The sequence below is a fragment of the Dactylosporangium sp. NPDC051484 genome (genome assembly GCF_040689395.1).
Classification (GTDB): Bacteria; Actinomycetota; Actinomycetes; order Mycobacteriales; family Micromonosporaceae; genus Dactylosporangium.
The window spans coordinates 285327-342997 of sequence record NZ_JBFAZX010000005.1; the positions used below are offsets into that span (position 1 = coordinate 285327).

The following is a 57671-nucleotide window of genomic DNA, read 5'->3' on the forward strand; positions in this document are numbered from 1 at the left end:
GCCCGATGGAGGCCGGCAAGACGGTCGCCATCGAGGGCGTGGTGCACGAGAAGGACGCCAAGCTCGACCTCATCGACGCGATGATCGCCTCGGCGAACGAGGCCGTCACGGACGAGCAGCTCGGCCAGATCGAGCGCTCCGCCTGCCCGACGTGCGGGTCGTGCTCCGGGATGTTCACCGCCAACTCCATGAACTGCCTCACCGAGGCGATCGGCCTGGCGCTGCCGGGCAACGGCTCCACCCTCGCGACGCACGCCGCCCGCCGCGGCCTGTTCGAGCGCGCCGGGTCGCTGATCGTCGAGCTTTGCCGGCGGTACTACGAGCATGACGACGCCTCGGTCCTGCCGCGCGCGATCGCCTCTCGGCCGGCGTTCGAAAACGCCGTCGCCCTCGACGTCGCGATGGGCGGCTCGACCAACACCGTCCTGCACCTGCTGGCCGCGGCCCGGGAGGCGGAGCTGGACTTCTCCGTCGCGGACATCGACGCGATCTCGCGCCGGGTGCCCTGCCTGGCGAAGGTGGCCCCCAACACGCAGAAGTACCACATGGAGGACGTTCACCGGGCCGGCGGGATTCCGGCGATCATGGGTGAGCTTTCGCGGGGCGGGCTGCTGGACGAGTCCGTCTGGTCGGTGCATTCCCCGACGTTGCGGGAATGGGTCGACAAATGGGACATCCGCAGCGGAAAGGCGTCCGAGGAGGCCCTGGAGCTGTTCCACGCGGCGCCCGGGGGCGTCCGGACCACCGAACCGTTCTCGACGGCGAACCGGTGGCACTCCCTCGACACCGACGATTCGGGCGGATGCATCCGCAGCGTCGAGCACGCGTACAGCGCCGACGGCGGGCTCGCGATCCTCTTCGGCAACCTCGCGCCCGACGGGTGCGTCGTGAAGACCGCCGGTGTGCCCGAGGAGAACCTGCGCTTCTCCGGCCGCGCCCGCGTCTTCGAGTCGCAGGAGGACGCCGTCGAGGGCATCCTCGCCAAGCGGGTCGTCGCGGGCGACGTCGTGGTCATCCGCTACGAGGGCCCCAAGGGCGGGCCGGGCATGCAGGAGATGCTGTACCCGACGTCCTTCCTCAAGGGTCGTGGCCTCGGCCGGGCCTGCGCGCTGATCACGGACGGGCGCTTCTCCGGCGGGACGTCCGGCCTCTCGATCGGCCACATCAGCCCCGAGGCGGCCGGCGGCGGCCTGATCGCCCTCGTGGAGGAGGGCGACACGATCGACATCGACATCCCGGCCCGCTCCATCGAGCTGCGCGTCGGCGACGAGGAGCTCGCCGCCCGGCGCATCGCGCAGGAGAAGCGTGACCGTCCGTACACCCCGCTCGACCGGGAGCGCCCGGTCTCGGCCGCTTTGCGTGCTTATGCCTCGATGGCAACCGCGGCGAGTGACGGCGCTTACCGGCGCGTTCCGTAACCGGCAGGCTCCCCGGCGGCCGGGTCCACTACGATCGGCGAAGTCATCTGCGACTGGCGCACATCAAGGTGGAACCGACCACCGGGGAGCTCCCAAGAATCGCCGGCACCGCGCGCCTGGGTGCCCGATTGGCACCTGCCAGGAGGAAGCTCATGCACGTCCCGGCACTGACCGCCCTCACTGAGGCCGACCCGGAGCTGGCCGGTCTGATCCAGAACGAGGCCGAGCGACAGCACGACACCCTCCGGATGATCGCTTCGGAGAACTACGTCTCCCAGGCCGTCCTGGAGGCCACCGGCACCGTCCTGACCAACAAGTATTCCGAGGGCTACCCAGGCAAGCGGTACTACGAGGGCCAGCGGTTCATCGACCCGATCGAGCAGCTCGCGATCGCCCGGGCCAAGTCGGTCTTCGGCGTCGAGCACGCCAACGTCCAGCCGTACTCCGGCTCACCGGCCAACCTCGCCGTGTACATGGCCCTCGCGAAGCCGGGCGACACGATCATGGGCATGGCGCTGCCCATGGGTGGCCACCTGACCCACGGCTGGTCGGTGTCGGCCACCGGCGCCTGGTTCCGCGCCGTGCAGTACACCGTCCGCAAGTCAGACGGCCGCATCGACTTCGACGAGGTGCGCGACATCGCGCTGCGCGAACGGCCGAAGCTCATCTTCTCCGGTGGTACGGCGATCCCGCGCACGATCGACTTCCCGCGCTTCGCCGAGATCGCCCGCGAGGTCGGCGCCGTGCTCGTCGCCGACATCGCCCACATAGCCGGCCTGATCGCCGGCGGCGCGCACCCGTCCCCGGTCGGCCACGCCGAGGTCATCTCGACCACCACGCACAAGACCCTGCGCGGCCCGCGCGGCGCGATGCTCATGTGCGACGAGCAGCACGCGAAGGCCATCGACAAGGCGGTCTTCCCCGGCCTGCAGGGCGGCCCGCACAACCACACCACCGCGGGCATCGCGGTCGCGCTGGGCGAGGCGGCGACGCCGCAGTTCCGGGCGTACGCGCACCAGATCGTCGCCAACGCCACGGCGCTCGCCGAGGCTCTCGTCGAGCGCGGCTTCGACCTGGTCTCAGGGGGCACCGACAACCACCTGATCCTGCTCGACCTGACCGGCAAGGGCGTCGGCGGCAAGCCGGCGGCGAAGGCGCTGGACCGCGCCGGCATCGAGACGAACTACAACACCGTGCCGTATGACACCCGCAAGCCCTTCGACCCGTCGGGCGTGCGGCTCGGCACCCCCGCGCTGACCACGCGCGGCCTGACCGAGGCCCAGATGCCCCAGGTGGCCGACTGGATCTCCCGCGCCGTGGACGCCGCGGTCAAGGAGGACGAGCCGGTGCTGGACGTCATCGCGGGCGAGGTCCGGGAACTGCTGTCGGCGTACCCGATGGCCGGCTGGCGGTAGACCTGCCACGAAAGGGGCGCCCTGTTCGCGGGGCGCCCCTTTTGCTGTTGCTCGCGGCTTTGCTGCTGATCACGGCTTTGCTGTTACTCGCGGTTCGTGGTTACTCGCGGCTTTGTCGTTACTTGCGGCGGAGGAACCGCCGGGACCGCGCTTTGGGTTCCTCGTCGAGGTTGAGCTCGAGCGGCGCGAGATCATCGAACGCCGCCGCGTCCCATTTACCCTGATCAGGGTTCCGGTCCCCGCCCCGCTCCCCGTGGCGACCGTTTTCCTGGTACCCACCGTCCTGGTACCCATCAGCGACATGTCCCGCACCGACCCCTCGATCGCCGGCGGCCCGATCGGCAGCGGCTCGGTCGGCATCCTGATCGGCAGTGGCAGCCCAGTCAGTAGCGGCGGCTCGATCAGCGGCGGCAGCTCTATCGCCAGCGGCAGCCCAGTCGGCGGCCGCGGCTCGATCGGCAGTGGCAGCCCAGTCCGCAGCAGCAGCCCTGTCGCCAGCGGCAGCCCAGTCAGTAGCTGCGGCTCGATCAGCGGCGGCAGCCCAGTCGGTGGCGGCTCGATCTGCGTCGGCGGCTCGGTCGGCAGCGTCCTCGTTTCTGGCGGCCGTGCGGTCCCATCGGCTGGTCGGCTCCGTCACCCATCCGGCGCCACCGCCTCCGCCGCCGCCCCCACGCTCCGGCTCGGCCGCACCCGCGGGTGCGGCATCCTTGGCGGCACCCTTTTTCCGTCCCCAACGCGAGCGCTTGGGTTTCTCCGCGGTCTCGGCCGACTTAGCCGCGGCGTCCCACCAGGCCTCCTCCTGCCCGCCGTTCGCGCCGCCACCCCGCCCCTGCCACGCCTCCGCACGCGCGTCTTGCCCACGCTGATCCAGCGCACCCGTCCACGCCTCGGCGCGCCCACCCTCGTCACGCCGGTCCGGAGCACTCGGCCACTCCCCGGCGTGCCCGCCCTCTTCCCAAGCCTTCGGAGCGCTCGACCACGTCCCCGCGCCGCCACCCTCGACACGCAGGTCCGGAGCACTCGGCCATTCCCCGGCGCGCCCGACCTCTTCCCAAGCCTTCGGAGCGCTCGACCACGTCCCCACGCCGCCCTCGTCACGCGAGTTCGGAGCACTCGGGAACGCCTCGGTGTGCCCGCCCTCATCCCACGCCTTCGGAGCGCTCGACCACGTCCCCGCGCCGCCACCCTCGACACGCGGGTCCGGAGTGCTCGGGAACGCCTCGGTGTGCCCGGCCTCCTCACGCGGATGCGGCTGGCTCGGCCAGGCCCCGCCGCTCACCGGCTGGTCATCGGCCTCCGGAACGCTGGTCCAGGCCTGGGTGCTCCCGGACTGCTCACGCGCGCCGTCAACCGTTGCCCGCGCCCCGGCACCCGCACCGGTGCCGCGATCGTTCGGTCCTGAAACACCGGACTCCGCATCCGCGCGGGAACCGGAAACCTCGCGCTCGGACGCCTGCTGAGCCGCCCGGTCCCGACGCCGGATCGACCGCGACGCCGGGTCCGAATCCCAGGACCGCCGCAGCTCGAGCGGCTTGGCCACGAGCTCGGGCGCATCCCCATCGAACAGGCTCCCACCCCACGAGGGCGGCTCCCCACTCACGATGGGAGGCCGCGCAACGGACGGCCGATCCGCAGCTCCACGCTCGAAGGACGGCAGCTCCGCCGCACGCCACTCAACCGATGGCCGCTCCGCCGCGGACGCCCCCGCGGGAGAGCTCTCCGCTGCACGCCAATGCACCGGCGGCCACTCCGCCGACGACGCCTCCGCGGGCGGCGTGACTGTGGCACTCCAGTCAACCGACGGCCACTCCACCGACGACGGCACGGACTGGGGCTCCGCAGGCGGCGTCTGCGCTGCACGCCACTCCACCGACGGGCGCTGCACGGGGGACGGCTCCGCGAGGGGCGTCTGCACGGAACGCCATTCCACCGACAGCCCCTCGACCGGCGCCGGCTCTGCGGAGGGCTGCTCCGCCAGAGGTGCCTCGGCCGAGGACCGCTCGAACGGCGGCCGGTCGTCCACCCACCCACTCCCCTCGGGCGCGGACGGCTCGCCCTGCGGCTCCGCGGCACGCTCGGGCGCGCCCCATGCACTCCACGGCTGCGCCGTCGACGGCTCGGCCATGACACTCGCCGCCTCCGAGGGCGGTTCGGACGCGAACGAGTCGCGCCACGAGGGGGTCGCGGGCGGCTCGGGCACGGCAGTCCAGGGCTCCACCGCCGGCCGCGCGGACGCGGGCGCCGCGGTCCACGGCTCCGAGGCTGGACGCTCGGAAGCGGGCGCGGCAGTCCACGGCTCGGAACCCGGACGCTCGGAAGTGGGCGCGGCGGCAGTCCACGGCTCCGTCGCCGGACGCTCGGAAGCGGAACCGGTCTCCTCGGGCTCGGTCCATGCGCGCCGAGCACCGCTCGTGACCTCGTCGGCTGCCGAACTGGGCCACGTCCCCGCCTCGTACGTCACCGGGAAGTCGTCGGCCGAGCTGCTCCACCGGAGCCGATCCTCGGGCGCCGGTACGTCACCGCCGCCCGTGCTCGACCACGACGCCCCCGACGACCACGTGCCGGAACCGCCGTCGTCCTCCGTTCGCAGGCGTCCCGGCCGGGTCGGCTCGGCGGACGAGGGTTCCGGGGTTGCACCGTACGACAAAGAGGTTTCCTCCGCAGCCCACGCCGCCAGCTGGCTGGCGGAGTCGTTGTCCCAGTCGCCGACCAGCTCCCGGGTCGATCGCGCCTCCCAGGACGTGTCCGCATCGCTACCCACGTCCGCGCGGCCGTCATGGCCGGAGTCCGTGTGGCCGTCGCGGCCTGGAGTGCCATGGCCGGAAGTATCGCGGCCCGGAACACGTCCTAACGCATCCTCGCGGTCCCCGGTGCCGAACTCGTCATCGGGGCCGCGCGCCGGGGTGAAATCGTCGGCGCGGCCGCGCGCGGGGGAGGCGTCGTCGTTGCGGCTGCGCGTGGTGGGGGTTAACGCGTCGTCGTGTTCGTTAGGGGTGTCGGACATCGGTTCGGTGTCCGACGGGGTGTCGGCGTCCAGGGCGTCGCCGCGGGCGCCGGTGCCGCGCGCCAGGCGGCGACCCAGACGGGCTCGCATCGCGCCGTTGCCGGGGCGCCAGACGGTGGTGGGGGTGGACGCGGGCGACGCGGCCGAGCCGAGCAGCGTCGGCAGTGCCGGTGCCGCGTCCTCGCCGGCCGCCGCGGCGAATGCGGCGTCGGTGGGCAGGGCGTCGCGGCCCGTGGAGGGCGCGGACGCCTCGCGGGCGAAGGTGCGCGGCAGGGACAGCGGCTCGGGCAGCTTGTTGCCGGCGGCGATGAACAGCAGGCGCTCCATGACGTGCAGGTCCACGTGGTACGCGTCGGCGGACAGCCAGCGCCCCGCGGCCTCGGCCATCTCGTGGGCGTGGACCAGGTGCAGGTGCTCGCCGGGGGCGACGGTGATCACAAGGTCTTCGCTGACGTCGCCGCGCGCGGGGGCCACCACGAGGTAGCCGCGAACGGCGCCGCCGACCTCGGCCAGCTGCTCGCGCCACGTGTGCACCTCGGCGGCCAGACCGTCGACGTCCTCGGAGCCGGGCACGAACAGGCGGCCGCCACGCAGGACCTGGCCCGCGGCGTCCATCGTGAACTCGCCGTGCGGCCAGACCGTGGGCAGGAACAGCGCGACGCGGCGGCCGGCGACGACGAGGTGGGTGCAGCCGCCCTCGCCCAGGGCGAAGAAGCGGGCGCTGGGGATCGCCTCGAGCTGCTTGAGGCGCGGCAGGTGGTCGTCGGGCTTGCCCCACCAGCGGCGGCCGCTCACCGCCTCGTCGATGGACAGGCGGGAGACACGACGCGCGTCGAGCAGGAGGGCGGACAGGAAGGCGCCCACCAGCGGTACCACGAAGGCCAGATTGATCCCGATGAACGCCAGGACGCCGAGGAGGTCGAACCAGCTCTCGGGCAGGCGCCCGCGCGTGGCCGCACCCCAGGCGACCGCGCCCGCGACGCCGGTCAGGATCGCGAAGAGCGGGAAGCCGCGCAGCGTGAGCACCACCACACCGGCGAGCGCCGCGATCGCGGCCGCGCCCCACAGGATGCTGAGTTCCTTGATGCCCCAGCCGGCGACGGCGAGCGCGAGGACCGTCGCAGCGGCCAGTAGCGCGCCGGCCACGATGCCGCTCGGGCGCACCCCTACCCGCCTGCCGCTCTTGACACCGGCGGCCCACGAAGGGGGTGCGTCACGGCGGAAACTCGAGGTCAAGCCCAGCCTCCCGCCACGGCCAGCAGCCCGCAAAGCTGGACATATCGACGCGGACCGCCCGGCACACCACCCCGTCCGAGAGCGATCTCGTCAAGCACGGCACCGAGCGTAACTCCGGCCGCCGGTGCTAGCGAGCGCCCGGTCCGGGTCGGCCAGCTCACAACCCGGTCGAGCCGGACAGGGCGTAGGCGCCCGGGCCGCCTCGGACACCAGTTCTCATCCCCCACGGCGCTCAGTATGCCCGCCCCACCGCGCGGAAGCAGTTCCCCTGAAGGTGGGAGGATGGCTGGGTGAGCACCAAGGTCAAGGTCAAATTCCGGCGCAGTGCAGCGCTCGCCGTCGCCGCGGGCATCGCCGTGATCGGAGCCGTTCCGCTGCTCGCCGAGAGTGTCTGGTTTTTGGCGGTACTTCTGGTGCCGCTCGCCATCGCCGTCTGGGCCTGGCGGGCCGGCACCGACGTCGACGAGCGCGGTTTCACCGTGCGCGCGCTGCTGGGCAGCCGGACGGTGCCGTGGAACGCGGTCGACGGCCTGGTGTCCGACGGTCGGACGGTGCAGGCCCGCCTCGCCAACGGCCACCTGGTGCCGCTGGACGCGGTACGCCCCACGGACCTCCCCCGCCTCGTCAAGGCGAGCGGGCGCGACCTGGAGACCGACCGCCCCGCGACCGCCGATGACGAGCCCGCGGAGCCGGCCCAGCCGACCGCCTGACCGGGATCTCGCCGCCACCGGACCTCTGCGGCCCCGTCGCGGCCTGAGCCGCATCCGCGCGGTCAATGGGCGGGCTGCGCTCGCCGCGTCCGGGCCGCCTGTCCGCACCGGCGAACGCGTCCACGGCCCGGCGGGCGCCGCCCGAGCAGATCGAGCCCGATGTCGCGGCGATCCAGATCTTCACCACGCGTCCGCGCTGCGGGCCGGGAAGTACCGTGGGAAAAGATGCCGCGACGGCGGGCAACGCTACGCTTGGCCGGGTGAGCGCCCGGATGCACCGTTTCGCAGGCTGGCACATCGGCCGGAGCCTGACCGCCCTCTGCGCGGCCGCCACGGTCCTGACCCTCGGGGCCTGCTCGTTCGGGCCGCCGCCGCCGGACGAGTTGGGGTCGCCGCCAAAGCTGTCGCCGTATCCGTCGGCGTCGAGTTCGGGTAGGGCCGAGAACGGCGGCGAGGTGTCCGTGACGGTGCTAGCCAAGGGGCTGGCGGTGCCGTGGGGCATCGCATTCCTGCCCGATGGTTCCGGTCTGGTTACCGAGCGTGACAGCAGGCGGCTGCTCAAGGTCGGCAAGGAGAGCACGTCCGACGGGCTACTCGTCGCTGAGCTGCAGAAGATCGACGAGGCGGCGCCCGGTGGCGAGGGCGGGCTGCTCGGCATCGCGGTTTCGCCGCAGTACGACACGGACAAGACAGTGTTCGTGTACTACACCTCGAAGGACGACAACCGGGTCGCGAAGCTCACGCTCGGCCAGCCGCCGACCCCGATCCTGACCGGCATCCCGAAGGCGGGCAACCACAACGGCGGCCAGATCCGGTTCGGCCCCGACGGGTTCCTGTACGTGGCCACGGGCGATGCGAACAAGCCTGAGTCGGCGCAGGACCTCAACAGCCTCGGCGGCAAGATCCTGCGGATCCAGACCGACGGGAAGCCGGCGCCCGGTAACCCGTTCGGAACCGCGGTGTACAGCTACGGACATCGCAACGTGCAAGGGTTGGCGTGGGACGGGAGCAATCGGCTCTACGCCGTCGAGTTCGGCGCCAGCGAATGGGATGAGCTCAACGTGATCGAGGCCGGCAAGGACTACGGCTGGCCCGCCGTGGAGGGCAAGGGCAGCGACCCGAAGTACACCAACCCGATCCAGACCTGGAAGACGTCCGAGGCGTCGTGCTCGGGCCTGGCATTCCTGGGCGGTTATCTGGTGACCGCCTGCCTCAAGGGCGCCCGGCTGTACTTGATGCAGGTGACCGCGAGCGGCGGGCTGCTCGGTGCGCCCACACCGCTGCTGAAGGACAAATACGGTCGCCTCCGCGCGGCCGCGGTCGCGCCCGATGGCAGCCTCTGGGTCTCGACGTCCAACAAGGACGGCCGCGGCGACCCGAAGCCCGACGACGACAAGCTCCTGCGCCTGGTCATCTCTGACGTCGGCGAAGCCGGCAAGAGTTGATCTCGCCGTTCCGTCGCCGCGAGGCGGTGGCTGACCGCCGGGCCCGGCGCCGCGCGATCATCATGGCCGCCGGGCGGCGGCACCACCCCACGGGCGCCCGCGCGATGCCGCGGTATCCGCGCCTGCGCCGGGTCGGGCGCGGCCTGCTGGTGTTCGTCGTGGCGGTCATCGGCATGCTCATCGGCGTACAGCTCGGCGGTACCACGACACAGGACATCGGCCCCTTCCGCGCGCAACTGTCGCTCACCCCGTCCTGGACCGGCGACACGTCGGTGGAGATCCCGCCGCTGGGCTCGCTCGAACTGGACAGCCACGACGGCCCCGCGCACCTGCGGATCGGGCTGGAGTCGCTCGACGAGGCGCGCACCCGCGCGTTCGCCGCGAAGTCCGGCAACCTCGAGCAGATCAGCCACGACGCCGTCGACCAGCTCAACCTGGGGGTGCGCCGGCTGGCCATGCAGACCGCGGGCTGCGGCATCCTCGGCGCGATCATTCTCGTCGCGCTGGTCTTCCGGAGCCGGCGCGAGACCGCGGCCGCGGGCCTCGTCGTCGTCGGCGTGCTCGCCTCCACCGGCGTGGCGACGCTGGTCACGTTCAAGCCCGCGGCGATCCAGGAACCGACGTACCGCGGCCTGCTCGTCAACGCCCCCGCCATCATCGGCGACGCGAGGCGGATCACCGACCGCTACGAGGAGTACCGGGCGCAGCTGCAGAAGCTCGTGCTCAACGTCAGCAAGCTCTACGGCACGATCTCATCGCTGCCGGTATACGAGCCGGACACGAGCGCCACGAAGGTCCTGCACATCTCCGACATGCACCTCAACCCGGCGGCGTGGGGCGTGGTGCGCTCGGTCGCGGACCAGTTCGACATCGACATCATCGTCGACACCGGCGACATCAACGACTGGGGCACGGAGCCGGAGGCTTCGTACGTCAACGTCATCGGCGGACTCAAGATCCCCTACCTCTACGTCCGTGGCAACCACGACTCGGCGGTCACCGCGGCCGCGGTCGCCCGGCAGCCCAACGCGATGGTCCTCGACAACACGATCGTCACGGTGAAGGGCCTCACGTTCGCGGGCATCGGCGATCCGCGCTTCACGCCGGACAAGTCGACGGACCCGACCAACGAGGAGCAGCACAAGCAGGTCGTGGCCGCCGGCGACCAGTTGGCTGCGAAGATCCGCGCGAGCGACAAGCCGGTCGACGTCGCGATGGTCCACGACCCGGTCGCCGCGCAGGAGCTCGCCGGGCTGTGCCCGCTGGTCCTGTCCGGGCACAGGCACCAGCGCGCGGTGTCGCGCCTGGACGCCAGCCAGCCCGTGGCCGCGCCCGTGCAGGTCCCGGCGGCGTCGCCGTCCGCCTCAGCGTCGGCCTCGGAATCGGCCTCGGAATCGCCGTCGGCCTCGGCCGCGCCGAAAACCCCGAAGGAGCGCACGCTGCTGATGGTGGAGGGCTCCACGGGCGGTGCGGGCCTGCGCGGACTCGAGAGCACCAAGCCGCTGCCGCTCGCGCTTTCCATCCTGTACTTCGACCAGGAGCGCCACCTCGCCGCCTACGACGACATCCAGGTGGGCGGCACGGGACTGACGGAGGTCTCACTCCAACGGCACATCGTTGCCCCGGACACGAAGGCGCCCGCGACCCCGGAGCCGTCGCCGGCATCCTCGACGTCGTCCTCCGCGCCCGCGCCGTCACCGTCCTCCTAGGCCGCGCTTTGTCCTTGGCACCGCGGACCGGGCATTAGGGAGCGCCTGGTCTGGATCGAGCGCCGCGCGCCTCCGCGCGGACGCGGATGCACGCGCGGCGCACACAGAGGCGGCACAGACCCGCACGACGCGGCCGGGCCGCCCCCGACGCGGAGGCGGCCCGGTGCGGTGAGCGGTGGGTCAGGACAGGCGGGCGATGATCAGTTCGCGGACCGTCTTCGCGTCGGCCTTGCCGCCGGTGGCCTTCATGACCGCGCCCACCAGGGCGCCGGCGGCGGCCACCTTGCCCTCGCGGACCTTCGTGGCGATGTCCGGGTTGGCGGCGATCGCCTCGTCGACGGCGGCGGTCAGGGCGCCCTCGTCCGAGACGACCTCCAGGCCACGCGCGGTCACGACCTCGGCCGGAGTGCCCTCGCCGGCGATGACGCCCTCCAGGACGACGCGGGCCAGCTTGTCGTTGATCTTTCCGGCGTCGACCAGGGCCTGCAGTTCGGCCACCGCGGCGGGGGTGACGCCCAGGGCGTCGAGCTCCGTCTCGGTCTCGTTGGCACGGCGGGCCAGCTCGCCCAGCCACCACTTGCGCGCGGTCGCGGCGCTGGCGCCGGCCTCGACCGTCGCGGAGATGAGCTCCACGGCGCCGGCGTTGACCACGGACTGCATGTCCAGGTCGGAGAAGCCCCAGTCGGACTGCAGGCGGACGCGGCGGACGCGCGGGAGCTCCGGCAGCGCGGCCTTGAGCTCGGCGACCCACTCCGCGGACGGGGCGAGCGGCACGAGGTCCGGCTCCGGGAAGTACCGATAGTCGGTCGCGGTCTCCTTGCTGCGGCCCGACCTGGTGTCGCCGGTCTCCTCGTGGAAGTGGCGGGTCTCCTGGATGATCGTGCCGCCGGACTCCAGGACGCCGCTCTGGCGGATGATCTCGGAGCGGACGGCCCGCTCGACGCTGCGCAGGGAGTTGACGTTCTTGGTCTCGGTGCGGGTGCCCCACGCCTCGCCGGAGCGGTTGAGGGAGGTGTTGACGTCGCAGCGCAGCGAGCCCTGCTCCATGCGCACGTCGGATACGCCGAGGGTGCGGATGACGTCGCGCAGCTCGGTGACGTAGGCGCGGGCCACCTCCGGCGCGCGAGAGCCCGTTCCGGGGACCGGCTTGGTGACGATCTCGACCAGCGGGATGCCGGCGCGGTTGTAGTCCACGAGGGACTCGGTCGCGCCGTGGATGCGCCCGGTCGCGCCGCCGACGTGGAGGGTCTTGCCGGTGTCCTCCTCCAGGTGCACGCGCTCGATGCCGATGCGCACGAGCTCGCCGTCGATCTCGACGTCGAGATAGCCGTCCACGCACAGCGGCTCGTCGTACTGGCTGATCTGGAAGTTCTTCGGCATGTCGGGGTAGAAGTAGTTCTTACGCGCGAAGCGGCCCCACGGCGCGATCGAGCAGTTCAGCGCGAGACCGATGCGGATCGTCGCCTCGATCGCGGCGCGGTTGGCGACCGGCAGCGCGCCGGGAAGGCCGAGGCACACGGGGCAGACCTGGGTGTTGGGCTCGGCGCCGAACACGGTCGGGCAGCCGCAGAACATCTTCGTGTTGGTGCCGAGTTCGACGTGGGTCTCCAGGCCGATGACCGGCTCGAACCGGGCCACCGCCTCCTCGTACGACAGGTGCGTCACGGTGCTCATTGTCAGTGCCTGCTTTCAGCCTTGGTGTATCCACGCACGACATTGGGTATCCATCGCACATCTGGGAGGAGTGACGCCATGCCTGTGCAGTTTCGGAAGAACAAGAAGTTCGGCCCTTTCATTCTCCACTTCACGCAGGAGGGGTTCTCCTCGTGGAGCTTCAAGCTGGGCCCCTGGTCGTGGAACTCGCGGAGCCGGAAGAACCGCGTGGACCTGCCTGGCCCGTTCTCGTGGCGCCAGGGAAACTGAGCGGGGCGGCGCGCGCCGCCCCGCTTCGTGGTCTACAGCGCCGGCGGCGTGAGCGGCGGCAGCGCCGACTCCAGCGCGGCCGCGACCCGGTACATGCGGTCGTCGGCCATCGTCGGCGCCATGATCTGCAGGCCGACCGGCAGCCCCTCCGACAGCCCGGCCGGCACCGAGATGGCCGGCCCGCCGTAGAGGTTCGACGGGATCGTGTACAGGTCCGCGAGGTACATCTGGTAGGGATCGGACGTGCGCGAGCCCAGCGGGAACGCCACGAACGGCGTCGTCGGCGCGACGAGCACGTCCACCGCCTCGAATGCCGCGGTAAAGTCGCGGCTGATCAGCGTGCGCACCTTCTGCGCCTGGCCGTAGTAGGCGTCGTAGTACCCGGCGGACAGCGCATACGTGCCGAGGATGATGCGCCGCTTGACCTCCGGGCCGAAGCCGGCGTCGCGCGTGATCGACATGACCTCTTCGAGCGAGTGTTTGCCGTCGTCGCCGGCGCGCAGGCCGTAGCGGACGCCGTCGAAGCGCGCGAGGTTCGACGAGCACTCGCTGGGCGCGATCAGGTAATACGCCGGCAGCGCGAACTTGAAGCTCGGGCAGGACACTTCGACGACCTCGGCGCCGAGCTTGACCAGCGCGTCGATCGACTCGCGGTAAACCGCGGCGACCCCGGCCTCGGCGCCCTCGCCGGCGAACTCCCGGACCACGCCGAGGCGCACACCGCTGAGGTCGCCGGTCGCGCCGAGCCGCGCCGCGCCGACGACGTCCGGCACCGGCTGCGGGATCGAGGTCGAGTCGCGCGGGTCGTGCCCGCCGATGACCGCGTGGAGCAGCGCCCCGTCCTCGACGGTCCGCGCACAGGGGCCGGGCGTGTCCAGGGACGAGGAGAAGGCGATCAGGCCGTACCGCGAGGTGCCGCCGTAGGTCGGCTTCGCACCCACGGTGCCGGTGACGGCGGCCGGCTGGCGGATCGACCCGCCCGTGTCCGTGCCGATGGCGAGCGGGGCCTCGTACGCGGCCACCGCGGCCGCCGAGCCGCCGCCGGAGCCGCCGGGGATCCGGGTGGTGTCCCAGGGATTGTACGTCGGGCCGTAGGCGGAGTACTCCGTCGACGAGCCCATCGCGAACTCGTCCATGTTGGTCTTGCCGACCATCACGAGCCCTGCCTCGCGCAGGCGGGTCATGATCGTGGCGTCGTAGGGCGGGCGCCAGCCCTCGAGGATCTTCGAGCCCGCGGTCGTGGGCACACCGCGGGTGGTGATGACGTCCTTGACGCCGATCGGGACGCCGTCCAGCGGCCCCGCGGCCTCGCCCCGGGCGAGCCGGTCGTCGGCGGCACGGGCGGCCTCCAGCGCGCCCTCGCGGTCGACATACAGGAACGCGTGGACCTTGCCCTCCACGGCCTCGATGCGGTCCAGGTGCGCGGTGGCGACCTCGACCGCCGACACCTCTCGGGCGGCCAGGCGCCGGCCCAGCTCGGACGCGGAGAGCTTTGTCAGGTCGGTCATGCTCAGGCCTCCTCGTCCAGGATCCGCGGGACGCGGAAGCGGTTCTCCTCGGCGTCGGGGGCGCCGGCCAGCGCGTCCTCGCGCACCAGGCCGGGCACCACGACGTCGTCGCGATATACGTTGGTCAGCGGCACGGAGTGGGAGGTCGGCGGCACGTCTGCCGCGGCGATCTCGCCCACCTGGGCGACGGCCTGCAGGATCACGTCGAGTTGCCCGGCGAAGGTGTCGAGTTCCTCATCGGTGACGGCAAGCCGCGCGAGGCGCGCGAGATGCGCCACCTCCTCGCGGGAAATCGTGGCCATCGGCGCGCTTCTCCTTCAGGTCGTCGGCTTCGACGCAGCGTGACATGCCGGCGTCGACCCGACGAGTCTATTTCGTGGGTCACCCGCTGTGCGCGACGGTGGACCGGTTCTGTTTCGACAGCCAGTCCAGCAGCTGGGTCGGGGGCATGGGGCGGGCGAAGTACCAGCCCTGCGCCAGATCGCAGCCGGCCCCGACGAGCATCCGCCAGGTGCGCTCGTCCTCGACACCCTCCGCGACGACGCGCAACCCGAGCGCCCGCGCCAAATCGATCATCGAGCGTACGATCGCCGCGTCGTCCGGGTCGCTCGTCGCGCCAAGCACGAACGAGCGATCGATCTTCACCTCGGCGAGCGGCAGGCGGCGCAGGTGCAGCATCGAGGAGTACCCGGTGCCGAAGTCGTCCAGCGCGATCGCCACGCCCAGCTGCTTCAGGCGCGCGAGCGTCGCGAGCACCCGGCGCGGGTCGGCCATCAGCGCGCTCTCGGTGATCTCCAGCTGCAGCCGCGACGGGTCGACCGACATCTGGTGCAGCCGGACCGCGATCCGGTCGGCGATCTCCCCGGTATGCAGGTCCCGCACGCTCACGTTCACGGCGACGCGCACGCCCTCGGCCGCCGGCGTCGTGTCGCGCCACGCGGCGAGCTGGCCGATGACCTCGTCGACGATGCGCAGCGTCAGCAGGCGCATGACGGAGCTGTGCTCGGCGACCCGGATGAGCTCCTCCGGGTCGATCGGCCCGCGGTCCGGGTGCCGCCACCGCAGCAGCGCCTCGACCCCGACGACGGCCCCGGTCGCGAGCGCCACCTGGGGCTGGTAGTACAGCTCGATGCCGCTGTCCGGCCCGGATTCCAGTGCCCGGCGCAGGTCCGCGAGCAGGCTCAGCCGCTCCGGCGAGTTGTGATCGGACTCGGGCGCGTACACGGCCAGGTTGTCGCCGCGGCCCTTCGCGTCGTACATCGCGACGTCGGCGTGCCGCATCAGCTCCGCGAAGTCGCTGCCGTGCTCCGGGTACACCGCCACGCCCACCGACGCGCCGACCTCGATCGGCAACCCGTCCAGCAGCACCGGCTCGGCCAGCGCCGACATGATCTCCACCGCGCGCCGGCGCGCGTCGGCGGTGCCGCGCAGATGCGGTACTACCACGGCGAACTCGTCCCCGCCGAGCCGCCCGACGAGGATGTCAGCCCCGGATGCGGCCGCCGCCGCGGTGAGCCGCTCGCCCACCTCGACCAGCAGCCGGTCCCCGACCCGGTGCCCGAGCGCGTCGTTGACCTGCTTGAAGGCGTCCAGGTCGAGCAGCAGCAGGGCCAGGCGCCGCTCGGCCGCGCCGCCCGCGGCGCGGTCGGCGTGCTCGTGCAGCGCGCCCGCGACCGCGTGCTCGAGCGCCTTGCGGTTGGCCAGCCCGGTCAGCGGATCGAGGTGCCCGGCCCGGACGCGCTGGGCGGCGAGGTTGGTCATCCGCCGTACCGCAAACAGCGACACCAGCACCAACGGCACCAGCCACACGCCGACGTGCGCGGCCGCCACCAGCCCGGGCGCGGACAGCAGCAGCGCACCGGTCGGCAGCGCGTCGGCGACGACCCCCCGCCACATCCCCGCCCGCCAGCCCCCGCCGAAGCGCAGCCACACCGCGGTCGACACGAGCAGGTTGCTGACCACGAACCAGGCGACCGCGCCGGCCAGCACCCACAGCACCGCCACCCCGCCGAGCAGCTCGTGCGCGCCTCCGCGCGGCCCGCCCGGCAGCAGCAGCCCGGCCGCGAGGAACGACAGCATGTACTGCGCCGCGTTGAACGCCGCGCGCCAGAACGCGTGCTTCTGCCACACCGCCACGACGACCACCGCCGCCAGCTGCACCACCACCGCAGGCGCACACCCGTACGCGATCAAGATCGCGAACGTGAAGCACACCGACGGGAACGTCGGCGTCGACTCGTCCCGCCCGCCCTGGACGAACGGTGGCGTGTCGGCGACCACGGCCAGCCCCGCGAACACCCAGAACGCCGGGTCCGCGTGCCCGGGCAGCCCCTCCCGCACCACGCTCAGCACGAGCATGACGGCGGCGAGTCCTATGACGACCGCGACGTACGCGAAGAACCGATGTCGATGCCGAGGCGGCGCGGTGTTGCGCAGCGCGCTCTGCTCCATCCGGTCCCCGCTCTCTGCTTGGCGCCGGCTCGCCTGGCGGGCCGTACGACATCGTTCGGACGCTTAGCGAGCCTGCACCCTCAGCCATGGAGAAAGCAGGAAAGGATCCCGAATCGATGCAGAAACGTCGCGCTATTCAACCGACCGGGCGATGCCACAGTGGACAGATCAGCTTAAATATCGTTGCCGTGTAACCGATTGCGAACTTAGCGTGATGGTTACACATTGACCAGAGTAAGAACATCAATACAGTTACTTGGTCATGCTGAAGTGATTACTCTCCGACGTCCTCGCGGTGGTTGCGGAATGCGCGTTTCGCGGGGTTGCCGGGCTCGACCGCGAGGTGGTTCTTCGGTCTGAGCGGCCCGGATGTCGCCGCAGAGATGCCCGGCCACGCGCCGGTGGACGGCCCGGAGAGTAGGGCCGTGCCGGGCCGTGTCGTGCCGGGCCGTGCCGTGCCGGGCCGGGCCGCATCAGGCCGCGCCAGGGACTGGGGCGGGGTCGGGCCGGCGGGGTCGGGCCAGCAGGGCCCGGGCGTCACCTCCACCGTCCCCGGCATGGTTCGGCGATCGGGGGATCGGCTCTATCGCAGTCGGGCACCTCGACTCGACCCAAGCGAAGCTCTGCCCGGCCAAGCTAAACGTGACGACGCCTTGGAGCAGCCGGAGACGGCCAGCGCCCAGTTCAGACCAGATAGCCGGCTCCGTGGTCCTTCAGGCGCCCACAACCTGGGCGCCACCTACAAGGCTCCGCAACCCGCGCGCTACCAGCTCAGGTGCTGGCCCTGCTCACCGCGATCCGCAAGCCTTGTCCAGACGCAGCGAAACCAGGCCACACGCACACCACCGAAGCGGCGTCACCTCGCGCCGACCACCCACTACCGCGCCCAGGAGGCCGCACCACCTGCCCGCCGGCTCTCTGAGGCCACCACGAACCGCGCACGCGCGCCTACTCCCCCGCGGACGCCTCCTCGGCGTCCACGGCCTGCGCAGCCGAGCGAGCCGCCTCGGGACCGTTGCCGAGCAGGATCTCGAAGCCGGCCTCGTCGAGGATCGGGACCTTCAGGGACGCGGCCTTCTCGGCCTTGGAGCCTGGGGACTCGCCGACGACCACGAAGTGGGTCTTCTTCGACACCGAACCGGAGACCTTGCCGCCGCGCGAGGTCACGGCCTCGGTGGCCTGGTCCCGGGAATACCGCTCCAGGGACCCCGTCACCACGACCGTGATGCCCTCCAGCGGGCGCGGCCCGGTGTCGATGCGCTCCTCCTCCATGCGCACGCCGGCCGCGGCCCAGCGGGCCACCCAGTCGCGATGCCAGTCGACGGAGAACCAGTCGTGCACGGCGCGTGCGATGGTCGGGCCGACACCCTCGACGGCGACGAGCTCCTCCGTGGTGGCGTTGGCGATCGCATCCATGGAGCCGAGCGAGTTGGCCAGGGCCTGCGCGGCGGTCGGGCCCACGTGGCGGATGGAGAGGGCGACGAGAACCCGCCACAGCGGGCGCTTCTTGACCTCCTCCAGGTTGGCCAGCAGGCTGAGTGCGTTGGAGCCCAGGGCACCGTTCTTGTTGACGAAGAACGGCGAGCGTGTGAGGCGCTCGGCGTCGACGTCGAACAGCTCGCTCTCGTTCGGGATCACCGACTCGAGCAGGGCCGTGGCGGCCTCCATCCCGAGCGCCTCGATGTCGAGCGCGCCCCGGCCGGCCAGGCCGAACAGCCGCTCGCGCAGCTGGGCCGGGCAATACTCCGCGTTGGGGCAGCGGATGTCGACGTCGCTCTCCTTCTCGGGGGCGAGCGTCGTGCCGCAGGAGGGGCACTCGGTGGGCATGACGAACGCGCGCTCGGTGCCGTCGCGCCGGTCGGCGACCGGGCCGAGCACCTCGGGGATCACCTCGCCGGCGCGGCGGATCACGACGGTGTCGCCGATGAGCACGCCCTTGCGCACGACCTCCTGGGCGTTGTGCAGGGTCGCCTGCCGGACGGTGACGCCGCCGACAAACACCGGATCCATCACGGCGAACGGCGTGACGCGCCCGGTCCGCCCCACGTTGACCTGCACGTCGATCAGCTTGGTCATCGCCTCTTCGGGCGCGTATTTGAACGCGATCGCCCACCGCGGCGCCTTGCTGGTCGAGCCGAGCCGACGCTGGATCGACATCTGGTCGATCTTCACGACCACGCCGTCGATCTCGTGCTCCAGCTTGTGGCGTCGCTCGCCATACTCCTCGATATACGCCCTGACGCCGGCCAGGTCGTCACAGACCCGCCACCGCTGCGAGGTCGGCAGGCCCCAGGCGTGCATCATCTCGTAGGCCTCGGACTGGCTGGCCGGGTTGAACCCCTCCCGGGCGCCGAACCCGTGCACCAGCATGCGCATCGGCCGGGAGGCGGTGATATGCGGGTCCTTCTGCCGCAGGCTGCCACTGGCCGCGTTGCGCGGGTTGGCGAACGGCCGCTCCCCCGCCGCCACCTGCACGGCGTTGACCTCCTGGAAGCCCTCCAGGGTGAAGAACACCTCGCCGCGCACTTCGAGCAGGTCGGGCACCGCGTCGCCGGCGAGCTGCTCGGGGATCTCGCGGATGGTGCGGGCGTTCAGCGTGATGTCCTCGCCGGTGCGCCCGTCGCCGCGGGTCGCGGCCCTGGTGAGCCGGCCCTTCTCGTAGGTCAGGTTGAGCGCCAACCCGTCGATCTTGAGCTCGCACAAGTAGCGCGGCCGGCTGCCGGCGTCCCGCTCAACCCGCTCGACCCAGGCGTCGAGCTCCGCGTCGTCGAGCGCGTTGTCGAGGCTGAGCATCCGCTCCCGGTGCGTGACGGCGGCGAAGTCGGTCGAGAACGTGCCGCCGACCCGTTGGCTCGGCGAGTCGGGCGTGACCAGCGACGGGAACTGCGCCTCGATCGCCTCCAGCTCGCGCATGAGCCGGTCGTAGACCGCGTCGTCGACCGCCGGTGACTGCAGCACGTAGTAGCGGTACTGATGCTCGTCCAGCTCACGGGACAGCTCCGCGTGCCGCTCACGCGCCTCGATCGTCGGCTCGGCCTGTGCGTCGGTCATGACAGTGAACTTACCGCCGGGGTACGACAAGAAATCGCTACTGGGCGTCGTCGGTCAGCCGGCGGCCGGCCTCTCGCACCGCGGTCAGCGACGAGCGCGCCCCGGCGTCGGCCGGCAGCCCGCACGGCGGCGTGACGACCACCTGCTCGGCCATCGTCTTGAGCGGGAAGCCCAGCTTCCGCCACAGGTCGCGGACCTGCCCGGCCTGGTCCGCCGACGAACGCCCGGACACCCCGGCGAACAGCCCCATGCCGGCGTCCAGCTGCTCGCCCAGCCCATCGAGGTCGCGCACCAGTGACAGGTCCAAGGCCACGCCGAGGGCGCCGGCCTCGCGGAGCAGCTGCAGCGGTACCGAGGGGGCGCAGCAATGGACCACGACCTGCACGCCGGCCGCGGCGATGACCCCCGACAGCGCCGTCCGGGCGACGGCCGGGTCCACGGCCCGCAGCGTGCCGAACCCGCTCTCGGTCGGCACCCGCCCTGCGAGCACCGCCGGCAGCGACGGCTCGTCGAGCTGCAGCAGCACGGTCGCGTGCGGCAGCCGCGCCCGCACCTCCGCGACGTGCGCGCGGAGGCCGTCGGCGAGCGACTCCGCCAGGTCCCGGCAGGCGCCCGGGTCGCGCAGCACCTGCCCGCCGATCGGCAGCCCGAGCGAGGCGGCAAGCGTCCACGGCCCGGGTACCTGCACCTTGAACACGCCGGCGAACTCGGCGGCCTGCTCCGTCATCGTATCCAGGTCGCGTTCGAGCAGGTCGCGCGCGACGCGAAGGTCGTGGCCGGGCCGGGCGGCCATGCGCCACCGCGCCGCGTACAGCTCGATCGGCAGCTCGACCAGGAACGCGCCCCCGCGCCCGATCATGTCCGCGCCCGGGCCGCGCGCGGGCAGCTCCGGCAGGTGCGGCAGGTCGGGCAGCTCGCCCAGGACGATGCGCTGCGCCTCGGCGATGTCGCTGCCGGGCATCGAGCCGATGCCGGTCGCGGACCCGACCGGCCAGGGGAAGGACGTCACGTCTGCTCCGAAATCACGAGGTCTGCGAGATCGTGGCCGAGCCGAGCACGATGTCGCCGTCCGGCGAGGGCTCGTAGCACACGATCGCCTGCCCGGTCGCGATCCCGCGCGCCGGGCGTCCGAGCGAGGCGACGAGGCGCCCCTCCTCCAGCCGCACGGACGCGGGAACCGTCTCGCCGTGCGCGCGCATCTGCACCTGGCACGCGACCTCGCGCTCCGTGGGCACCGTCCAGACCGGCCGATCCCCCACCACGGTCGACACGTCCAGCGCGGACGCGGGCCCGACCGTGACGGTGTTGGTCACCGGCGTGATCGACAGCACGTAGCGCGGGCGGCGATCAGGCGCGGACACCCGCAGGTCGAGCCCGCGGCGCTGGCCGACCGTGTACGCGTACGCGCCCTCGTGCCGCCCGATCACCGTCCCGGTCGTCGCGTCGACGATGTCCCCGGGCGCCTGCCCGAGCCGCTCGGCGAGGAACCGCTTCGTGTCGCCGTCGGCGATGAAGCAGATGTCGTGGCTGTCGGGCTTGTCGGCCACGGCCAGCCCCCGCGCCGCTGCCTCCGCGCGCACCTCGGCCTTCGTGGAGTCCCCGAGCGGGAACATGGCCCTGTCCAGCTGCGCGCGGGTCAGCACCGCCAGCACATACGACTGGTCCTTCGCCTGGTCCACGCTGCGCCGCAGCAGCCCGTCCGCCCCGAGGCGCGCGTGGTGCCCGGTGACGACCGCATCGAACCCGAGCGCGACCGCGCGATCCAGCACCGCCGCGAACTTGATCTTCTCGTTGCACCGCAGGCACGGATTCGGCGTGCGCCCGGCCGCGTACTCGGCTACGAAGTCGTCGACCACGTCCTCGTGGAACTGCTCGGCCATGTCCCAGACGTAGAACGGGATCCCGATCACGTCCGCGGCCCGCCGCGCGTCGCGCGCGTCCTCGAGCGTGCAGCATCCGCGCGCGCCCGTGCGATACGTCTGTGGGTTGCGCGCCAGCGCGAGGTGCACACCGGTCACGTCATGCCCGGCCGCCACCGCCCGGGCGGCCGCGACCGCCGAGTCGACCCCGCCGGACATCGCCGCTAGCACTCTCACGCCACCAGCCTACCGGCGCGCCGCCGTCACGCCTCCGAGCGTGCCGCAGCCCGTCGCGCCACCCCATGCCGAGAGTTCGAGATTTCATGGCTCCGGTCCGTGCAACGCACGACCGTTCCTCCCGCGAGACAACGGTCGGGCCTGGCGGCCCTCCCTGCCGGGTTCGCGGTATGCGGCGTGGGACGCGCGGCGTCGCTCAGCGGCTCTTGGTGGCGGCGCGATGGGCGCGTTCGACCGCGGCGGGCAGCGCGGCGACGAGCGCGTCCACGTCGTCCATGGTCGAGGTGTGGCCGAGCGTGAAGCGCAGCGACGAACGAGCGCGGGCGTCATCGGCACCCATGGCCAGCAGCACGTGCGACGGCTGCGCCACCCCCGCCGAGCAGGCCGAACCCGTCGAGCAGGCGATGTCCTGGGCGTCGAGGAGCAGCAGCAGCGCGTCGCCCTCGCAGCCGGGGAACGAGAAGTGGGCGTTGCCCGGGAGGCGGTCCGCGGGGTCGCCGTTGAGGATGGCCTCCGGTACGGCCGCGCGGACGCGTTCGACCAGGGCGTCGCGGAGGCGTCCGACGCGCTCGGCCGACTCGCGCTGCGTCTTCACCGACAGCTCCAGGGCCACCGCGAGCGCCACGATGCCGGGCACGTCGAGGGTGCCGGAGCGCACGTCGCGCTCCTGGCCGCCGCCGTGGGCCAGCGGCGTGCAGTCGACCTCGCGGCCCAGCAGCAGCGCGCCCGCGCCGATCGGGCCACCGAGCTTGTGGCCGCTGACCGTGAGCGCGGACACACCGCTCGCGGCGAAGTTGACCGGCACCTGGCCGACGGCCTGGACGGCGTCGGTGTGCAACGGCACGCCCGCACGGGCGGCGAGCGCGGACAGTTCGGCGACGGGCTGGACGGTGCCGACCTCGTTGTTGGCCCACATAGCCGTGACCACCGCGACGTCGCCGCCGGCCAGCGCCTCGGCGAGCGCCTCCTGGTGCACCCGCCCGTCCGCGTCCACCGGCAGCCAGGTGACGGCGGCACCCTCGTGCCGCTCCAGCCAGGCGACGGAGTCGAGCACGGCGTGATGCTCGACGGAGCTGGCCACAACCCGGTTGTGGCGTGCGTCGGCGCCACGGCGGGACCAGAACACGCCCTTGACGGCGAGGTTGTCGCTCTCAGTGCCGCCGCCGGTGAAGATCACCTCCGACGGGCGGGCCACCAGCGCGGCAGCGACCCGCTCGCGCGATTCCTCCACCCGTCGGCGTGCATGGCGGCCGGGGGCATGCAGCGAAGAAGCGTTGCCGACTTCGCGCGCCGTGGCGACGTAGGCGTCGAGCGCCTCCGGGAGCATCGGCGTGGTGGCGGCGTGGTCGAGGTACGGCATCGGGGCCAAGCCTAACGGCCGGGCGCTCCTTACTTCCCCTCCGGTCGCGCGGTGATCACCTCGCCACCCGGGCATGGGCGGCGGACGACCGCGTCCGTGCCGGTCAGGGGCGGCACCGCCCGTGACGGGCACGACCCCACCGCACGGACGCGGGCAGCCCATCGATCCGGAAGAAATCGAGGCCGCGGCCTGGATGCCCGCCACCTGCGATCGGACGCCGGGCACGGCTGCGGTCACTGCCCGTGACGAGGTTCAACGTACGGCGACCGTTTTCGCAATCTGCAGCAACGCGTCCGGGCGCGCGGGTGGTAAGGAGCCCCACCCCAGGTGGAACCAAGGTGTGGGAAACGCCACGTGGCGCATCCGCGCGGCCCCGGGCACCGATGCTTGGTCAGGAACAACCCGTGCACTCCGAGAGCTTCAGGACGTACCCGTGCGATGGTGGCGACCGCGGCATCCGGGCGGGCGGTGCCGATGAGCACCGGACACCCGCGAGGCGACCACGGCGAGGACGGCTTCGTCGAGCTGTTCCGCGCCGGGGACGAGCGTGCCCTGCGCCTGGCGTACGAGCGATTCGGGCCCGCGGTGTTCCATCTCGCGCTGCGGGGCGTCGCCAGCGCCGAGGATGCCGAGGACGTCACACAGGCCACCTTCGCGACGGCGTGGCTCGGGCGCGAGGGCTTCGACGCGGCGCGCGTCTCGATGCTCGGCTGGCTGCTCGGCATCGCGTGGCGCGAGGTCGTCGACCAGACCAGCGCCTCCGCGCGGGACGATCGCGGCACCGGCTCGATGCCCCGATTGGCCGGCCTCACCGGCGACCGCGCGGGCGAGGCGCCCCCGGACCGCATCGTCGACCGCCTCCTGCTGGCCGACGAGCTGGCCCGCCTTCCGGGCGAGCAGCGGCGCGTACTGGAGCTGGCGTTCTACGACGGCCTGCCCCACCCGCGGATCGCCGCCCTGACCGGGCTCCCGCTCGGCACCGTGAAGAGCCATCTGCGGCGCGGGATGGCGCGGCTGCGCGGCCGCTGGGAGGTGGACGGTGCCGCATCTGGAGCCCGAGCAACTGGTACTTCTGGCACTCGGTGAAGAGACCCTCGACCGCCACGAGAAAGGCCACCTGGACACCTGCGATCAGTGCCGCGCGGACGTGGACTCGCTGCGCGACGTTGCCGCGCTCGGCCGGCGGACGCAGCGGCTACGGGAGCTCCCGCCGCCGCCGGAGCGCGTGTGGCAGCGCGTCCGCGCGGAGCTGGCCACGCTCCAGGCTGACACCACCCCTGCCAAACGCCCTGCGACGGCCGAGGCGGACACGCCACCAGGCGAGGGACGGTGGGCGACGACCCCGGGAGAGGCGTTCCCGGGCGAAACGACGTCGAGGGAAGTGCCAAAGGCCAAAGCGGGGGCGGACGGAGCGGGCACGTCGCCGAGCCGTCCGACGGATGGGGCGGAGCAGAACCGGACGGCACGACATCGCGCCGGCCGGGACCGAGCTCCCTGGAACGGCACCGGCAGAGGGAACTCCAGCGACCGAGGGAACGGCAGCGACCGAGACGGAACGCGATGGGACAGCGCCGACCGAAATCGAGCGGCATCCGAAGGCGCCGACCGCGACCGCGCGGCCTCGGACGGGACCGGCCCAGGCCGCGCGGCACGGGATGGGGCCGGCCGACACCAGGCGACAGGGGAAGGCGACGACCGAGACCCCGCGGCGTGGGATACGGCCGACCGAGACCGCGTGGCATGGGAAGGCGGCGACCGAGACCGTGCGGCACGGGACGCGGCATGGGATGGGGCGGCGCTGAGCGGTGAGGTGGCGCTCAGTGGCGGGACCGCGCGGAGCGGGCTGATGCGGAAGGGTGCGGCGACGCTGGCCGGCGCGTCGGCGCAGAACGGCGGGGTCGTGCTGAGCGGCCGGGCGGCGCGGCACCTGAGGCGGCGGGGGCCCGGGTGGGCTGGCGCCGTGGCGATCGCGGCGCTGGCCGCCGTTATCGGGGCGCTGGCCGGCGCCGGGGCGACCGCCCTCTGGTTCCGCGGGCGCTACGGCAGCGACGCCGTGGTCGGCTGCCGGCCGCAGGACGCGCGGGCGCGGCTCGACGCGCTGCCAGAGGCGCCGCACGGGGCGAGCGGGTACGCCTGCGTGCGCACCATCGACGGCGAACGGCGGCTCATCGTCCGCGCGGAGGGGGTGCCCGTTCAGGCGGACGGCGACTACGAGGCTTGGCTGGTGGACGAGACCGGTCCGGCCGGGCGCATGGAGGCGCTCGGGGTGCTGGGCAAAGGTCCGAGCCTTTCCCTTGCGGTGCCGGCGACGGTGGATCTTTCTCGGTACAACGTCATCGACATTTCCGCGGAGCCGCACGACGGGAAGGCCGCGCACTCCGGGCGCAGCATGCTGCGCGGCAAACTGCCGTGAATAACGCGCCGCGCGACGGAATACCGATATGAGCGAGACGCGAAGGCGCCCGCCGACAAAGCCGGCGGGCGCCCTTTCACGCCAAAAGGCTGCACAGGCAGCCAGGAACTACTTGCGCTTGCGGATCTCCTCGGCAGCCTGCGGGACGACCTTGAACAGGTCGCCGACCACGCCGAAGTCGGCCAGTTCGAAGATCGGCGCCTCGGCATCCTTGTTCACGGCGACGATGGTCTTCGACGTCTGCATGCCGGCGCGGTGCTGGATCGCGCCGGAGATGCCCAGCGCGACATACAGCTGCGGCGACACGGTCTTGCCGGTCTGGCCGACCTGGAACTGGTGCGGGTAGAAGCCGGAGTCGACCGCCGCGCGCGACGCGCCGACCGCGCCGCCGAGCAGGTCGGCCAGCTCCTCGACCAGCTTGAAGTTGTCCGCGCTGCCGACGCCGCGGCCGCCGGAGACGACGATGGTCGCCTCGGACAGCTCGGGGCGGGCGCCCTTCGCCTCGACCTTGCGCTCCACGACCTTGGCGAGCCGGTCCTGGTCCGCCACGGCGACCTCGACCGCCTCGACGGCGGGGGTGGCCGGCGCGGGGGCGGGCGTGAGGGAGTTCGGGCGCACGGTCACGATCGGCAGGCCCTTGGTGACCTTGGACTTGACGATCGTCGAGCCGGCGAAGACCACCTGCGTGGCGGTACCGTCCGGCTCCAGCGCGACCACGTCGGTGAGCACGCCGTTGTCGAGCTTGACGGCGACGCGGGCGGCGATCTCCTTGCCCTCCTGCGTGGAGGCGAGCAGGACCGCGGCCGGCGAGACCCGCTGGATCAGCCCGGCCAGGACGGTGGCCTTCGGGGCGACCAGGTATTCGTCGAGGTCGGCGCCGGCGGCGGCGTAGATCTTCGTGGCGCCGTACTCGCCGAGCTTGGCGGCCAGCGCGTCCGAGGACCCGCCGAGCACGACCGCGGCGACGTCCCCGCCCAGCGTGCGGGCGAGGGTGAGCATCTCGAGCGTGACCTTCTTGACCTCGCCCTGCGAGGAGGCCTCGACTACGACCAGAACTTCAGCCATGGTTTCCGTCTCCCCTTACACGAACTTCTCGGAGGCGAGGTACCCGACGAGCTTCACGCCACCGTCGTCGCCCGCGTCGATCTTGTTGCCGGCCTGGCGCGGCGGGCGCTTGTTGTGCTCGACCACGGCGCTGGTCGCGCCGTCGATCCCGACCTCGCCGGCGGCGATACCCAGGTCGGCCAGCGACAGCGTCTGCAGCGGCTTCTTCTTGGCCGCCATGATCCCCTTGAACGAGGGGTACCGCGGGTCGTTGATCGTGTCCCAGACGCTGACCAGCGCAGGGGTAGCGGCGGTGACGACCTCGTAGCCCTCGTCGGTCTGCCGCTCGATGGTCAGCTGCGAGCCCTCCACGGTCAGCTTCCGCGCGCCGGTCAGCGCGGCGATGCCCAGCCGCTCGGCGACCATGTGCGGCATAACCTGCACCCGGCCGTCGGTCGACTCGGCGCCGCAGATGACCAGGTCGGCGTTCTGCTGGGCGATGGCGGCCGCGAGGACCTTCGACGTGGCGACGGCGCACGAGCCGTGCAGCGCGTCGTCGACGACGTGGACGGCCGAGTCCGGCCCCATCGACAGCGCCTTGCGGATCGACTCCGTCGCACGGTCCGGGCCGACAGTCAGGACGACGACCTCGCCGCCGTGCGCCTCCTGGAGGCGAAGGGCCTCCTCGATGGCGTACTCGTCCATCTCGTTGATCACATTGTTTGCCGACGCGCGGTCGACGGTGTTGTCGTCATTGCGCAGGGTGCGCTCCGCGCCGGAGTCCGGCACCTGCTTGACGAGTACGACGATCTTCATCGTGGTCCGAGGTCCTCCTGCTTGACAGTCACCGCGCCATCGCTGGCGACTTGCACCCCACGTTACGGCTCGTCGCGAGTGGTAACAGGTTCGCCTCCCAGATGTTACTGGGCAGTAGATTCGTGGTGGCGGTGAAAAGTCTCACCAATCGGGCGCATTCTGATGTCAGAACTGGGTGATATGTCGGAAAAATCCCTAGTCATGGGACCGGACCCACGGCTTCCCGCCGACGCCGCACAGCAACCTGGGGAAAAGGTCACACACCGCAGGCGCAAGGATCCGGACGAGCATCCGCGCACCTGCGGGCGCCCGTGCGAGGCATGCGCGCCGGAGAGGAGCCACGCAGTGGAGCGCCGAGCCGACAATCCGTAATCACGAATAAATACCGCAAGGCGTCACAAAACAGCCAGTCGAGTACGCTGGCGGCACCGCAGCGGCGCCGGCCACAAAGCGGACGACACGAACAGGACGTCACAAAAGGCGGCTCGGGCAGGATCGCGGTAGAAGGCGGCGCGCGACGGGTCGCCAAAGACGCCGCGGTCAGCACGAGACGTACCTTGTGGGCACGCAGTCGCGGCGACGGGCGACCGTACCGAGGGGGGCCGACAAATCATGTCGATGTGGTCGGTGGTCCGGCTCTGGTTCGATCCCGACGAGGTCCGCTCGGTCGGCAGCACGCCCGACTACCGGTTCTCGCTGGCCAACGAGCGCACCTTCCTCGCCTGGCTGCGCACCGCCCTGGCGCTGATCGGCGGCGGGCTCGCGGTCGCACAGTTCCTGCCCGAGAATCAGTTGCGGATCGTGATCGCGGTGCCACTGCTCGCGCTCGGGGCCCTCGTCGCGATCCGGGCGGTCGATCACTGGGCTCGCAGCGAGCGGGCGATGCGGCTGGGTGAGGCGCTGCCCCGGTCGCGGTTCCCGGCCATCCTCGCGCTCGTGGTCACCCTGGGCGCGGCCGCGCTGCTCGTAGCGACATTCCTGTGAGCGCGCCGCAGCCGCCCTCGGGCGAGCGCCCGGAGCCGCCCTCGGGCGCCCAGGTCGAGCGCACCTACCTGTCGTGGCGCCGGACCCTGGTCTCGTTCACCGCGATCGCACTGCTGCTGGCGCGCCTGGTCGCGGTACACCTGGAGCCGACAATGCCCGCGGCGTGGGCCCTGTCCGCCGTCGCACTCGGGTGGGCCGCCGCGGTGTGGCTCACCCACCGCCGCATCCGCGACCTCACCACTCCGATCGGGCGAGCGGTGCCGTCGCTGGTCGCGCTCATCCTGCTGTACTGCGTGATGGGCACCCTGTTGCTGATGTCATGACCCCCTTCGCTGAGTCATGATGGCTCAATGGGACGCGCACTGCCCTTCTTGATCGTGCTGCTCGCGACGCTGATCGCTCTGATCGACTGTCTGTCCTCGGAGCGGGAGGACATCCGCGGGCTGCCCCGGCCCGTCTGGTTCCTGGCGATCCTGCTCCTGCCGATCGCCGGCCCCATCGCGTGGTTCTTCGCCGGCCGCCCCGCCTCGCTCGAACAGCGGGCGGGGGTGCTCGCGGGCGGTCGAAGCCGGAAGCGGGTGACCGCGCCGGACGACGACCCGGAGTTCCTGCGCGGCATCGACACCACCCAGTCCCACAACGACGCTGAGCTGCTGCGCCGCTGGGAAGAGGACCTCAAACGCCGTGAGGACGACCCGGGCGCGTAGCGCACCCGGGCTGGGCGAGGACGAGCACGGGACGACGAACGGTTAGACCCGCGGGACGCACACGATCAGCGCGCCCGGGCGTACGCGGGCGGCCAGGCGGCGATCGGGTGCGATGACGTCGCCGTCGAGTTCGCGCGGCTCGGCGCGAGCGGCACGGACCTCGACCGCGCGGGCGCGGAAGGTCTCCAGACCACGGACGGCGCCGCCGCGCCACACCAGCACCCCACCGGCCAGCCGTAACCAGTCCGACAGGTGGCTCGGGCTGAGGACCGCGATGTCGAGGTAGCCGTCGTCGGGCTCGGCGCCGGGCAGCGGCTGGATGCCGCCCCACAGATAGCCCACGTTGGCGACGAACACGCTGGTGGCCTGGCGGTGCAGCCAGCGGCCGCCATCCAGCCGGATGCGCACCGCCATGCGGCGGCGGGTGAGGTCGCGCAGCCCGGACGCGGCGTACGCGGCCCAGCCGAAGCGGCGCTTCGCCTCGTCGGGCGTCCCGCCGACCATCGTGGCGGCGAAGCCCATGCCGGCCATCACGATGAACGCGCCCGCGCCCTCCACGACGCCGACGTCGATGCGCCGCCGTGCGCCGCCGACCGCGACCGCGACCGCCTCGCCCACGTCATGCGGGATGCCCAGGTTGTCGGCGAGCAGATCACCGGTACCCGACGGGATGAGTGCGACGGCCACGTCGCTGCCCGCCAGCACACCGGCGACCGCCCTGACGGTGCCGTCGCCGCCGCAGACGAGCACCACCTCCGCGCCGGCCGCGGCGGCCTCCTCGGCCATGCCGGGCCCGGGGTCCTCCGGCGTCGTCTCCAGCCACAGCGGCTCGGGCCAGCCGGCCGCCGCCAGGGCATCGCGGAGCTCACGGCGGCGCACGTCGAGGTCCGGGACCTTCGACGGGTTGATGACGACGGCGCAACGGGTCACGAGCCGGCCGCGAGCAGCAGGAGCTTGCCGTAGGGCTGAGAGCTTCCGCGACGCCCCGGACCGATCGCCTCCTCGCCGGGTACCCGCTCGGCCATCAGGCCTCGCACGAGACCGTTGTCCGTCATGCTCTGCCCATCCCCAGTCCGGGCATGCCGGCAAACGTGAAGCGACAAGCCGGTGCTGCGGACCGCGGCGTCATGACCACCCGGGACCTCACGACCGGCCCCGCCACCGGTTCGCGCGCGACCGCGGCGGGCGCCCGAGCGCGCCGCGCCGAACGGGTGCCTTCTGACGGTTTTGTGCCGTTCACTCTCCGGTCTCTTCGCCGTGCTCCCATCGCGAGATGACCGCGTGGCAACTCGCCTGCATTGACATGGCAGGCACTACGGTGCGTGATGACGGCCTGGTCGAGCAGGCCTTCACGGTGGCGTTCGCCGGCGAGGGTGTGGCGCCTGGCACCCCGCAGCACGAGCGCATGCTCGCCGTCGTGCGCAAAACGATGGGGCAGAGCCGTATCGAAGTGTTCCGGCTCCTGCTGGACGGCGACGAACGGCGCGCTCAGGCCGCCAACGAGACGTTCGAGGAGGCGTACGGGCTGCTCGTCGACGAGGGCGCCGTGCTGCCGATCCCGGGCGCCATCGAGGCGATCAAGACGCTGCGCGCCAGCGGGATCAAGGTCGCGTTGACGACCGGGTTCGCCCGGGCCACGCAGGAGGCGATCATCGACGCGCTCGGCTGGTGGGGCCAGGTCGATCTGGTGCTCTCCCCCGCCGACGCCGGGCGGGGCCGCCCGTTCCCGGACTTCATGCTCGTCTCGGCGCTGAAGCTCGGCGTCGAGGACGTGCGCCGCATGCTCGTCGTCGGCGACACGCCGCTGGACCTCATCGCCGGCCAGCGCGCGGGCGCGGGCCTGCTCGTCGGCGTCCTGACCGGCGCGGGCGACCGCCAGGCGCTGCAGGCCGCGGGGGCCCAGGAGGTCATCGGCTCGATCGGCGAACTCCCGCGCCTGCTCGGCCTGGAGTAGCCGGCACGACCAACCCACGAGCGAGAACAACGCACAAGCACGACCCACTCACAAGCACTACCCCACCCACAAGGTCGCCCACGACAGCCACCCACAAGGTGGTCCAAGTCCGGGCCTCTGCGAGCCTCTGCGGACCTCAGGCCAGGTTCGACGAACGCGGGTACGCGTCCTGCGGGTCCGTGAGCACGTTCACCAGGTACGGCACGCCCGAGTCGAACGCGCGCCCCAGCGCCCCGGCCAGGTCGCCCGGCTTCTCCACGGTCTCCCCCGCGCCACCGAGCGCCTTCACCACGTCGTCGTAGCGCAGCCCGGGCTGCAAATCGGCGGCCAGGTCGTAGCCGTAGATCTGGCGCATCGGGTGCTTCTCCAGGCCCCAGATGCCGTTGTTGCCGACCACGATGACGACCGGCAGCTGCTGGCGAACCAGCGACTCCACGTCCATCAGCGAGAACCCGGCCGCGCCGTCGCCCATAAGCACGCAGATCTGCCGGTCCGGGTAGGTGATCCGAGCGCCCATCGCGTAGCCCATGCCGGTGCCGAGGCAGCCGTACGGGCCCGGGTCGAGCCAGGTGCCGGGCTGGGCCGGCTCCAGGTACTTGCCGGCGTAGGAGACGAAGTCGCCGCCGTCGCCGATCGTCACCGCGTCCTCGGCCAGCACCTTGCGCAGTTCGCCGTACACCCGGCTGGGCTTGATGGGGTCGGTGTCGGCCTCGAGGGCCTCGGTCTCCCGCGCCTTCGCCGCGCTCTCCGCGGCGCGCAGCGTCGCGATCCACTCCTCGTGGTCGGCGATCAGGCCGCCGTAGGCCGCGAAGGCCGACAGGATCAGCCGCAGGTCGCCGGTGGGCGCCGCGGCCGGCGTGACGTGCCCGGCCTTCTGCGAGGCCGCGTCGGTGACGTGCACCACCTGCGCGCCGCCGAAGTCGCCGAAGCCGAGCCGGAAGTCCAGCGGCGTGCCGATCACGGCGATGACGTCGGCGCCGCCGAACGCGGCCTTGCGCGCCCGCGCGAAGGCGAGCGGGTGACCCGGCGACAGCGTGCCGCGCCCCATGCCGTTGGCGAACACCGGGACGCGCAGCGCCTCCGCGGCCTCGCGCAGCGCGGCGGTCGCGTCGCCGGCCCAGACGTCGGATCCGGCGACGATGACCGGCCGCTGGGCCGCGGCCAGGAGGCTGACGGCGTGGTGCACCTCGTCGGGGTCCGGCTCCTGCGTCGGTACGGCCGGAGCCGCCTCCTCCTCGATCCCGTCCACGGTGGAGAAAACGACCTCCAGCGGCAGGTCCACGAAGACCGGTCCCCGGTGCGGGGTGAGCGCGGTGAGGGCCGCAGCCCGCATCCGCGCGTAGACCTCGTCGGTGGCGAAGATCGTCTCGGCGTGCTTGGTGACCGCGCGCACGATGGGCAGGTGGTCCATCTCCTGCAGGCTGCCCGAGCCCCAGCGGAACTGCGGGGCCCGTCCACCGAGCACGACCACCGGCGCGCCGTTGAACATCGCGCTGGTGAGCCCGGACACGCCGTTGGTGACGCCCGGCCCGGCGGTCAGCACGGCCAGCCCCGGGCGGCGCTGCAGCTTCGCGACCGCCTCGGCGGCGAACACCGCGGACTGCTCGTGCCGCACGTCGACGATGCGCACGCCGGCCTTCTTCGCCGCGTCGTACAGCGGAAAGACGTGGCCGCCGGACAGGGTGAACATCTCGGCGACCCCGAACCCGCGCAGCGCCGCCAGCGCCAGGTCTCCGCCATGCCCGTCGATCTTCGTCATATATGAATCCTAATCACGTTCATCGGCGAATTAGCGCCGGACACTCTCACGGATTGCCCGCGCCGAACCAGTCCGCGACGGGCTGCGGCCAGCGGTCGGTCGTCAGGTAGTACGACACGCACCCGGCCGTCAGCGGCGTGACCACCAGCAGCACCAGCACGAACAGGGCCAGCAGCGCCCGCGCGACCGGCCCGCGGCGCGGGCGCGCGCCGTCGTATCCGGTGGCCTCGGCCTGCGGCGGTGCGGCGGGCCGGGACGGCGCCGCCGGCGGGCGCGACGGGGCCGGCTGCGGAGGCGAGGCCGGCCAGGCCGGCTGCGCGGGGGCCGAGCGCTGCGGCGGGCGCGGCGGGGTCGACATGGGGGCGGGTTGCGGGGTGGGCATCGGCGCGGGTGGCTGGGTGGGCGTCGGGGCGCGGTCAGCGCCGAACGCGTTGCCGTATTCGTCGTAGCGCGTAGACGCCTCCGGGACCCCGCCGCCGGAGAGGAACACCCGTCCCGAGCCCACCGGCCGGTTGGGCGGCGCCGACACCGGCGGCGCGGAAACGGGCGGCGAAGAAACGGGCGGCGCGGAAACCGGCGTGGTCCGGTAGCCACCGGGCGGCGGCGCGGACACGGGTGCGCTGGAGATCGGCGGGGGCGCCGGCACCGGGGCATCGGGCCACAGCGGCCCGCCCGACGGCGGCGCCGACACCGGCGTACCGAACCCGCCGGCCGGCGGCATCGAGAAGCCCTCGCCCGGGGGTGAGGCGACGGGGACCGCGGCGGGCGAGACCGGACCCGCGGCGGACGAGACCGGGGCGGCGCCAGGGTGCTGCCAGAGAAGGCCCGGGGCCTGCGGCGAGACGCCTGTCGCCGGCCCGGGCGCCGGCGAGGCGCCACCGGCCTGGGTCGCCGTCGAACCGGCCAGCATGCTGCCCTCGGCGACGACCAGCTCGGGCTGCTCGATGGCCACTGGGGCCCGGCCGAGCTCTCGGTGCAGCAGGGTCGCCACGAGCGGCATCCGGCTGGAGCCACCGACCAGGAACACGCCCGCCACCGCGCCCTCGGACAACTGCGCCCAGCGCATCACGCCCTCGGTCACGCGTATCGTCTGCTTGAGCATCGTCAGGGCGAGGCGCTCGAGCTCCTCCCGTGTCAGGTGTACGTCCACGTTGAGCAGCGGAATCGTCAAGTCGGACGCCGGCTGGCGGGACAGCCGCTCCTTCGCCACCCGCGCGTCGTCCCACAGCAGGCGGCGATGCCGGCGGTCCTCGACGGTCTGCGGGCTCATCAGCCGCGCCCACTCCTGCGGCGCCTGCGGCTCGCAGAGCGTGCCGATGTGCTTGACGATGGCGTTGTCCACGTCGACGCCGCCGATGTCGTCGCGGCCGTCGACGGCCAGCACCTCGAAGCCACCGGCGGTGCGGGCGACCACGCTCGCGTCGAAGGTGCCCGCGCCGAAGTCGTACACCACGACGACCGAGCCGACCCGCACGTCGTGGCCGAGGACCTGGGTGAAGTACGCGGCGGCGGCCACCGGCTCGGGCACCAGCCGGACCCGGCCGAGCCCGGCCGCCGCGGCCGCGTCGGCGATCGACAGGCGGCGGGTCGCGCCCCACGAGGCAGGGACCGTCACGGTCACGTCCGGCACGGCGTCGCCGACGGTGCGGACCCACTCGTCGCGCACCCGGCGCAGCACCGCGGCGATGAGCTCGTTGACCGGCATCTCCCGGTCGCCGAGCAGCACCGTGCCGTCGTCGATGCGGCGCTTCGGGTTGGGCTCGAAGCGGGCCGGCTCCAGGCGGGCGCTGTGCACCGCGTCGCGGCCGACGATGATCGTGCCGCTGGGTTCGGCGTAGACGGCCGAGGGCAGCAGCGGGGAGCCGTCGAAGATCAAGGGCCGGGATCGCCCGTCCGGCCATCGCACCACCGCGACGGTGTTCGAGGTGCCGAAGTCGACCCCGAGCCGGATCCCTGGCGTAGGCATGCCCGCAGTGTAGGCGGAGCGGACTACGCCGCCGCGTCCTCCGCGCGAGTCACCGCGACCGTAAGGCTTAGGCCGACTGCTCGACCGCCCGCTGCAGCGCTCGATAGATCTGCCCGAATTTGGGCGAGTCCGTCGTTGAGTAGATCATCGAGTCCCCGTCATGCGTGCGCACCCAGATCTCGTGCACGCCCTTGCCGTGGTCGTGGGCACGGTCGAGCAGGTCGAGCAGGCCTTCGAGGCTGAACGCGACGATCCCGCCGAGGACGATGACGGCGAGGATGCCGCCGGCGATGTACATCGTGCGCTGCTCGCCGCCGAAGTCGATGCGCCGCGCCGCCATCCCGGCCGCCGCGAGCAGGCCGATGACGAGCAGCACGGTGCCGCCGCGGGTGGCGAGCATGTAGAGGCCATGACGCAGCCGGCCGGTGCGCTCGTGCCAGACGTACGTCAGGGTCTCCAGCGGATACCACGAGTCATCGACGCGCACACCACCCGAGCTGATGTGCACCACATTGTCGCGGTAATAGGTGGTGGCCATGGCAACTCCGACGGTACAGCCGAATACGCTCCGGGCAACGACAACGACGTTGAGGAGACACTGTGGACGCGGTGAAAAATGAGGGGAGCCGGCTCGTCCGGCTGGAGGTCGACGGCGGCATCGGCACGATCCGGCTCGACCGCCCGCCGATGAACGCGCTGAACGTCCAGGTCCAGGAGGAGCTGCGAGACGCCGCACGGGAGGCGACGGAGCGCGACGATGTGCGCGCGGTCGTGCTGTACGGCGGGGAGAAGGTCTTCGCGGCCGGCGCCGACATCAAGGAGATGGCCGGCATGGGCTACGCCGCGATGGCGGCCCGCGCCGGGGCGCTCACCAGCGCGTTCGACGCCGTCGCCCGAATCCCCAAGCCGGTCGTGGCGGCGGTCACCGGCTACGCGCTGGGCGGCGGCTGTGAGCTGGCGCTCACCGCGGACTGGCGCGTCGCCGCCGAGGACGCGACGCTGGGCCAGCCCGAGATCACGCTGGGCATCATCCCCGGCGCGGGCGGCACCCAGCGACTGGCCCGCCTCGTCGGCCCGGCACGGGCCAAGGACCTGATCATGTCGGGCCGGTTCGTGCCCGCCTCGGAGGCGCTCGCCATCGGCCTCGTCGATCGCGTCGTACCGCGGGAGCAGGTCTACGAGGCCGCGCTCGACCTCGTCCGGCCCTACGTCGACGGCCCGGCGCTCGCGCTGCGCGCCGCGAAGCTCGCCGTCGACGGCGGCCTCGACAGGGACCTCGCCTCCGGCCTGACCTGGGAGAGTCAGCTGTTCGCGGCCCTGTTCGCGACGGAGGACAAGGCGGAGGGCATGGCCGCGTTCGTGGAGAAGCGCAAGCCGTCGTTCAAGGGTCGCTAAGCGAACCGCAACCAGGACGCAGGGGCGCGAAGCGCAAGCAAAGCGTGAACGAAGCGAGAGCCAGGCCGGCTGAATACCAGCCTGGCCTCGCCCGCGCCGAAGGCGCCCGCAGCAAACCGCAACCAGGACGCAGGGGCGCGAAGCGCAAGCAAAAGTGCCGCGAAGCGGCATGGGGGGCGTGGGGTGGGAACCCCCCACCGATGCTCAAGCGAAGCGAGAGCCAAGCTAGCTAATAGCGTGGAAGCGATCGTCGATGGTCGACAGCCGCAGCGGCATGCCGAACGTCTTGGACAGGTTGTCGGCGGTGATGGTGTCCCGGAGCAGCCCCTGGGCCACCACACCGCCGTCGCGCATCAGCATCGCGTGGGTGAACCCAGGCGGGATCTCCTCCACGTGGTGCGTGACGAGCACGAGCGCCGGCGCGTCCGGGTCGGCGGCCAGGGCGGCCAGCCGCCGCACCAGGTCCTCCCGGGCGCCCAGGTCCAGCCCGGCGGTCGGCTCGTCGAGCAGCAACAGCTCCGGGTCGGTCATCAGGGCGCGGGCGATCTGCACCCGCTTGCGCTCGCCCTCCGACAGGGTGCCGTAGAGCCGGTCGGCCAGCGCGGCGACGCCGAACTGCTCCAGCAGTTCCATCGCGCGGGAGTCGTCCATGGCGTCGTACCGCTCGCGGTAGCGCCCGACGACCGCCCAGGAGGCGGTCAGCACCACGTCGCGGGCGGTCTCCTCCGGCGGCAGGGCCAGCCCGTTGGAGGAGAACCCGATCCGGGTCTTGAGTTCGGCGATGTTCGTGCGGCCGAGCCGCTCGCCCAGCACGCTCGCCGAGCCGCGGGTCGGATGCATCCGCGCGCCGGCGAGGTTGAGCAGCGTGGTCTTACCCGCGCCGTTCGGCCCGAGGATCACCCAGCGCTCGTCGACCTCGACCTGCCAGCTCACCGACCGGATCAGGTCGCTGCGGTTGCGGGTGACCGTCGCATTCTCCAACGCGACGACAAGGTCATCTGACACGTGCCAATCCAACCACGAACCGCCCGTCGATGGATGACGGGGCCCCACGGGCGCCAGCCAACCCGTATTGTGCCCTGCGATGACACCGGCATTGGAAATCTCCGGTCTGGTCAAGACATACCAGAGCGTGTTCGGCAAACCACGGGCCGCGATCGACCGGCTCGACATGCTCGTCGAGCCCGGGCAGATCCACGGCTTCCTCGGCCCCAACGGCTCGGGCAAGTCCACCACGCTGAAGACGCTGCTCGGGCTCCTGCGCGCCGACGGCGGGGAGATGCGCGTTCTCGGCGAGCCCGTCCCGCACCGGCAGGCCCGGGTCGCGCCCCGGGTCGGCGCGATCGTCGAGGCTCCGGCGTTCTTCGGCAACTTCACGGGGTACAAAACCCTGTCCTTGCTGGCGAAGGCCGGTGGCGTGCCGAAGCAGCGAATCTGGGTCGTGCTCGACCAGGTCGGTCTCGCCGACCGTTGCGAGGACCCGGTCCGGTCGTATTCCCTGGGCATGCGCCAGCGGCTCGCCGTCGCCTCCGCGCTGCTCAAGGACCCGGAGCTGCTCATCCTCGACGAGCCCAACAACGGCCTCGACCCGGCCGGCATCCGCGAGATGCGCGACCTGTTGCGCGCCCAGGCCGACCGGGGCATGACCGTGCTGATCTCCAGCCACATCCTGGCCGAGATCCAGCAGATCTGCGACTCGGTCACGATCATCTCGCGCGGCCGCACGGTGGCCGCCGGGCCGGTGTCGCAGGTGCTCGCCGTCGCCGACAAGGGGGCGTATCGGGTGCGCGTCGAGGACCACCACCGCGCCGCGCAGATCCTCACCGACGCCGGCGCGCAGGTCAGCGTCACCGGCGACCACCTGGTGGTCCACGATCTGGCCGACCCCGCCTGGGTGTCGCACGCCCTCGGCGTCAACGACCTATGGGTGCGCGAGCTGGCCCCGGTCGCCCAGCTCGAGGACGCGTTCCTCAGCCTCACCGGCGGCGGCCCCCGCCGCGGCGCGTTCCGCCCCGTCGACGACTCCGACTGGTCCGGCGAGGAGAGCGCATGAACACTCCGGACCCATCATCGGCTCAGCCGCAAGTCGTGCCGCTGCCGGAGCTAAGGGGAGGTGCCGGTTTGACCCGGCTGTTCGCCGCCGAGTGGTCGCGGCTGTTCGGCCGCCGCGTCACGCTGGTCACCCTTGTGCTCATCGGCACCCTGCTGGCGCTGCTCACGTTCGGCTTCACGCTCACCCGCAGCACGCCCACCCCCGTCGAGATCGAGCTGGCGAAGAGCAGCGCCGCCTCCGCGGGCGAGATCTGGGACCGCAACGTCGACCGCTGCTCCAAGGTCCAGAGCGGCCTGGAGAACGCTGAGCCCGGCGAGTCGTTCCCGCGCGGCTGCGACTACGGCCCCCGCCCGACGCCCGACTCGCTGCTCGACTACGGCTTCTCGTTCCACCGCCAGTGGCCGTCGCTGTACTACACCGCCGCGATCGTGCTGGCCGTGGCCGGGTTCGTGCTCGGCGCGTCGTTCGTCGGGGTCGAGTGGAGCTCCGGCGGCATGGCCACCCTGCTGTTGTGGGCCCCCCGCCGCGGCGCGGTCCTGGGCGCCAAGCTGCTCGCGGCGTGCGCCGGCGTGGGGCTCATCTCCGTGGTGTACCTCGGGCTCTGGACCGCCGCCTTCATGGCCGTCGCGGCCGGCAACGGCACGGTGAGCCAGATGACGGCCGGCGAGTTCGGCTCGCTGCTGCTGACCGGCGTGCGCGTGGTCGTGCTGGCCCTGGCCGGCACGACGCTGGGCTTCTCCATCGCCTCGCTGGGCCGGCACACCTCCACGGCCCTCGGCGTCGGCGTCGCCTACCTGATGATCTACGAACTCGGCACCCTGGTCCTCTTCAGCGTCGTCCAGACCGTCGACTACTCGCAGAAATTCCGCCTCTCCAGCTATATCGCGGCCTGGCTCACGAAGCGTTTCACCTTCGAGGCGGACGCGGGGCACTGCCGCACCGGCTGCGTGCCGGAGGCGGCGGGCTTCTCGGGCAGCTGGCAGCAGGGCGGGCTGGTGATCTCCGTGGTCGTGGCGATCGTGGTGGCGGCCGCGTTCGTGGCGATGCGCCGCCGCGACGCCCGCTGACGGCGCCCCGGCGACGAGCAACACGCCACGCCATTTTCAGGCGGTCGAGCCGAAGACCTCCTCGCGGACGATGTCCAGGCCCGTGAGGATGGCACCGTGCAGTACCGGCTCGACGGCCACCTCCGTGGCGACCACCCGCGGCGACACGACCGCGATCGCGGCCACCTCGTGCTGCACCCGCTGTGCGAGGTCCGCGCCGCCGGCCTGGCCGATCTCGCCGGCCAGGACGACCAGCTGCGGGTCGAGCACCAGGCCGACCGAGGCCACGCCGAGCGAGATGCGGCGGGCGAGCTCGTCGAGGAAGGGGCTGCCCGCCGTGCCGGCGGAGATGGCGGCGCGGATGGCCTCGGCGGCGCCGGCGGCCTTGAAGCCGTGGGTCTTGGCGATCGCGCGCACCGCCACGGCGTCGACCAGGGTGCGGTACCCGCTCTTCGAGCGGCGCGACGCGTCCCGGCTCACCTGCGTGCCGGCCACCGGCAGGTAGCCGATCTCGCCGGCCGCGCCGGCGCTGCCGCGGTGCAGTCGGCCACCGAGCACCACGGCGGTGCCGACGCCGCGGTCGAGCCAGACGAGCACGAAGTCCTGCGTGCCGACGGCGGCACCGCTGTGCTGCTCGGCGATGGCGGCCAGGTTGACGTCGTTCTCGAACATGACCGGGCGGTCGAGGTCGTCGCGAAGCGCGGTCAGCAGGCCCCGGTGCCAGCGCGGCAGGTCCCAGGCGAACGTGATCTCGCCGCTCTTCGGGTCGACCAGGCCGGGAGTGCCGAGCACGATGCGCCGGATGCGCTCGATCGGCGCGCGGGCGGCGTTCGCGGCCTCGACAACCGCGGCGTGCACGACCTTGACCGGGTCGTCGCCGTCGCCGATGGCCACGTCGGTGCGCCCGACGATGTTGCCCATGATGTCCGCTACACCGGCGACGACATGCGCGGGGCCGGCGTCGACGCCGACGACGAACGCTGTGCTGGGCACCACCGCGTACATCTGCGCGTTGGGACCGCGCCCGCCGGCCTGCTCGCCGACCCGGGCCACCAGGCCGCGCTCCTCCAGCCGCTCCACCAGCTGCGATGCGGTGACCTTGGACAAGCCGGTCAGCTCGCCGAGTTGCGCGCGGGTCAGCGGGCCGCGGCTGAGCAGCAGCTCAAGGGCGGCGCGATCGTTGAGCGCGCGCAGCAGCCGCGGCGTGCCGGGCAGTCGGGCGGAACTCATGGTTACATAGCCCCCTAGTATTTAGGAAACTTTCCTATTAGCGTGCCACAAGCAGCCTATTGGCAAAGCGTACGGTCGGACCACCCGCTCGGCCTACGCGCACCCAGTCAAAAAGCTCTTACGATCGTGGATAGCGCATATGACGAGTGTGCGGCACTCGTTTCGCGCTGAGGGGGGAACAATCGTGTCGACCGATCCCGGACTCCGCCGGCTGGCCCTGGGCACGCTGCTGGGCGCCTTCCGCGGAGAGCAGGCCCCGGCGTGGGCCGTGGACCTCCTCGCCGAGGGGATGGCCGGGCATCTGCTCTTCGGGTTCAACATCGTCGAGCGCGAGCAACTCGCCGCGCTGACCGCGAGCCTGCACGCCGCCCGCGAGGGCGTGCTCATCGCCATCGACGAGGAGGGCGGCGACGTCACCCGCCTCGCGCACCGGCTCGGCAGCCCCTACCCGGGCAACGCCGCGCTGGGCGCGCTCGGCGACCCGGCCGTCACCCGCCGGGTGTATCGCACCATCGGCGCCGAGCTCGACGCGCTGGGCATCAACCTCAACCTCGCGCCCACCGTCGACGTGAACACGGCGGACGACAACCCGATCATCGGCACCCGCAGCTTCGGCGCCGACCCGCACGCCGTCGCCACCCACACCGCCGCCGCTGTGCTCGGCCTGCAGGGCGCCGGCGTCGCCGCGTGCGCGAAGCACTTCCCGGGCCACGGCGCGACGCTCGCCGACTCGCACCTGGAACTGCCCACGGTCGACATCGACCGCGACGTGCTGGGCGGCCGCGAGCTCCCGCCGTTCGTCGCCGCGATCGAGGCCGGCGTCAAGTCGATCATGACCGCGCACATCCGCGTCCCGGCCCTCACCGGCGACGCCCCCGCCACCTTCAGCCGCGCCGTCCTCGTCGACCTGCTGCGCCGCGACCTCGGGTTCACCGGCGTCGTCGTCACCGACGCCCTGGAGATGCTCGGCGCGTCCCGCTACGCCGGCGGCATCCCGGCCGGCGCGGTGCTCGCCCTCGCCGCGGGCGCCGACCTGCTGTGCATCGGCGCCGACATCGACGAGCACATCACCAACGCCTGCGCCGACGAGATCGTCGCCGCAGTGCACGACGGCCGCCTCGCCCTGGAGCGGCTGGAGGAGGCCGTGGCCCGCGTGGCCGAACTCGCCGTCTGGACGCGCACCGGCGACCGCACCGACCGCGAGGAGCCGGGCCTGGGCTACCCGGCGGCGCTGGGCGCGGTACGCATCGAGGGCAGCCACGACCGCGACCGAGCCCCGCTCATCGTCCAGCTGGAGTCGGAGTCGTCGATCGCGGCCGGACGGGTGCCGTGGGGCCTCGGCCCGCACGTCACCGCCACGGAGCAGGTCCGCGTGGTCGCCGCGCAGGCCTCCGCCGACGACCTGAGCACCCGCGCCGGATCGCGCCCGATCGTGGTCGTGGGGCGCAACGTGCACCGCCTGCCCGGTGCCCCCGCCCTCGTCGAGGCCCTGACGCGGACGCACGCGGTCACGGTGGTGGAGATGGGCTGGCCGTCGTCCTGGCGCCCGACCGGCGTGCGGGCGTTCATCACCACGTGGGGCGCGAGCCACGCCAACGGTCGCGCCGCCGCCAAGGCCCTGGGCCTAGCCGCCTAGCACCGCTTGTCCACAGGCACGGACTCGGTCTTCCCCACCGACGGCCTGGGCGGCAGCCTGAGCGGATGCTGGACGATCTGCTCAGGCTGCAGTCGGGGGTGATCACCAAGTCCCAGGCGCGGCGTGCCGGTCTCAGCGACGGCGCGATCCGGCGGCACGTGGGCGCCGACCGGTGGTCGCCGCTCTTCCCCGGGGTGTACTGGACATTCAGCGGGCCGCCGCCACGGGAGGCGTTGCTGTGGGCGGTCCTGCTGCGCGCCGGGCGGGGCGCGGCGCTGAGCCACCACACCGCCGCGGAGCTGTCGGGGCTCATCGACACGCCGGGCCGGCGGATCCACGTCACGATCCCGGCCAACCGCCGGATTGCCGCAATCCCGGGGGTGATCGTGCACCGATCCGGCCGGGTCGCCGCCGCGACGATGCCGGGACCGACACTACGCCGAACCCGCATCGAGGACACCGTGCTGGACCTGACGGACCTGGCCGGTGACATCGAGACCGCGGTCGGCTGGATCACCACGGCGTGCGCGCGCCGGCTGACCACCCCGCGGCGGCTCGCAGAGGCCATGGCCCGGCGCAAGCAGGTGCGGCGGCGACCGCTGCTCGCCGAGGTGCTCGACGACAGCGCCGCCGGGGTGCACTCCGTGCTGGAGCGGCGATACCTGCGCGACGTCGAGCGCGGGCACGGCCTGCCGCGCGGGAGGCGGCAGACCAGGCACGCCGGTGCCGGCGTGCGCTTCCGGGACGTCGAGTACGCGGCGTTCGACATTATCGTCGAACTCGACGGCCGCGCGTACCACCCTGCGGAGCATCGCCGCCGAGACCGGCTGCGCGACAACGAGTCGGCCGCGCAGGGGTGCCGGACGCTTCGGTACGGCTGGACGGACGTGGCCGCGCCGTGCTCCACGGCGGTGCAGGTCGCCCGGGCGCTGCGAGCGGGTGGCTGGACCGGCCAACCGCGGCGGTGCACCCGGCCGGGCTGCGCGGTCCTTCGCTCCACCCGCCGGCGGACGCCTTGATCACGGAATGCTCGTGTACCCCCTGGTACGCGAGCACTCCGTGATCAAGGCGAACTGCTAGGCGGCCGAGGCGCGGACCAGGGTGCGGATCTGGCGCAGCAGGACCGAGATCGCGGCCAGGTCGCCCGGGGACTCGCCGAACTCGCCGATCGCGTTGCGGGTGCGCGCGATCGACGTCGCGTTGCTCTGCTCCCACTCGTGGACGCGGGACTCCGGGTCCGCGTCCGGGGAGGTGGCGTTGAGCACCTCCGCGGTGAGTGCCGCCAGCGCCGCGTACAGGTCGTAGCGCAGCGCCATCCGGGCCAGCGTCTGCCAGCGGTCCTCGCGCGGCAGGGCCGAGATCCGCGAGAGCAGGTCGTCGACGCGGAAGCGCTCGGAGAGCAGGTAGTAGACGGTGGCGACCTCGTTGACGTCGCGGCCGGTCGCCGAGGCGACCTCCACGATGTCGAGCAGGCCGAAGCCGTACATGATGCGGGTCGTGATGTCGGCGATCTCGTCCGGCAGGCCCAGCTCGCGCAGGCCCTCGGCGTTGGCGCGCAGGGCCTCGCGCTCGCGGCCGCGGAAGAGGGTGTCCAGCTGCGGCAGCAGGCGGGCGACGCCGGGGCGCAGGCGGGCGATCTCGCTCGGCACATCGATCGGGAGGCGGCGGTTGGAGACCAGCCACCGCACGGCCCGGTCGAGCAGACGGCGCATCTCCAGGTAGACGGCCGTCTGCGAGGACGTCGGCATCCGGTTGTCGAGCGCCTCGACCGCCCGGCGGAGCTCGTCCAGGCCGTACACCTCGCGGATCACCACCGAGGCGCGCAGCACGTCGGCGGCACCGGCACCGGTCTCCTCGGAGGCGCGGTGGAAGAACGACGTGCCGCCGCGGTTGACCGCCTCGTTGACAACCCCCGTGGTGATGATCTCCCGGCGCAGCGGGTGCTCGGCCATCGCCTCCGCGAAGCGCTCGCGCAGCGCGGTCGGGAAGTACTCGACCAGCACCTCGTTGGTCCAGTCCTCGTCGGGCAGGCCGGAGTCGAGGATCTCGCGCTCGAGCACGATCTTGACGTAGGAGAGCAGGACGGCGAACTCGGGCGAGGTCAGCCCCACCCCGATCGCCGCGCGCTCGTCGAGCTCCTCGTCGGTCGGCAGGTCCTCCAGGGCGCGGTCCAGCAGCCCGCGACGCTCGAGATCCGCGATGAGCCGCTTGTGTACCGGCAGCAGCGACCTCGACTGCGCCCGCGCGTTGCCGAGCGCGGTCGCCTGGTCGTAGTTGTCCCGCAGGACCAGCTCGCCGACCTCGTCGGTCATCTCGGCCAGCAGCGGGTTGCGCTCGCCGGCCTCCAGCTCGCCGGCGGCGACCGCCCGGTCGAGCAGGATCTTGATGTTGACCTCGTGGTCGGAGCAGTCGACGCCGGCGGAGTTGTCGATGAAGTCGGTCGCGATGCGGCCGCCGTTGAGCGCGTATTCGATGCGGCCCCGCTGGGTCAGGCCCAGGTTGCCGCCCTCGCCGACCACCTTCGCCCGCAGCTCGCGGCCATTGACCCGGATGTAGTCGTTGGCCTTGTCGCCGACATCGGCGTGCGACTCGCCGCCGGCCTTGACATACGTGCCGATACCGCCGTTCCAGAACAGGTCGACGGGCGCGGCGAGGATGGCGTGCATGACGTCGTTGGGGGCGAGCGGGCCGTCGGTGGTGATCCCGAGCGCGGCGCGGGCCTCGGCGGAGAGTTTGATCGACTTGGCGGTGCGCGGGAACACACCGCCGCCGGCCGAGATGAGCGACCGGTCGTAGTCGTCCCACGAGGAGCGGGGCAGGTCGAAGAGGCGCCGCCGCTCCGCATACGAGGTGGCCGAGTCCGGGTCGGGGTCGATGAAGATGTGCCGGTGGTCGAACGCGGCCACCAGGCGGATGTGCCGGGACAGCAGCATGCCGTTGCCGAAGACGTCGCCGGACATGTCGCCGACGCCGACGACGGTGAAGTCGGTCGCCTGGGTGTCGACGTCGAGCTCACGGAAGTGCCGCTTCACGGACTCCCAGGCGCCCCTGGCGGTGATGCCCATCCTCTTGTGGTCGTAGCCCGCCGATCCGCCCGAGGCGAAGGCGTCGCCGAGCCAGAACCCGTAGCGCACCGAGATCTCGTTGGCGATGTCGGAGAAGGTCGCGGTGCCCTTGTCGGCGGCGACGACCAGGTAGGGGTCGTCGGGGTCGTGGCGCACCACGTCGGGCGGCGCGACGACCTTGCCACCGTCGAGGTTGTCGGTGACGTCGAGCATGGCCGAGATGAACATCTGGTAGCAGGCCACCGCCTCGTCGCGGTCCCCCGGGTTCTGCTTGAGCACGAACCCGCCCTTGGCCCCGGTCGGCACGATGACGGCGTTCTTCACCATCTGCGCCTTGACCAGGCCCAGGATCTCGGTGCGGAAGTCCTCGCGCCGGTCGGACCAGCGCAGCCCGCCGCGGGCGACGGCGCCGAAGCGCAGGTGCACGCCCTCGAACCTCGGGGAGTACACGAAAATCTCGAAACGCGGCCGGGGCGCCGGCAGGTCGGGGATCGACTGCGGGTCGAGCTTGAAGGCCGTGTAGGACTTCGGCCGGCCGCCCTCGCCACGCTGGTAGAACGAGGTGCGCAGGGTCGCCTGGATCAGGTGCAGGAACGAGCGCAGGATGTGGTCCTGATCGAGGCTGGTGACCTGGTCGAGGTCGGCGTTGATCGCCGCGGCCAGCTCCTTCGACCACTCCGAACGGGCCGCGTCGGACAGCGGCAGCCGGTGGTCGAAGCGGGCGACGAAGAGCGCCACGAGCTTGGAGGCGATCGCCGGATACGCCAGCAGCGTCGTCTCCATGTAGTCCTGCGAGAACACCGTGCCGGCCTGGCGCAGGTACTTCGCGTAGGCACGCAGCACCACGACCTCACGCCAGGTCAGGCCGGCCGTGAGCACCAGGGTGTTGAAGTTGTCGACCTCGGCCTCGCCGTGCCACGTGGCCGTGAACGCGTTCTCGAGGTGTGGGCGCACCTCGGTGAGCACGCGGGAGTCCGCGGGCAGCCGCAGGCCGAAGTCGTACAGGTAGATCGTGCCGTCGGCGCGGACGATCTCGTAGGGCCGCTCGTCGGTGGCCCACACCCCGAGGGAGTGCAGCACGGGCAGGACCGCTGAGAGGATCATCGGCTCGCCGTAGCGGAACACCTTGAACCGGATGTCGGTCTCGTCCTGGCGGTGCCGGTACACGTGCATGACCAGCTGCCCGGGCTCGTCGAGCAGCTCGAGCTTCGAGATGTCCTTGACGGCCTCGTACGGCGTGTGTTCGTCCTTGTACGTGTCCGAGAGCGCCGAGCCGTAGCGCTGGTACAGCTCCTTGGCCTGGTGCTCGTCGTCGAGCTTGCGCTCCAGGACGAGGCGGAAGTCGTCGTCCCACAGCCGGGTCGCCTCCGACAGGCGCTCGGTGAGAGCGTCGACGTCGACGTCGCCGGGCGGGTTGCCGGGCTCGGTGCGCACGATGAAGTGCACTCGGGCGAACTTCGACTCACTGACCCGGGTGGTGTAGTCCACGCCCACGCCGTTGAGCTCGGCGAGCAGGATCTGCTGGATGCGCAGGCGGTTGGGCGTGGTGAACCGGTCCCGGGGCAGGTACACCAGGCACGAGACGAACCGCCCGTAGGCGTCGCGGCGCAGGAACAGGCGCAGCTGGCGGCGGCCCGCCAGGCGAAGCACGCCCATGACCGCCTTGTACAGCTCGTCGGTGCCGATCTGGAACAGCTCGTCGCGCGGGTAGGTCTCCAGCGTCTCCATCAGGTCCTTGCCGGAGTGGCTGCGCGGCGACAGCCCGGAGCGCTCGACCACCTCGGCGACCTTGCGCTTGACGACCGGCAGGTCGCGCACGCTGGTGCGGTAGGCGGCCGAGGAGAACAGGCCCAGGAAGCGCTTCTCGCCGATCACGTTGCCGGCGGCGTCGAACTGCTTGAAGCCGATGTAGTCCAGATAGGCCGAGCGGTGCACGGTCGCCCGCGAGTTCGCCTTGGTGATGATCAGCAGTCGCTTCTCAAGGACCTTGGCGTAGGCCTCCGCGGTCATGGAGGACAGCACCCGCGGCTTGACCTGGTCGCCGCGCAGAATGCCGAGGCCGCTGCCGAGGACCGCCTGGAGCAGCTCCTCGCCGTGCTCACCCTTGATCAGTTTGTACTGCCGGAAGCCCAGGAAGGTGAAGTGGTCATCGACGAGCCAGCGCAGCAGCTCGACCGAGTCCGTGATGTCCTTGTCCGGCACCGGCAGCTGCGCGCTGCCCAGTTCGTCGGCGAGGGTGAGGGCCTGGGTGCGCATCTTCCCCCAGTCCTCGACGGCCTCCCGCACGTCGTTGAGCACGCGGGCCAGGTCGGTGCGCAGCTCCTCCAGCTCGGCCTCGTCGCGGATGCGGTCGACCTCGATGCGGATCCAGCTCTCGACCAGGTCGCCGGCGATCGCCTCCTCGGGCTCGACCCCGACCCGGACCTCCTCGAGCGCGCCCAGCGGCGCCCGGCGGACCACCACCAGCGGGTGGACCAGCAGGTTCAGATCGATGTCGCGCGAGGACAGCGCGCTCGTCACGGAGTCGACCAGGAACGGCATGTCGTCGGTGACGATCTCCACCGCCGTGCCGCCGGTCGCACTCAGCCCGAGGCGCAGCTTCAGCTCGCCCGGGAGGCGCTGCTGCGCCAACTCCAGGTGCGACTGGGTCGCCTCGACCATCTTCCCGACATTGCAGGCGGCCAGCTCCTCGTCGGGAACCAGGCGCCAGTACGCCGCTACCAGTTCGGGGTCTGCATCCTGCGCGGTGGCCAGCACGACCGCCTCCGCGACCAGGTGCTCCGCGTTGGGCACTGACTGCTCCAGCTCGTCGTCATCGGGCCCCGCATCCGGGTTTCGCCCACCGTGTAAGCCGCGTGCCTCGTCCTTCACCGGGGTTGCCCCAGGCCGGTCCATCGGTTGTTCTCCCCTCGCCCACCTCGTTGTGGGTTGTCCTCGCTCAGCCTAAGACGTTCTCGTGGGTCCTCAACCGAGCCCCCGGCGTACTGAATTGTCCTACTTGTGCGATCTTGGGGTGTGCGGATCGGTGCTTTCATAGCGCAGAATCGCCCACATGGCCGTTTCGATCCGTCGCGTCACCGCCCTCGTCGCCGCCCTGGCGCTGCTCGGCACGCTGCCGGCCTGCTCCAGCAAGCCGCCGGACGACTCGTTCAAGACGTTCGTCGGCGCCTGGGAGAAGGGCGACATCTCGGGCCTGAAGTTCCTGAGTCCGGACGGTAAAGCCCTGACCGGCGACGCGGCGCAGAAGCTGCTGACCACGGTCGCGGGCGACCTGGCCGCGAAGCCGCCGAAGCTCACCCTCAAGGGCTCGCCAGCGGTCAAGGACGACAGCAGCAGCGCCATCGTCCATGTGGCGTGGCCCGTCGCCGACTCCACGTGGGAGTACGACACCACGGTCGACGCCAGGCGGGTCGACAAGCAGTGGACGGTGATCTTCGCCGCGAAGACCATCAACCCGCAGCTGGAGGCCACCGACAAGCTCGCGATACGCAAGACGGCCGGATCGCGCGGCAGCATCCTCGACGGCTCCGATCAGCCGATCGTGAGCAGCAAGCCCGTCGTCGTCATCGGCGTCCAGCCGCGGTCGATCACCGACATCAACATCGTGGTCAAGAATCTGACAGACGCGTTCACCCAGGCGAAGGTCTCCGTCGACCTGTCCGGCCTGCCGGACCAGGTGAAGAAGGCCGCACCCGACGCCTTCGTGCAGATCATCACGCTGCGCAAGGAGGTGTACGACGAGATCGCCAACAAGCTCAACTCGACGCCCGGCGTGCTCACCCGCAACTCGACCCAGGCCCTCGCCCCCTCCGCGCAGTTCGCCCGTGCCCTGCTGGGCACGACCGGCGAGGTGACGAAGGAGATCATGGACAAGAACCCGGGCAAGTACAAGATCGGCGACGTCGTCGGCCTGTCTGGGCTACAGCAGCGGTACGAGTCCGTCCTGCAGGGCAAGCCGGGCGTCAAGGTGGTCGTGCCCATGCCCACGGGCACGCCCGACAAGCAACTCTTCTCCACCGACCCGACGACCGGCGCGCAGGTCAAGCTCTCCCTCGACGTCAACCTGCAGAACGCCGCCGAGCAGGCCCTGGCCGGCGAGCAGCGCCGCTCGGCCCTGGTCGCGATCCGCATCAGCGACAACTCGATCGTCGCCCTCGCCAACGGCCCCGGCGCCGCACCCAACAACTTCGCGCTCACCGGCCAGACGCCGCCCGGCTCGACCTTCAAGGCCGTCACCGCCCTCGCCGTGCTCGACAAGGGCATGACCGGCGAGGACGTCGTCGACTGCCCGAAAAACCTCACGGTCGACGGCCGTACCTTCAAAAACTCCCACGACGAGGAGCTCGGCAGCGTGCCGCTGCGCACGAACTTCGCCAAGTCGTGCAACACAGCGTTCGCCTCGCTCGCCCCGAAGATCGCCCCCGACGGCCTGGGCCAGACCGCGCAGACCCTCGGCATCGGCATCCCGTGGGACCTCGGCACGGACGTGTTCACCGGCAAGGTCTCGGTCAACGGCTCCAAGGCCGAGCAGGCCGCGGCCGCCTTCGGCCAGGGCACGAACCTCGTCTCCCCGGTCATCCTGGCGGGCGCGGCGGCGGCGATCGCCCGGGGCCAGTGGAAGCAGCCGCAGCTGGTACTCGACCCGGCCCCGAAGAGCCCGGCGCCGGACGGCCCGCAGCTCAACCAGGCGTCGCTGGACGCGTTGCGCACGATGATGCGCCAGGTGGTCACGGACGGCACGGCCAACCAGCTCAAGAACCTGCCGGGCGATTTGCGGGGCAAGACCGGGACCGCGGAGTACGACAACAATCCGGCGCACACCCACTCCTGGTTCATGGGGTACCGCGGCGACATCGCCTTCTGCGTGTTCGTCGAGAACGGCGGCGCCTCGACCGCGGCCGCGGTCCCGATCGCCGGCAAGTTCTTCCAGACGACCGGCTGACCCCCACCGCACGCACACGGCCGGCCCGCGGCGCTCGTCCGCCGGGCCGGCCGTGCCGCATCAGCCCGAGTAAGCCGGAATCCAGCCCTGATCAGTCCGGATCAGCCCTGATCGGTCCGGGTTAGCCAGGGCTAGTCAGGGTTAGTCCTGGTTTACTCGGAGGGCTCGTCCTCCTCGGCCGGGGTCCGGGCCGCCGGCACGACGTCGGTCAGCGGCGACTCGGGCGCCTCCGGCCCGCCACGGCGGCGAATACCCTGGGGCGGCACAAACGGCGACCCACCACCGCCGCGCGGCCGCAGCCCGCCGGGCCCCATGGAGTCGCGCGGCAGCGAGTCGAGCGACAGCGCGGCCGCCCGATTCGACCGCGGCCGCATCAGCCCCAGGCCCATGTCCCCGGCGCCGGCCACTCCTTCGTTCATGTCCTGCTCGACCACGCTTTCGTCATCCAGTGCCTCGCCCTGGGCGGGCTCGTCGTCCACGACCCACGGCTCGCCCGCGTCGAGATCGCCCGACACCGCGAGATCCTCTTCGCCGCCCGTGTCGTCCGCGACCTCGTCGTCCGCGACCTCGTCGTCCGCGACCTGTTCGACCCCGGCGCCCGCACCAAGTGCCTCCCCGAGCACGACCTCGTCGGTCTCGTCACGCAGGGTATCGGTCGCCGCCGAGCCCAGAGCCTCGACCCCGATCGATTCATCACCTGGCCCGCTATCCGAAATTTCGGAAACGCCGGAATTATCGGAATTGTCGGAAGAATAGTCGATCGAATCGAAAGGCGAAGCGAGGGGTGCCAAGAAGGTGGCGGAGGCGGGTGGCGCGAACGCCTCGGCATCCGGCATGTCCACGGACGGCGGCGCGGAGACCGAGGCCGGAGTGGACGTCGGCGGGCCGGAAGACGTGCCCGGCGGCGCGGAGACCGAGGCCGGGGACGGGGCCAGCGGACCGGAAGACGTGCCCGGCGGCTCGGAGACCGAGGCCGAAGACCGGGCCAAGGGTGGCCCGCCAGGCGGCGCGGACGCCGGGGCCGAGGACGGGGTCGGAGATGCGGTGGGCGACGCGAACGAGGCCGGCGCGCGGGGTATGGCCAGGGGCGGGGCCGAGACCGGTGGCGCGGACACCGGGGCCGCGAACGGCGGGGCCGAGATCACCGGGTCGGGCGAAGCGGCGACCAGGGCCGCGGACGTGATGAGCGGCTCAAGGCCGGCGACGAGGACATCGGCGACTTCCGCCGCGTATTGCCCTTCGGGGTCGTAGTCCGGGTCGAAGACCGTCACCTGGGCGCCGACGCAGCGCGGGTCGCAGACGAGCGCGCTGAGCAGGATCTCCAACTCGCGGTAGGCGATGCCACCCACGTCCGGGGCGTCGACGGCCGGCATCACCGCCGGGTCGAGCACGTCGACGTCGATGTGCACCCAGAAGCCCGCGCAGTCGCGGAGCTGGTCGCGTGCCCACTGGGCCGAACGGGCGGCGCCGTCCGAGCGCAGCTCCGGCACGGCCCGGGCGACGATGCCGGCCGCCTGCAGGTCCAGGCGGTACTCGTCGTGCGTGCGGATGCCGAGCAGCGCCACGTCGACGTCGCGGAAATACGGGCGGCGCTGCTCGATCGAGGACAGGTTGGCCTGGCCGCGGCCGGTCGCGAGGGCCAGGGCCTCGCCCGCGGCGGCACCCACGTAGGAGGCGTTGCCCTCGTGGCGGAAATCGGAGTGGCCGTCGATGTACACCAGGCCGATGCGCCCGCCCAGCTCGGGCTGGTAGCGACGCATGGCCAGGCCGGCCCCGAGCAGGATCGAGCAGTCGCCGCCGAGGACCAGCGGGAAGTCACCCGCGGAGAGGATCGAGCCGATGCGGTCGGCGAGGCGGCGGACGAAGACGGCGATCTCGGCCGCCTGGGCCACGCCGTCGCCGGGCTGCCACCCCGCCGGGTCATACCGCGGCGGGGTGACGCAGCCCGCGTCGCGCGCGCCGAGGCGGGCGAGCAGGTTGTGGTCGCGCAGCGCGCCGGGCGCCTTGGCACAGCCGGGCACCGAGGTGGCGGTCGGTGGCCGCAACCCCAGGTTGCTCGGTGCGTCGACGACGGCGATCCGGCGCAAGGCGGGCCGCCGTCAGAAGAGCGCGCTCGCCAGTGCCCGGCGGGCCTTGGCGACCGCTGGGTCGTCGGGGCCGGCGACGGTGAACAGCGAGACCAGGTGCTTGCGCACGGTCTCCCGGTCGTCGCCCGCCGTGCGGCGGATGAGGTCGACCAGGCGCGTGTACGCCTTGTCGGCCTCGCCGGTGAGGACCTCGACGTCGGCGGCGAGCAGCTGCGCCGGGAGGTCGCCGGGCGCGGCCTGCGCGGCGGCGAGCGCGCCGGCGATGTCCACGCCCTCGGTGCGCCGCAGCAGCCCGACCTGCGCCAGCCCGGACTCGGCCACGGCGTCGGCCGGGGTCTCGCTGAGGATCTTGCGGTAGGCGGCCTCGGCGGCGTCGAGATCACCGTCGGCCATGGCGTCGTCCGCGGCGAGCAGGCGCGGGTCCTCGGGCTGCTCGACCTCCACCCCGGCGGCCTTGAGGACGGCGTCGATCCACTGGCGCAGGTGCTGCTCGGGCAGCACCTGGTTGAACGCGTCGACCGGCTGCCCGCCCACGATCGCGACGACGAACGGGATGTTCTGGATGCGGAACATCTGCGCGAGACGCGGGTTGGCCTCAATGTCGATCCGGGCGAGCACCCACGCACCGTCGCCCTCGGCGGCCAGCTTCGCCAGCAGCGGGGAGAACTGCTGGTGCGGCGCGCTCATCTCGACGTAGAAGTCGATGACGACCGGCACCGTCAGCGAACGCTGGATGACGTCGTTCTGGAACGTCGCCTCGGTGACGTCGACCACGTTGGCGCCGGCTGGTGCCCCCGAGGCCGGTTGCGAGTCCGGTTGGGCGGCCCGCTGCGCTGCGGCCGCATTGCTGCGGGCCAGGGCGCCGAGGTCCACCGCCCCGCGGCTGAAGATCGACTGAGACTGGCGTGGGTCGCTCATGGCCCTAGTTTTGCACGTGACCCAGGTGGTCCGCCGCGAGTGACCGGTCGGATCCACCCACCACCAGCGTGACGGCACCGTCAATGTGCTCGACGGTGAACAGCGTGCCAGGCGGGAAATCGCCGAGGACCTCCGGCGGCAGCTGCACCGTGCCGTCGCCCGCCACCACCGCGAAGTCCTGGCCGTCGCGCCCCTCGGCGCCGACCCGTCCATCGCGGATGGTCACTGCGCGGCCGAGGCGGGTGCCGACCTCGCTGTCGTGCGTGACCACGACGATCGTCGTGTTGCGCTCGCGGTTGACGGTCTCGAGCGCCTCGAGCACCTCGTCGCGGCCGTGGGTGTCGAGCTGGCTCGTGGGCTCGTCGACCAGCAGCAGCCCGGGGCCGGCGGCGATGCCGACGGCGAGCGCGGCGCGCTGCCGGGCGCCGGGGGCGAGCTCGTCGATGCGGGCACGGCCGAGCCCTGGCAGGCCGACCAGGTCGAGGATGCGGTCGGGGTCGTCGAGCTTGATGCCCTCGGTGCGCGCGGCCCGCCGCTGGGCGAGCCAGATGTTGCGGTGCAGCGACGCGTAGGGCAGCAGGTTGCGCGCCGCCCCCTGCAGCACCACGCCGATCTCGGTGCCGCGCAGCCGGGCGATCTCACCGTCGGAGAGCTTGCCCATGTCGTACGTGCCGATGTTGACCCGGCCGGCCGAGGGGCGCATGAGCCCGGCGAGCAGCGCGATCAGCGTCGACTTGCCCGAACCCGACGGCCCTACGAGCGCGAGCGTCTCCCCCGGGCCGATCGAGAGGTCCACACCGGCCAGCGCGACCACGTCGCCGGCCTCGGCCCGGTAGATGTGCACGACCCGCCGGCAGGCGACCGCCAATCCGTTCATCGCGTCTCCGTCCCCTTCCCGATCATCGAACCGGCCGTCGCAGAGCCCGTTGCCAACATGCGCGCGTCGTTGGTGTGCACCGGCGTCATCGCCTCCCCCGCGCCGTCGCGGCGCGCAGCCGGGCGCCGGCGACCACAGCCACCGCGGCCAGCAGCAGCGCGGCCGCGCCCCAGGCGATCGCGACCGGCCCGGGCGAGGGCCAGATCGACGCCTGGAAGCCCTGCGCGTCGGCGGAGAACACCGGCAGATACTCCCGCACCAGCAGCCAGCTGGCCAGGGCGGCGAACGGGGCGATGAGCGCCGCGGTGCCGACCAGGACCAGGTAGCCGTTCGCGCCGGCGTCGCGGCGGGCCACCCCCTGAGTCCGCAGCGACCGCAGCTCGCCGGCCCGTCGCGTCCGCTCCAGGCTCGCCACCAGCCACAGCGCGCCGGCCGCGAGCACCGCCGCGAGGGCGGCGGCGAACTCGTGGAAGCGCAGCGCGACAGCCGGCCCCTGCTCGTCCAGCGCGGCGCGCAACGGGCCGAACGCGCGGTCACCGGTGACCCGCAGGCCCTGGGCCTGCAGCCGGTCGATCACGTCGGCCGGGGCCCGCGGGCCGAGGAAGATCTGTGGGTACAGCGCTTCGCCGCCGTCAGGGGCGAGCCGCTCGGCGTAGTCGAGGTCGACCAGCCCGCCTTTGTAGCCCAGCTTCGGTACCGTCTCCACCTCACCGGCGATGGTGATCGACTGGTGACGCTTGTCCAGGCCGGTCATGTGGTCGCCGACGCCGGCCGTGCGGGCCATGATCACCGGCAGTGGCGAGGGGGCGTCGGTCGGCAGCAGCTGTACCGCGGTGTCGGCCCCTTTGTAGTTGGTGAGCTCGGCCCGCAGCCCGTCCTTGGCCGCGGTGAGCGTCGGCACGAGCAGCTTCGACCCGGGCGACTCCGGGGTGCGCCAGCCGTCGGTGTCGGCGAAGCCCGCCTCATCGACGATCGTCTTGCCCGACTGGGTGAGGCTGTGCACCGTCATGGTCACGTCGAAGCCGCGCTTCTCGGGCTGCTCCAGCTCCAGCCCGGCGAGCCGGCACGTCCGCACGCACATGGGCAGGTTGCGGGTGTAGGTTTGCCGGCCGGTCCGCACCGCGCCGAGGTCGACCCGCCCGACGCCGGAGCCGTCGCGGGGCACCACGACGGCGATCCAGCGCACCCGGAACCCGTCGACGAGCGAGTCGATGGTGGCGTCCAGCGACAGGTCCTTGTTCGTCACCTCGATGGTGGGCCGCCCGACCGTCGGCCTGAGCAGGTCGCGCGCGGTCTGCGCGGACAGCGACCGGTCCGCCCACAGCGCGACGTTGGGCAGCGCCGCGCTGTCGATCGCCAGCATCGGCGGCACCGCGGTGTCGTCGGAGACCGGCAGCGCCGCGGTGGCCATCGCGAACTGCCCCTGCGGATCGACCTGGTGGACCTTGCTCAGCAGCGCGGCCCGGCTCAGCGGCTCGACGGACAGCACCCGGGGCGCGCCGAGCTCGACCCGGATGCGCCGGTCGCGGGCGTCGGCGGAGGCACTGGCCGCGGTGGCGGCGAAGACCACGAGCCCGAGCGCGACCACGAACAGGGCGAGGACGCGCTGGGTGCCGGGGCGGCGGGTCAGCGCGTAAGCGGCCAGCGTCGGACCGATCCGGCCGCGGCGCAGGGCCCGTCGGCCGACCCGCTCGGCGATGGGCAGCACGGCGCGGGCGGCGAGCAGGGCCACCGCGATCACGATCGCCGACGGGGCGAACAGCGCGAAGCCGATCAGCCCGTCGCCGCCGCGGCGCAACTGCACCACGGAGACGGCGGCGAGCACCACGACGACGACCTCGAAGACCGGCGCGCCCCAGCGCGACGCCCGGCTGGGCACGTTGCGCAGCAGGTCGACGGTTCGCTTGACCAGCTCGGCCCGCTGGGCCAGCACCGCAGCACCCAGCGCGCCGACCAGTGCGGCCAGCGACCACCGGGTGAGCCCGGCCGACAGCGGCACGCCGGCCGAGCTGCCCAGCAGCATCCAGGCGGCCAGCCGGACCAGGTAATGGCCGAGCACGAAGCCGGCCGCGGCGCCGGCCAGGATGGCCACGACGCTCTCCCCGGCGGCGAGCCACCAGCGCCGCGGGGTGCTCACACCGCGCAGCGACAGCAGGCCCAGCTCCAGCCGCCGCTCCTGGGTGGCCGCGGCGACGGCGATGAACAGCACGAACCAGCACAGGAGCACCAGCGGTACCGCGGCAACCGGAACCACCTCGGCGACGAGCGCCCGGTCGGCGTTGATCCGCTTGGTCAGGGCGGGCAGGTCGGTCTGCACGACCGTGTGGCCGGTCAGCCCCGCCAGCTGCTCCCTGCCGCTCTTCACGGCGGCGTTAACGCTGTTGAACGAGTCGCGGTCGACCGAAGACCAGTCGACGGCGAGGTCGAAGGCCTGCCGCTCGTTGCCGTGCCGCATCGCCTCCATGCTCAGCCGGGAGGCGAAGACGGGCTCGGTGGTCATCCGCGCGGTGGGGTAGGGGTTGAAGTAGTCGGCGTCGGACCAGTACAGGTCGGCCGGGTTGATCGGGTCGTAGGCACCGATCAGGGTGAACGTGACCCGCGGGCCAGCCTGGTCGTATTCGCCGGTGGTCGGGTTCCACGTGGTGTAGCTGACCGAGACGGGGTCGCCGATGTGCAGCTTGAGCAGCTCGACCTGCGCGGTGCTCAGCACGACCTCGGACTCGCTGACGAAGCAGCGCCCGGCGCTGAAGCGCAGGTGCGCGCAGGCGTCGTCGCGGTAGACGAAGCGCGGGGCGATCGGCTGCGTCTGCTTCAGGTCGGCCGGGAAGATCATGATGTCGTACTCGGTGCTGTACACGCTCGTGAACGGCCCGCCGTTGAACACCTGTGGGACCAGGTTCTCGAATTCATGGTCGGTCGGCGTCGGCGTGATGCGCCGGACCTGGACGACCCGCTCGGTGACCGGCGCGGCGGCCACCCCGCTGCGCACTACGGCGGCGTCGGCGATGGCGGAGTACACCGGCGCGCTGACCGCGGCCGCCATGGCGAACATGGCCAGCAGGAACGCGGTGAGCGCCTGCCCGGAGCGGGCCCGCGCCATCGACAGGACCAGCCCGATCACGGCACTCTCCATCCGTCGGCGAAGTAGGGCAGGACGTCGCCGACGTAGGCGCGGATGACGGCGGCCAGCAGCAGGCCGAGCAGCAGGGACACGCCGACGAGCACGAGGTACCCCTCGACGCCCACCCGCCGCGCCAGCCGCGCCGAAACGCCCTGGACCCGCAGCGCGCCGAGCTCGCGGGAGCGGGGCCGGCGCTCGACGGCGACGACCACGGAGACCGAGCCGACCGCCAGGGCCAGCCCGACGATCGCCGAGAGCAGCATGAACCGCAGGGTGAGCGGCGGGCCGAAGGAGGCGTATCGGCCGGCGACGCCGTCGATCGACTCCTCTGC

Annotated in this window: 41 protein-coding genes and 1 pseudogene (2 of these 42 cut by a window edge); 18 read left to right on the forward strand and 24 right to left on the reverse strand. The window is 72.2% G+C overall.

Going from position 1 to position 57671, the window contains the following annotated elements:
- Positions 1–1418: the 3' portion of a dihydroxy-acid dehydratase gene (gene ilvD / locus AB0367_RS12285; RefSeq protein ID WP_366226302.1), read on the forward strand. It extends 436 nt beyond the left edge of the window; 1418 of the gene's 1854 nt are visible here — the last part of the coding sequence; its start codon lies beyond the left edge, outside the window; it ends in the stop codon at positions 1416–1418.
- Positions 1419–1570: 152 nt separating this feature from the next.
- The gene (gene glyA / locus AB0367_RS12290) at positions 1571–2833 is read left to right on the forward strand and encodes a serine hydroxymethyltransferase (protein ID WP_366226303.1); all 1263 of its coding nucleotides are present in this window, start codon (positions 1571–1573) and stop codon (positions 2831–2833) included.
- 118 nt (positions 2834–2951) lie between these two features.
- Here the strand turns inward: glyA and AB0367_RS12295 are convergent, their stop codons facing one another.
- Positions 2952–7073, reverse strand: a complete 4122-nt coding sequence (locus AB0367_RS12295) for a hypothetical protein (protein ID WP_366226304.1) — start codon at positions 7071–7073, stop codon at positions 2952–2954.
- 290 nt (positions 7074–7363) lie between these two features.
- On the opposite strand from AB0367_RS12295, the gene AB0367_RS12300 reads away from it, so the two are divergent.
- The 3 genes from AB0367_RS12300 to AB0367_RS12310 all read left to right on the forward strand — a co-directional run bounded on the left by AB0367_RS12300 (position 7364) and on the right by AB0367_RS12310 (position 10937).
- Positions 7364–7783, forward strand: a complete 420-nt coding sequence (locus AB0367_RS12300) for a PH domain-containing protein (RefSeq protein WP_366226305.1) — start codon at positions 7364–7366, stop codon at positions 7781–7783.
- A gap of 272 nt (positions 7784–8055) precedes the next feature.
- Positions 8056–9228 (forward strand): PQQ-dependent sugar dehydrogenase, encoded by a 1173-nt coding sequence (locus tag AB0367_RS12305; protein WP_366226435.1) that lies wholly within the window; start codon positions 8056–8058, stop codon positions 9226–9228.
- Positions 9225–10937, forward strand: a complete 1713-nt coding sequence (locus AB0367_RS12310; RefSeq protein WP_366226306.1) for a metallophosphoesterase — start codon at positions 9225–9227, stop codon at positions 10935–10937. The genes AB0367_RS12305 and AB0367_RS12310 overlap by 4 nt, the downstream gene beginning before the upstream one ends.
- Before the next feature lie 180 nt (positions 10938–11117).
- On the opposite strand, the gene gatB is transcribed toward AB0367_RS12310, so the two are convergent.
- Positions 11118–12611, reverse strand: a complete 1494-nt coding sequence (gatB, locus tag AB0367_RS12315) for an Asp-tRNA(Asn)/Glu-tRNA(Gln) amidotransferase subunit GatB (RefSeq protein ID WP_366226307.1) — start codon at positions 12609–12611, stop codon at positions 11118–11120.
- A 78-nt stretch (positions 12612–12689) separates the two neighbouring features.
- Between gatB and AB0367_RS12320 the strand changes: the two genes are divergently transcribed.
- The gene (locus AB0367_RS12320; RefSeq protein WP_366226308.1) at positions 12690–12860 is read left to right on the forward strand and encodes a DUF4236 domain-containing protein; all 171 of its coding nucleotides are present in this window, start codon (positions 12690–12692) and stop codon (positions 12858–12860) included.
- Positions 12861–12892: 32 nt separating this feature from the next.
- Here the strand turns inward: AB0367_RS12320 and gatA are convergent, their stop codons facing one another.
- From gatA to AB0367_RS12355, 7 genes are all read right to left on the reverse strand, one after another.
- On the reverse strand, positions 12893–14368 hold the full coding sequence (gene gatA, locus AB0367_RS12325; RefSeq protein ID WP_366226309.1) for an Asp-tRNA(Asn)/Glu-tRNA(Gln) amidotransferase subunit GatA: 1476 nt from the start codon (positions 14366–14368) through the stop codon (positions 12893–12895).
- A 2-nt stretch (positions 14369–14370) separates the two neighbouring features.
- A complete protein-coding gene (gene gatC, locus AB0367_RS12330; RefSeq protein ID WP_366226310.1) occupies positions 14371–14670 on the reverse strand; it encodes an Asp-tRNA(Asn)/Glu-tRNA(Gln) amidotransferase subunit GatC in 300 nt (99 codons plus the stop codon).
- Between the two features lie 79 nt (positions 14671–14749).
- Positions 14750–16819 (reverse strand): EAL domain-containing protein, encoded by a 2070-nt coding sequence (locus tag AB0367_RS12335; RefSeq protein WP_366226311.1) that lies wholly within the window; start codon positions 16817–16819, stop codon positions 14750–14752.
- A gap of 948 nt (positions 16820–17767) precedes the next feature.
- Complete coding sequence (ligA, locus tag AB0367_RS12340) at positions 17768–19870, reverse strand: NAD-dependent DNA ligase LigA (RefSeq protein WP_366226312.1); 2103 nt, start codon at positions 19868–19870, stop codon at positions 17768–17770.
- A 37-nt stretch (positions 19871–19907) separates the two neighbouring features.
- Positions 19908–20831: a methionine synthase gene (locus tag AB0367_RS12345; protein WP_366226436.1), complete on the reverse strand. Its 924-nt coding sequence runs from the start codon at positions 20829–20831 to the stop codon at positions 19908–19910.
- A gap of 61 nt (positions 20832–20892) precedes the next feature.
- Complete coding sequence (mnmA, locus tag AB0367_RS12350; protein WP_366226313.1) at positions 20893–21966, reverse strand: tRNA 2-thiouridine(34) synthase MnmA; 1074 nt, start codon at positions 21964–21966, stop codon at positions 20893–20895.
- A 196-nt stretch (positions 21967–22162) separates the two neighbouring features.
- Entirely contained in the window at positions 22163–23326 is a 1164-nt protein-coding gene (locus tag AB0367_RS12355; protein ID WP_366226314.1) for a cysteine desulfurase family protein, read from the reverse strand.
- A 474-nt stretch (positions 23327–23800) separates the two neighbouring features.
- Between AB0367_RS12355 and AB0367_RS12360 the strand changes: the two genes are divergently transcribed.
- Complete coding sequence (locus tag AB0367_RS12360; protein WP_366226315.1) at positions 23801–24412, forward strand: sigma-70 family RNA polymerase sigma factor; 612 nt, start codon at positions 23801–23803, stop codon at positions 24410–24412.
- A 760-nt stretch (positions 24413–25172) separates the two neighbouring features.
- Entirely contained in the window at positions 25173–25739 is a 567-nt protein-coding gene (locus AB0367_RS12365) for an anti-sigma factor (RefSeq protein WP_366226316.1), read from the forward strand.
- A 108-nt stretch (positions 25740–25847) separates the two neighbouring features.
- On the opposite strand, the gene AB0367_RS12370 is transcribed toward AB0367_RS12365, so the two are convergent.
- Positions 25848–26804: an electron transfer flavoprotein subunit alpha/FixB family protein gene (locus tag AB0367_RS12370; protein ID WP_366226317.1), complete on the reverse strand. Its 957-nt coding sequence runs from the start codon at positions 26802–26804 to the stop codon at positions 25848–25850.
- 15 nt (positions 26805–26819) lie between these two features.
- On the reverse strand, positions 26820–27599 hold the full coding sequence (locus AB0367_RS12375; RefSeq protein ID WP_366226318.1) for an electron transfer flavoprotein subunit beta/FixA family protein: 780 nt from the start codon (positions 27597–27599) through the stop codon (positions 26820–26822).
- A gap of 618 nt (positions 27600–28217) precedes the next feature.
- Here AB0367_RS12375 and AB0367_RS12380 point away from each other — a divergent pair.
- The 3 genes from AB0367_RS12380 to AB0367_RS12390 are packed head-to-tail and all read left to right on the forward strand — an operon-like array spanning position 28218 to position 29290.
- The gene (locus AB0367_RS12380; protein WP_366226437.1) at positions 28218–28583 is read left to right on the forward strand and encodes a DUF202 domain-containing protein; all 366 of its coding nucleotides are present in this window, start codon (positions 28218–28220) and stop codon (positions 28581–28583) included.
- Positions 28580–28906, forward strand: a complete 327-nt coding sequence (locus AB0367_RS12385; protein WP_366226319.1) for a DUF202 domain-containing protein — start codon at positions 28580–28582, stop codon at positions 28904–28906. The genes AB0367_RS12380 and AB0367_RS12385 overlap by 4 nt, the downstream gene beginning before the upstream one ends.
- A 27-nt stretch (positions 28907–28933) precedes the next feature.
- On the forward strand, positions 28934–29290 hold the full coding sequence (locus tag AB0367_RS12390) for a PLD nuclease N-terminal domain-containing protein (RefSeq protein ID WP_366226320.1): 357 nt from the start codon (positions 28934–28936) through the stop codon (positions 29288–29290).
- A 42-nt stretch (positions 29291–29332) separates the two neighbouring features.
- On the opposite strand, the gene AB0367_RS12395 is transcribed toward AB0367_RS12390, so the two are convergent.
- Positions 29333–30220: a diacylglycerol kinase family protein gene (locus AB0367_RS12395; RefSeq protein ID WP_366226321.1), complete on the reverse strand. Its 888-nt coding sequence runs from the start codon at positions 30218–30220 to the stop codon at positions 29333–29335.
- Positions 30217–30345 carry a hypothetical protein gene (locus tag AB0367_RS12400; protein WP_366226322.1) on the reverse strand — a complete coding sequence of 43 codons (129 nt, stop codon included), beginning with the start codon at positions 30343–30345 and terminating at the stop codon, positions 30217–30219. Before AB0367_RS12400 ends, AB0367_RS12395 begins: the two co-directional genes overlap by 4 nt.
- 218 nt (positions 30346–30563) lie before the next feature.
- Between AB0367_RS12400 and AB0367_RS12405 the strand changes: the two genes are divergently transcribed.
- Positions 30564–31244: a phosphonatase-like hydrolase gene (locus AB0367_RS12405; RefSeq protein WP_366226323.1), complete on the forward strand. Its 681-nt coding sequence runs from the start codon at positions 30564–30566 to the stop codon at positions 31242–31244.
- A 136-nt stretch (positions 31245–31380) separates the two neighbouring features.
- Here AB0367_RS12405 and AB0367_RS12410 read toward each other — a convergent pair whose 3' ends face one another.
- The 3 genes from AB0367_RS12410 to AB0367_RS12420 all read right to left on the reverse strand — a co-directional run bounded on the left by AB0367_RS12410 (position 31381) and on the right by AB0367_RS12420 (position 35507).
- The gene (locus AB0367_RS12410) at positions 31381–33003 is read right to left on the reverse strand and encodes an acetolactate synthase (RefSeq protein WP_366226324.1); all 1623 of its coding nucleotides are present in this window, start codon (positions 33001–33003) and stop codon (positions 31381–31383) included.
- A gap of 46 nt (positions 33004–33049) precedes the next feature.
- Entirely contained in the window at positions 33050–34969 is a 1920-nt protein-coding gene (locus AB0367_RS12415; RefSeq protein WP_366226325.1) for an Hsp70 family protein, read from the reverse strand.
- Positions 34970–35036: 67 nt separating this feature from the next.
- Positions 35037–35507, reverse strand: coding sequence for a DUF6232 family protein (locus tag AB0367_RS12420; protein WP_366226326.1), 471 nt, complete (start codon positions 35505–35507; stop codon positions 35037–35039).
- A gap of 71 nt (positions 35508–35578) precedes the next feature.
- Between AB0367_RS12420 and AB0367_RS12425 the strand changes: the two genes are divergently transcribed.
- Positions 35579–36364: an enoyl-CoA hydratase-related protein gene (locus AB0367_RS12425; protein WP_366226438.1), complete on the forward strand. Its 786-nt coding sequence runs from the start codon at positions 35579–35581 to the stop codon at positions 36362–36364.
- A gap of 225 nt (positions 36365–36589) precedes the next feature.
- On the opposite strand, the gene AB0367_RS12430 is transcribed toward AB0367_RS12425, so the two are convergent.
- Positions 36590–37369 carry an ABC transporter ATP-binding protein gene (locus tag AB0367_RS12430; RefSeq protein ID WP_366226327.1) on the reverse strand — a complete coding sequence of 260 codons (780 nt, stop codon included), beginning with the start codon at positions 37367–37369 and terminating at the stop codon, positions 36590–36592.
- Positions 37370–37448: 79 nt separating this feature from the next.
- Here AB0367_RS12430 and AB0367_RS12435 point away from each other — a divergent pair, with 79 nt between their 5' ends.
- Positions 37449–38417, forward strand: a complete 969-nt coding sequence (locus tag AB0367_RS12435; protein ID WP_366226328.1) for an ATP-binding cassette domain-containing protein — start codon at positions 37449–37451, stop codon at positions 38415–38417.
- Between the two features lie 68 nt (positions 38418–38485).
- On the forward strand, positions 38486–39484 hold the full coding sequence (locus AB0367_RS12440; protein WP_366226329.1) for an ABC transporter permease subunit: 999 nt from the start codon (positions 38486–38488) through the stop codon (positions 39482–39484).
- 36 nt (positions 39485–39520) lie between these two features.
- Here the strand turns inward: AB0367_RS12440 and AB0367_RS12445 are convergent, their stop codons facing one another.
- Positions 39521–40693 (reverse strand): ROK family transcriptional regulator, encoded by a 1173-nt coding sequence (locus tag AB0367_RS12445; protein WP_366226330.1) that lies wholly within the window; start codon positions 40691–40693, stop codon positions 39521–39523.
- 184 nt (positions 40694–40877) lie between these two features.
- Here AB0367_RS12445 and AB0367_RS12450 point away from each other — a divergent pair, with 184 nt between their 5' ends.
- Together AB0367_RS12450 and AB0367_RS12455 are read left to right on the forward strand one after the other, a co-directional pair.
- Entirely contained in the window at positions 40878–42329 is a 1452-nt protein-coding gene (locus AB0367_RS12450; protein ID WP_366226331.1) for a glycoside hydrolase family 3 N-terminal domain-containing protein, read from the forward strand.
- Between the two features lie 65 nt (positions 42330–42394).
- Complete coding sequence (locus AB0367_RS12455) at positions 42395–43348, forward strand: type IV toxin-antitoxin system AbiEi family antitoxin domain-containing protein (protein ID WP_366226332.1); 954 nt, start codon at positions 42395–42397, stop codon at positions 43346–43348.
- A 57-nt stretch (positions 43349–43405) separates the two neighbouring features.
- Here AB0367_RS12455 and AB0367_RS12460 read toward each other — a convergent pair whose 3' ends face one another.
- Entirely contained in the window at positions 43406–48289 is a 4884-nt protein-coding gene (locus AB0367_RS12460; protein ID WP_366226333.1) for an NAD-glutamate dehydrogenase, read from the reverse strand.
- A 157-nt stretch (positions 48290–48446) separates the two neighbouring features.
- Between AB0367_RS12460 and AB0367_RS12465 the strand changes: the two genes are divergently transcribed.
- The gene (locus AB0367_RS12465) at positions 48447–50336 is read left to right on the forward strand and encodes a penicillin-binding transpeptidase domain-containing protein (RefSeq protein ID WP_366226334.1); all 1890 of its coding nucleotides are present in this window, start codon (positions 48447–48449) and stop codon (positions 50334–50336) included.
- A gap of 899 nt (positions 50337–51235) precedes the next feature.
- Here the strand turns inward: AB0367_RS12465 and AB0367_RS12470 are convergent.
- The 5 genes and pseudogenes from AB0367_RS12470 to AB0367_RS12490 form a co-directional block, all read right to left on the reverse strand.
- Positions 51236–52423, reverse strand: a pseudogene (locus tag AB0367_RS12470) (arginase family protein); the annotation flags it as partial.
- Between the two features lie 12 nt (positions 52424–52435).
- Positions 52436–53341, reverse strand: coding sequence for a tetratricopeptide repeat protein (locus tag AB0367_RS12475; RefSeq protein ID WP_366226335.1), 906 nt, complete (start codon positions 53339–53341; stop codon positions 52436–52438).
- A 4-nt stretch (positions 53342–53345) separates the two neighbouring features.
- Positions 53346–54218, reverse strand: a complete 873-nt coding sequence (locus AB0367_RS12480) for an ATP-binding cassette domain-containing protein (RefSeq protein ID WP_366226336.1) — start codon at positions 54216–54218, stop codon at positions 53346–53348.
- 85 nt (positions 54219–54303) lie between these two features.
- A complete protein-coding gene (locus tag AB0367_RS12485) occupies positions 54304–57339 on the reverse strand; it encodes an FtsX-like permease family protein (RefSeq protein ID WP_366226337.1) in 3036 nt (1011 codons plus the stop codon).
- Positions 57336–57671: the final stretch of an ABC transporter permease gene (locus tag AB0367_RS12490; RefSeq protein WP_366226338.1), read on the reverse strand. The gene runs 2661 nt beyond the window's last position; only the last 336 of its 2997 coding nucleotides appear in the window; its start codon lies beyond the right edge, outside the window; its stop codon occupies positions 57336–57338. Before AB0367_RS12490 ends, AB0367_RS12485 begins: the two co-directional genes overlap by 4 nt.

Excerpts from the sequence above, each read along its gene's own strand:
- glyA (WP_366226303.1), top strand. The coding sequence starts at position 1,571 with ATGCACGTCCCGGCACTGACCGCCCTCACTGAGGCCGACCCGGAGCTG.
- AB0367_RS12305 (WP_366226435.1), top strand. The coding sequence starts at position 8,056 with ATGCACCGTTTCGCAGGCTGGCACATCGGCCGGAGCCTGACCGCCCTC.
- gatB (WP_366226307.1), bottom strand. The coding sequence starts at position 12,611 with ATGAGCACCGTGACGCACCTGTCGTACGAGGAGGCGGTGGCCCGGTTC.
- AB0367_RS12320 (WP_366226308.1), top strand. The coding sequence starts at position 12,690 with ATGCCTGTGCAGTTTCGGAAGAACAAGAAGTTCGGCCCTTTCATTCTC.
- gatA (WP_366226309.1), bottom strand. The coding sequence starts at position 14,368 with ATGACCGACCTGACAAAGCTCTCCGCGTCCGAGCTGGGCCGGCGCCTG.
- gatC (WP_366226310.1), bottom strand. The coding sequence starts at position 14,670 with ATGGCCACGATTTCCCGCGAGGAGGTGGCGCATCTCGCGCGCCTCGCG.
- AB0367_RS12335 (WP_366226311.1), bottom strand. The coding sequence starts at position 16,819 with ATGGAGCAGAGCGCGCTGCGCAACACCGCGCCGCCTCGGCATCGACAT.
- ligA (WP_366226312.1), bottom strand. The coding sequence starts at position 19,870 with ATGACCGACGCACAGGCCGAGCCGACGATCGAGGCGCGTGAGCGGCAC.
- AB0367_RS12345 (WP_366226436.1), bottom strand. The coding sequence starts at position 20,831 with ATGCCCGGCAGCGACATCGCCGAGGCGCAGCGCATCGTCCTGGGCGAG.
- AB0367_RS12355 (WP_366226314.1), bottom strand. The coding sequence starts at position 23,326 with ATGCCGTACCTCGACCACGCCGCCACCACGCCGATGCTCCCGGAGGCG.
- AB0367_RS12360 (WP_366226315.1), top strand. The coding sequence starts at position 23,801 with ATGAGCACCGGACACCCGCGAGGCGACCACGGCGAGGACGGCTTCGTC.
- AB0367_RS12365 (WP_366226316.1), top strand. The coding sequence starts at position 25,173 with ATGCGGAAGGGTGCGGCGACGCTGGCCGGCGCGTCGGCGCAGAACGGC.
- AB0367_RS12370 (WP_366226317.1), bottom strand. The coding sequence starts at position 26,804 with ATGGCTGAAGTTCTGGTCGTAGTCGAGGCCTCCTCGCAGGGCGAGGTC.
- AB0367_RS12375 (WP_366226318.1), bottom strand. The coding sequence starts at position 27,599 with ATGAAGATCGTCGTACTCGTCAAGCAGGTGCCGGACTCCGGCGCGGAG.
- AB0367_RS12380 (WP_366226437.1), top strand. The coding sequence starts at position 28,218 with ATGTGGTCGGTGGTCCGGCTCTGGTTCGATCCCGACGAGGTCCGCTCG.
- AB0367_RS12390 (WP_366226320.1), top strand. The coding sequence starts at position 28,934 with ATGGGACGCGCACTGCCCTTCTTGATCGTGCTGCTCGCGACGCTGATC.
- AB0367_RS12400 (WP_366226322.1), bottom strand. The coding sequence starts at position 30,345 with ATGACGGACAACGGTCTCGTGCGAGGCCTGATGGCCGAGCGGGTACCC.
- AB0367_RS12405 (WP_366226323.1), top strand. The coding sequence starts at position 30,564 with ATGACCGCGTGGCAACTCGCCTGCATTGACATGGCAGGCACTACGGTG.
- AB0367_RS12410 (WP_366226324.1), bottom strand. The coding sequence starts at position 33,003 with ATGACGAAGATCGACGGGCATGGCGGAGACCTGGCGCTGGCGGCGCTG.
- AB0367_RS12415 (WP_366226325.1), bottom strand. The coding sequence starts at position 34,969 with ATGCCTACGCCAGGGATCCGGCTCGGGGTCGACTTCGGCACCTCGAAC.
- AB0367_RS12420 (WP_366226326.1), bottom strand. The coding sequence starts at position 35,507 with ATGGCCACCACCTATTACCGCGACAATGTGGTGCACATCAGCTCGGGT.
- AB0367_RS12435 (WP_366226328.1), top strand. The coding sequence starts at position 37,449 with ATGACACCGGCATTGGAAATCTCCGGTCTGGTCAAGACATACCAGAGC.
- AB0367_RS12445 (WP_366226330.1), bottom strand. The coding sequence starts at position 40,693 with ATGAGTTCCGCCCGACTGCCCGGCACGCCGCGGCTGCTGCGCGCGCTC.
- AB0367_RS12455 (WP_366226332.1), top strand. The coding sequence starts at position 42,395 with ATGCTGGACGATCTGCTCAGGCTGCAGTCGGGGGTGATCACCAAGTCC.
- AB0367_RS12460 (WP_366226333.1), bottom strand. The coding sequence starts at position 48,289 with ATGGACCGGCCTGGGGCAACCCCGGTGAAGGACGAGGCACGCGGCTTA.
- AB0367_RS12465 (WP_366226334.1), top strand. The coding sequence starts at position 48,447 with ATGGCCGTTTCGATCCGTCGCGTCACCGCCCTCGTCGCCGCCCTGGCG.
- AB0367_RS12475 (WP_366226335.1), bottom strand. The coding sequence starts at position 53,341 with ATGAGCGACCCACGCCAGTCTCAGTCGATCTTCAGCCGCGGGGCGGTG.
- AB0367_RS12480 (WP_366226336.1), bottom strand. The coding sequence starts at position 54,218 with ATGAACGGATTGGCGGTCGCCTGCCGGCGGGTCGTGCACATCTACCGG.